This window comes from Lysobacter sp. CFH 32150, from assembly GCF_022758295.1.
Lineage (GTDB): Bacteria > Pseudomonadota > Gammaproteobacteria > Xanthomonadales > Xanthomonadaceae > CFH-32150.
The window spans coordinates 227,792-278,697 of record NZ_JALDWJ010000008.1 but is presented as its reverse complement, the minus strand read 5'-3'; the positions used below and the strand labels follow the sequence as shown (position 1 = coordinate 278,697).

Annotated in this window: 50 protein-coding genes (1 of these 50 cut by a window edge); 34 read left to right on the top strand and 16 right to left on the bottom strand. The window is 65.0% G+C overall.

Features of this window, described 5'->3' with window-relative positions:
* The coding region (locus tag MO486_RS12815; protein ID WP_242908312.1) for a hypothetical protein at window positions 1-4,843 on the bottom strand (4,843 nt) is incomplete at its 3' end.
* A gap of 422 nt (window positions 4,844-5,265) precedes the next feature.
* On the opposite strand from MO486_RS12815, the gene MO486_RS12810 reads away from it, so the two are divergent.
* On the top strand, window positions 5,266-6,264 hold the full coding sequence (locus MO486_RS12810; protein WP_242908310.1) for a polyprenyl synthetase family protein: 999 nt from the start codon (window positions 5,266-5,268) through the stop codon (window positions 6,262-6,264).
* Here the strand turns inward: MO486_RS12810 and MO486_RS12805 are convergent, their stop codons facing one another.
* The 4 genes from MO486_RS12805 to MO486_RS12790 all read right to left on the bottom strand — a co-directional run bounded on the left by MO486_RS12805 (window position 6,265) and on the right by MO486_RS12790 (window position 12,555).
* Window positions 6,265-7,053: a dienelactone hydrolase family protein gene (locus MO486_RS12805; RefSeq protein WP_242908308.1), complete on the bottom strand. Its 789-nt coding sequence runs from the start codon at window positions 7,051-7,053 to the stop codon at window positions 6,265-6,267. It abuts the gene before it with no gap.
* Window positions 7,054-7,114: 61 nt separating this feature from the next.
* Window positions 7,115-8,518 (bottom strand): UDP-N-acetylmuramoyl-L-alanine--D-glutamate ligase, encoded by a 1,404-nt coding sequence (murD, locus tag MO486_RS12800; RefSeq protein WP_242908306.1) that lies wholly within the window; start codon window positions 8,516-8,518, stop codon window positions 7,115-7,117.
* Window positions 8,499-9,905 (bottom strand): UDP-N-acetyl-alpha-D-muramoyl-L-alanyl-L-glutamate epimerase, encoded by a 1,407-nt coding sequence (gene murL, locus MO486_RS12795; RefSeq protein WP_242908301.1) that lies wholly within the window; start codon window positions 9,903-9,905, stop codon window positions 8,499-8,501. Before murL ends, murD begins: the two co-directional genes overlap by 20 nt.
* A gap of 76 nt (window positions 9,906-9,981) precedes the next feature.
* The gene (locus MO486_RS12790; RefSeq protein ID WP_242908299.1) at window positions 9,982-12,555 is read right to left on the bottom strand and encodes a bifunctional aspartate kinase/diaminopimelate decarboxylase; all 2,574 of its coding nucleotides are present in this window, start codon (window positions 12,553-12,555) and stop codon (window positions 9,982-9,984) included.
* Window positions 12,556-12,694: 139 nt separating this feature from the next.
* Between MO486_RS12790 and MO486_RS12785 the strand changes: the two genes are divergently transcribed.
* Window positions 12,695-13,576, top strand: a complete 882-nt coding sequence (locus tag MO486_RS12785) for a PhzF family phenazine biosynthesis protein (RefSeq protein WP_242908297.1) — start codon at window positions 12,695-12,697, stop codon at window positions 13,574-13,576.
* Between the two features lie 81 nt (window positions 13,577-13,657).
* Here MO486_RS12785 and MO486_RS12780 read toward each other — a convergent pair whose 3' ends face one another.
* Both MO486_RS12780 and MO486_RS12775 read right to left on the bottom strand, forming a co-directional pair.
* Window positions 13,658-14,710: a 2-dehydropantoate 2-reductase gene (locus MO486_RS12780; RefSeq protein ID WP_242908295.1), complete on the bottom strand. Its 1,053-nt coding sequence runs from the start codon at window positions 14,708-14,710 to the stop codon at window positions 13,658-13,660.
* Window positions 14,707-15,657 (bottom strand): LysR family transcriptional regulator, encoded by a 951-nt coding sequence (locus tag MO486_RS12775; RefSeq protein WP_242908293.1) that lies wholly within the window; start codon window positions 15,655-15,657, stop codon window positions 14,707-14,709. Before MO486_RS12775 ends, MO486_RS12780 begins: the two co-directional genes overlap by 4 nt.
* Before the next feature lie 88 nt (window positions 15,658-15,745).
* Here MO486_RS12775 and MO486_RS12770 point away from each other — a divergent pair, with 88 nt between their 5' ends.
* Genes MO486_RS12770 through MO486_RS12740 form a run of 7 tightly spaced genes read left to right on the top strand, consistent with a single transcriptional unit; the run spans window position 15,746 to window position 22,200 of the window.
* Entirely contained in the window at window positions 15,746-16,984 is a 1,239-nt protein-coding gene (locus MO486_RS12770; protein ID WP_242908291.1) for an acyl-CoA dehydrogenase family protein, read from the top strand.
* Window positions 16,981-17,829 carry an SDR family oxidoreductase gene (locus tag MO486_RS12765; RefSeq protein WP_242908289.1) on the top strand — a complete coding sequence of 283 codons (849 nt, stop codon included), beginning with the start codon at window positions 16,981-16,983 and terminating at the stop codon, window positions 17,827-17,829. Before MO486_RS12770 ends, MO486_RS12765 begins: the two co-directional genes overlap by 4 nt.
* A complete protein-coding gene (locus MO486_RS12760; protein WP_242908287.1) occupies window positions 17,826-18,902 on the top strand; it encodes a phosphotransferase family protein in 1,077 nt (358 codons plus the stop codon). Before MO486_RS12765 ends, MO486_RS12760 begins: the two co-directional genes overlap by 4 nt.
* A gap of 6 nt (window positions 18,903-18,908) precedes the next feature.
* The gene (locus MO486_RS12755; protein WP_242908285.1) at window positions 18,909-19,889 is read left to right on the top strand and encodes an NADPH:quinone oxidoreductase family protein; all 981 of its coding nucleotides are present in this window, start codon (window positions 18,909-18,911) and stop codon (window positions 19,887-19,889) included.
* A gap of 39 nt (window positions 19,890-19,928) precedes the next feature.
* Window positions 19,929-20,684 (top strand): SDR family oxidoreductase, encoded by a 756-nt coding sequence (locus MO486_RS12750; RefSeq protein WP_242908283.1) that lies wholly within the window; start codon window positions 19,929-19,931, stop codon window positions 20,682-20,684.
* A 1-nt stretch (window position 20,685) separates the two neighbouring features.
* Complete coding sequence (locus tag MO486_RS12745) at window positions 20,686-21,378, top strand: histidine phosphatase family protein (RefSeq protein WP_242908281.1); 693 nt, start codon at window positions 20,686-20,688, stop codon at window positions 21,376-21,378.
* Between the two features lie 24 nt (window positions 21,379-21,402).
* A complete protein-coding gene (locus tag MO486_RS12740; protein ID WP_242908279.1) occupies window positions 21,403-22,200 on the top strand; it encodes an SDR family oxidoreductase in 798 nt (265 codons plus the stop codon).
* Window positions 22,201-22,356: 156 nt separating this feature from the next.
* Here the strand turns inward: MO486_RS12740 and MO486_RS12735 are convergent, their stop codons facing one another.
* Both MO486_RS12735 and MO486_RS12730 read right to left on the bottom strand, forming a co-directional pair.
* Entirely contained in the window at window positions 22,357-23,250 is an 894-nt protein-coding gene (locus tag MO486_RS12735; RefSeq protein WP_242908277.1) for a bile acid:sodium symporter family protein, read from the bottom strand.
* 32 nt (window positions 23,251-23,282) lie between these two features.
* Window positions 23,283-24,041: a class II aldolase/adducin family protein gene (locus tag MO486_RS12730; RefSeq protein ID WP_242908275.1), complete on the bottom strand. Its 759-nt coding sequence runs from the start codon at window positions 24,039-24,041 to the stop codon at window positions 23,283-23,285.
* Window positions 24,042-24,082: 41 nt separating this feature from the next.
* Here MO486_RS12730 and MO486_RS12725 point away from each other — a divergent pair, with 41 nt between their 5' ends.
* Window positions 24,083-24,844: a Crp/Fnr family transcriptional regulator gene (locus MO486_RS12725; protein ID WP_242908273.1), complete on the top strand. Its 762-nt coding sequence runs from the start codon at window positions 24,083-24,085 to the stop codon at window positions 24,842-24,844.
* Between the two features lie 52 nt (window positions 24,845-24,896).
* Here MO486_RS12725 and MO486_RS12720 read toward each other — a convergent pair whose 3' ends face one another.
* The 3 genes from MO486_RS12720 to MO486_RS12710 form a co-directional block, all read right to left on the bottom strand.
* Window positions 24,897-25,658 carry a glycine zipper 2TM domain-containing protein gene (locus MO486_RS12720; RefSeq protein ID WP_242908271.1) on the bottom strand — a complete coding sequence of 254 codons (762 nt, stop codon included), beginning with the start codon at window positions 25,656-25,658 and terminating at the stop codon, window positions 24,897-24,899.
* Between the two features lie 90 nt (window positions 25,659-25,748).
* Window positions 25,749-26,420: an alpha/beta fold hydrolase gene (locus tag MO486_RS12715; RefSeq protein WP_242908269.1), complete on the bottom strand. Its 672-nt coding sequence runs from the start codon at window positions 26,418-26,420 to the stop codon at window positions 25,749-25,751.
* Between the two features lie 4 nt (window positions 26,421-26,424).
* Window positions 26,425-26,859, bottom strand: a complete 435-nt coding sequence (locus tag MO486_RS12710) for an OsmC family protein (RefSeq protein ID WP_242908267.1) — start codon at window positions 26,857-26,859, stop codon at window positions 26,425-26,427.
* Window positions 26,860-27,206: 347 nt separating this feature from the next.
* Here MO486_RS12710 and fusA point away from each other — a divergent pair, with 347 nt between their 5' ends.
* The 11 genes from fusA (at window position 27,207) to MO486_RS12655 (ending at window position 34,924) form a co-directional block, all read left to right on the top strand.
* Window positions 27,207-29,255, top strand: coding sequence for an elongation factor G (gene fusA / locus MO486_RS12705; RefSeq protein WP_242908265.1), 2,049 nt, complete (start codon window positions 27,207-27,209; stop codon window positions 29,253-29,255).
* Window positions 29,256-29,281: 26 nt separating this feature from the next.
* Window positions 29,282-30,151, top strand: coding sequence for a CPBP family intramembrane glutamic endopeptidase (locus tag MO486_RS12700; RefSeq protein ID WP_242908263.1), 870 nt, complete (start codon window positions 29,282-29,284; stop codon window positions 30,149-30,151).
* A gap of 4 nt (window positions 30,152-30,155) precedes the next feature.
* The gene (locus MO486_RS12695) at window positions 30,156-30,731 is read left to right on the top strand and encodes a pilin (RefSeq protein ID WP_242908261.1); all 576 of its coding nucleotides are present in this window, start codon (window positions 30,156-30,158) and stop codon (window positions 30,729-30,731) included.
* A gap of 29 nt (window positions 30,732-30,760) precedes the next feature.
* Window positions 30,761-31,183 (top strand): DUF2784 domain-containing protein, encoded by a 423-nt coding sequence (locus MO486_RS12690; protein ID WP_242908259.1) that lies wholly within the window; start codon window positions 30,761-30,763, stop codon window positions 31,181-31,183.
* Window positions 31,184-31,205: 22 nt separating this feature from the next.
* Window positions 31,206-31,355: a hypothetical protein gene (locus MO486_RS12685; protein ID WP_242908257.1), complete on the top strand. Its 150-nt coding sequence runs from the start codon at window positions 31,206-31,208 to the stop codon at window positions 31,353-31,355.
* A gap of 118 nt (window positions 31,356-31,473) precedes the next feature.
* Window positions 31,474-31,854, top strand: a complete 381-nt coding sequence (locus MO486_RS12680) for an HU family DNA-binding protein (RefSeq protein WP_242908255.1) — start codon at window positions 31,474-31,476, stop codon at window positions 31,852-31,854.
* A gap of 103 nt (window positions 31,855-31,957) precedes the next feature.
* Window positions 31,958-32,296 (top strand): NIPSNAP family protein, encoded by a 339-nt coding sequence (locus MO486_RS12675; RefSeq protein ID WP_242908253.1) that lies wholly within the window; start codon window positions 31,958-31,960, stop codon window positions 32,294-32,296.
* A gap of 109 nt (window positions 32,297-32,405) precedes the next feature.
* Window positions 32,406-33,050, top strand: coding sequence for a LysE family translocator (locus MO486_RS12670; RefSeq protein WP_242908251.1), 645 nt, complete (start codon window positions 32,406-32,408; stop codon window positions 33,048-33,050).
* A gap of 102 nt (window positions 33,051-33,152) precedes the next feature.
* Complete coding sequence (locus MO486_RS12665) at window positions 33,153-33,575, top strand: hypothetical protein (protein WP_242908249.1); 423 nt, start codon at window positions 33,153-33,155, stop codon at window positions 33,573-33,575.
* 108 nt (window positions 33,576-33,683) lie between these two features.
* Window positions 33,684-34,244: a DUF1439 domain-containing protein gene (locus tag MO486_RS12660; RefSeq protein WP_242908247.1), complete on the top strand. Its 561-nt coding sequence runs from the start codon at window positions 33,684-33,686 to the stop codon at window positions 34,242-34,244.
* A gap of 2 nt (window positions 34,245-34,246) precedes the next feature.
* The gene (locus MO486_RS12655) at window positions 34,247-34,924 is read left to right on the top strand and encodes a hypothetical protein (protein ID WP_242908245.1); all 678 of its coding nucleotides are present in this window, start codon (window positions 34,247-34,249) and stop codon (window positions 34,922-34,924) included.
* A gap of 1 nt (window position 34,925) precedes the next feature.
* On the opposite strand, the gene MO486_RS12650 is transcribed toward MO486_RS12655, so the two are convergent.
* Both MO486_RS12650 and MO486_RS12645 read right to left on the bottom strand, forming a co-directional pair.
* Window positions 34,926-37,151 carry a DUF5916 domain-containing protein gene (locus MO486_RS12650; protein WP_242908243.1) on the bottom strand — a complete coding sequence of 742 codons (2,226 nt, stop codon included), beginning with the start codon at window positions 37,149-37,151 and terminating at the stop codon, window positions 34,926-34,928.
* A 202-nt stretch (window positions 37,152-37,353) separates the two neighbouring features.
* Window positions 37,354-37,818: an SET domain-containing protein-lysine N-methyltransferase gene (locus tag MO486_RS12645; protein ID WP_242908227.1), complete on the bottom strand. Its 465-nt coding sequence runs from the start codon at window positions 37,816-37,818 to the stop codon at window positions 37,354-37,356.
* Window positions 37,819-37,939: 121 nt separating this feature from the next.
* On the opposite strand from MO486_RS12645, the gene MO486_RS12640 reads away from it, so the two are divergent.
* From MO486_RS12640 to MO486_RS12590, 11 genes are all read left to right on the top strand, one after another.
* Window positions 37,940-38,479, top strand: coding sequence for a cytochrome C (locus tag MO486_RS12640; RefSeq protein WP_242908221.1), 540 nt, complete (start codon window positions 37,940-37,942; stop codon window positions 38,477-38,479).
* Between the two features lie 74 nt (window positions 38,480-38,553).
* Entirely contained in the window at window positions 38,554-39,021 is a 468-nt protein-coding gene (locus MO486_RS12635; RefSeq protein WP_242908219.1) for an SUF system Fe-S cluster assembly regulator, read from the top strand.
* A gap of 10 nt (window positions 39,022-39,031) precedes the next feature.
* A complete protein-coding gene (gene sufB, locus MO486_RS12630) occupies window positions 39,032-40,501 on the top strand; it encodes a Fe-S cluster assembly protein SufB (RefSeq protein WP_242908217.1) in 1,470 nt (489 codons plus the stop codon).
* An 85-nt stretch (window positions 40,502-40,586) separates the two neighbouring features.
* The gene (sufC, locus tag MO486_RS12625; protein WP_242908215.1) at window positions 40,587-41,351 is read left to right on the top strand and encodes a Fe-S cluster assembly ATPase SufC; all 765 of its coding nucleotides are present in this window, start codon (window positions 40,587-40,589) and stop codon (window positions 41,349-41,351) included.
* Complete coding sequence (gene sufD / locus MO486_RS12620; RefSeq protein WP_242908213.1) at window positions 41,351-42,616, top strand: Fe-S cluster assembly protein SufD; 1,266 nt, start codon at window positions 41,351-41,353, stop codon at window positions 42,614-42,616. Before sufC ends, sufD begins: the two co-directional genes overlap by 1 nt.
* On the top strand, window positions 42,613-43,854 hold the full coding sequence (locus tag MO486_RS12615; RefSeq protein WP_242908211.1) for a cysteine desulfurase: 1,242 nt from the start codon (window positions 42,613-42,615) through the stop codon (window positions 43,852-43,854). Before sufD ends, MO486_RS12615 begins: the two co-directional genes overlap by 4 nt.
* 26 nt (window positions 43,855-43,880) lie before the next feature.
* Entirely contained in the window at window positions 43,881-44,138 is a 258-nt protein-coding gene (locus MO486_RS12610) for a hypothetical protein (RefSeq protein ID WP_242908209.1), read from the top strand.
* Window positions 44,139-44,142: 4 nt separating this feature from the next.
* The gene (locus MO486_RS12605; protein ID WP_242908207.1) at window positions 44,143-44,667 is read left to right on the top strand and encodes a GNAT family N-acetyltransferase; all 525 of its coding nucleotides are present in this window, start codon (window positions 44,143-44,145) and stop codon (window positions 44,665-44,667) included.
* Between the two features lie 113 nt (window positions 44,668-44,780).
* A complete protein-coding gene (locus MO486_RS12600; RefSeq protein ID WP_242908361.1) occupies window positions 44,781-45,104 on the top strand; it encodes a non-heme iron oxygenase ferredoxin subunit in 324 nt (107 codons plus the stop codon).
* A gap of 84 nt (window positions 45,105-45,188) precedes the next feature.
* Window positions 45,189-47,339 carry a TonB-dependent siderophore receptor gene (locus tag MO486_RS12595; protein WP_242908205.1) on the top strand — a complete coding sequence of 717 codons (2,151 nt, stop codon included), beginning with the start codon at window positions 45,189-45,191 and terminating at the stop codon, window positions 47,337-47,339.
* A 67-nt stretch (window positions 47,340-47,406) separates the two neighbouring features.
* Window positions 47,407-48,066, top strand: a complete 660-nt coding sequence (locus MO486_RS12590) for a PepSY-associated TM helix domain-containing protein (protein WP_242908203.1) — start codon at window positions 47,407-47,409, stop codon at window positions 48,064-48,066.
* Here the strand turns inward: MO486_RS12590 and MO486_RS12585 are convergent.
* Together MO486_RS12585 and MO486_RS12580 are read right to left on the bottom strand one after the other, a co-directional pair.
* Entirely contained in the window at window positions 48,046-48,645 is a 600-nt protein-coding gene (locus MO486_RS12585) for a HutD family protein (protein ID WP_242908201.1), read from the bottom strand. The two genes, MO486_RS12590 and MO486_RS12585, sit on opposite strands and share 21 nt — an antisense overlap.
* Before the next feature lie 159 nt (window positions 48,646-48,804).
* A complete protein-coding gene (locus MO486_RS12580; RefSeq protein WP_242908199.1) occupies window positions 48,805-49,131 on the bottom strand; it encodes a ComEA family DNA-binding protein in 327 nt (108 codons plus the stop codon).
* Between the two features lie 225 nt (window positions 49,132-49,356).
* On the opposite strand from MO486_RS12580, the gene MO486_RS12575 reads away from it, so the two are divergent.
* Both MO486_RS12575 and MO486_RS12570 read left to right on the top strand, forming a co-directional pair.
* Entirely contained in the window at window positions 49,357-50,847 is a 1,491-nt protein-coding gene (locus tag MO486_RS12575) for a M20 family metallopeptidase (RefSeq protein WP_242908197.1), read from the top strand.
* A gap of 58 nt (window positions 50,848-50,905) precedes the next feature.
* Window position 50,906 carries a 1-nt sliver of a GlsB/YeaQ/YmgE family stress response membrane protein gene (locus MO486_RS12570; RefSeq protein WP_242908195.1) on the top strand. It continues 314 nt past the right edge of the window, so just 1 of its 315 coding nucleotides falls inside the window; the start codon is cut by the window's right edge — 1 of its three bases falls inside, at window position 50,906; its stop codon lies beyond the right edge, outside the window.

The window sequence follows — 50,906 nt, the reverse complement described above, 5'->3', positions numbered from 1 at the left end:
GCGTACAACCCAAGCTCGGCAGCAGCGGATCGGTGATCGTCACCGGCGCCAACGTCACCGTGCCCGTGTTGGTCGCACTGAACGTGTAAGTGATCGTGTCGCCGGCATCGCCGGTGACCAGGTTGCCGTTGGTGTCCGCCACCGCCGCGCTCTTGGCCAGCGTCAGCGACGCTACCGGCGTCGCCACTTCCGGCGTGGACGCCGTGTCGCTATCCGACGGATCCGGGATCGTCCCGGGCGCATCGCCCGTCGCCGTCGCCGTGTTCGTCACCCCGCCCACATCGCCTGCCTGAATGACGTACGTGTTGTTCGTTGCCGCGCAACTGGCCGTCGCGCCCGGCGCCATGGTGGCGATGGTGCAGCTCAAGCTTGGCAGCAGCGGATCCGCCACCGTCACTGGCGCCAACGTCACCGTGCCCGTGTTCTCCACGCTGAACGTGTAGGTGATCGTGTCGCCGGCATCGCCCGTCACCGTGTTGCCGTTGGTGTCCGTCACTGCTGCGCTCTTGGTCAGCGTCAGTGAGGCCGTGGGCGTTGCCACCGTTGGCGTGGTGGCCGTATCGGTCCCCGTCGGATCGACGATCGTGCCCGGCGCATCGCCGGTCGCGGTCGCAGTGTTCACCACGTTGCCCGCGGTCACATCGGCGGCCGTGATCACGTAGGTGTTGTTCGTTGCTGCGCACGACGCGGTCGCACCCGGCGCCAACGACACCAGCGTGCAGCCCAGCGTCGGCAGCAACGGATCGGTCACCGTGACCGGCGCCAACGTCACCGTGCCGGTGTTGGTCGCATTGAACGTGTAGGTGATCGTGTCGCCGGCATCACCTGTCACCAGGTTGCCGTTGGTGTCCGCCACACTCGCGCTCTTCGCCAGCGTCAGCGACGCCGTCGGCGTCGCGGCCGTCGGCGTGGTGGCGGTATCGGTCGCACTCGGATCGACGATCGTGCCCGGCGCATCGCCAGTCGCGGTTGCGGTGTTGACCACGCTGCCCGTCGTCACATCGGCGGCGGTGATCACATACGTGTTGTTCGTCGCGGTGCAACTGGAGGTGGCACCCGGTGCCAAGCTGGCGATCGTGCAGCCCAGACTGGGCAGCAGCGGATCGGTGATCGTCACCGGCGCCAACGTCACCGTGCCCGTGTTGGTCGCACTGAACGTGTAAGTGATCGTGTCCCCGGCATCGCCCGTCACCGTATTGCCGTTCGTGTCCGCCACGGAAGCCGACTTCGCCAGCGTCAGCGACGCCGTCGGCGTTGCTGCCGTCGTCACCGTCGCGCTGTCGGTCGCGGTCGGATCGACAATCGTGCCCGGCGCATCGCCGGTCGCCGTCGCGGTGTTCACCACACTGCCCGCCGTGACATCGGCGGCGGTGATCACGTAGGTGTTGTTGGTCGCCGCGCAGGACGCGGTCGCACCGGGTGCCAGCGACGCCAGCGAGCAGCTCAGCGTCGGCAGCAGCGGATCGCTGACCGTCACCGGCGCCAAGGTCACCGTGCCGGTATTGGTCGCACTGAACGTGTAGGTGATCGTGTCCCCTGCATCGCCGGTGACCAGATCGCCGTTGGTGTCTGCCACGCTCGCGGACTTGTCCAGCGTCAGCGAGGCCGCCGGTGTTGCCGCCGTCGAGGTGGTGGCCGTATCGGTCGCGGTCGGATCGACAATCGTGCCCGGCGCATCGCCGGTCGCGGTCGCGGTGTTCACCACGTCGCCTGCGGTGACATCTGCCGCGGTGATCACATAGGTGTTGTTCGTCGCGGTGCAACTGGAGGTGGCACCCGGTGCCAAGCTGGCGATCGTGCAGCCCAAGCTCGGCAACAGCGGATCCGCCACCGTCACCGGGGCCAACGTCACGGTGCCTGTGTTGGTCGCACTGAACGTATAGGTGATCGTGTCCCCTGCATCTCCGGTGACCAGATCGCCGTTGGTATCGGCCACCGATGCGCTCTTCGCCAGCGTCAGCGACGCGGTCGGCGTCGCCGCCGTCGTCACCGTGGCGGTATCGGTCGCGGTCGGGTCGGTCATCGTGCCCGGGGCATCGCCAGTCGCGGTCGCCGTGTTCACGACATTGCCGGCGGTCACATCGGCCGCAGTGATCACATACGTGTTGTTCGTCGCGGTGCAGCTGGCGCTGGCACCCGGTGCCAAGGTGGCGATCGTGCAGCCCAGACTGGGCAGCAGCGGATCGCTGACCGTCACCGGCGCCAACGTCACCGTGCCGGTGTTGGTCGCGCTGAAGGTGTAGGTGATCGAGTCACCGGCATCGCCCATCACCAGATTGCCATTGGTGTCCGCCACCGACGCGCTCTTATCCAGCGTCAGCGACGCCGCCTGGTCGTCGTTGGTGAACTGGCAACTCACGACTTCGCCTGCCACGAGGGTCAAGCCATCGTTTGGACTGGTGTCCGCAGCGCCGCTACATGCCAGGCCTGTCTGCAGGTAATCACCGGGGCCGGACTCGACTAGCGTGTAGGTTCCAAGATCGACGACCGCGTTGGTCACCGCTGCACTGCCGGTCGTGCCGCTGATCGGGGTTGGGCCGGAAGCACTCAGCGTCCATGCGGTCGCCAGTGTCGTGCCGCCGTTGTCGTTGACGACCGTCTTGGTAAGCGTCAGCGTCGCCGTGTTGCGCGTGTTGGTGAACGTGCAGGTCACGTCGTTGTCAGGCAGCGTGAAGCTGCCCGCAGTGGTTCCGGACACGCCGCCTACGCCGCTGCACGACAAGCTGGAGACGTAATCCGCCAGCACAGTGCCGGTACCTGCGATCTCCGCAACGTTCACGGTGCTGCCGACTGGCACGCCGGCAGTGCTTCCGCTGCCGCCGTTGCCGACATCGATGGCGACCGGGCTGCCGTTGATCTGCAGGGTGAATTTTCCGCTGTCGCCACTCGGACTCAGCGATTTCGCGACCGTTACCGTGCGCGTCGCGCGGGCATTGGTAATCGTGCAGGTGATCGTGGTTCCGGCATCGGCGGCATTGATGGCCAGACTGTTGCCCGTCAGGGTGCCGCCACTGCAACTCCATGCGCTGGCGTTGTATTGGCCGCTGTTGCCTCCGCCGAGGATCTCGGCCAGCGTCGCCGTTTCGCCGGCATACACGGTGACGATTGCGCCGGTATCGGTCTCGGACGCGGCGTTGGCTGTCGAATTCAGACTGGCGTCGTTGATCAACCCCGTGGTGCTGAGCGAGGCGGTGTCGTTGACCGCGGCATTCGACCAGGCCTTCGCCAGGCGCAGGTTGGCGGATTTGCGGCCATTGGTGAGCGTGCAGCTGATGTCGTCGTTGTTCGCCGGCGTCAGGCCGAAGCTGGTGCCGCTGCCGCTGGGCAGTACCGTGCCCGACCCGGCATTCGCGTTGCTGCAACTGATGCTGCTGCCATAGAGGGCGAGATTGGTGGTACCCGCCGCCGCTTCCGATAGGGTGTAAGCCGCACCGCCAGTGCCGGTCAACGTGGCTGCCGCCGAGGTCACCGAGGTACCGGCGCCGGTAGTAGTGACGCTGGCAGGACCACCCGTGCCGGAAATCGTCAGCGCGAACTGGTCGCTGCCGGCAAAACGTCCGGGCGCAGCGATGGCTTTCTGCAAGCTCAGGCGCGGCCGCGCGGTGTTGCTGTAAGTGCAGGTGATGTCGTCGCCAGGCGCCGGGGTGAGGCTGAAGCTCGACACGGACTGGTTATTCGGCAAACCGCCGGTGGCGCCGGAGCCGGTGAACGCATTGGTGCACGTCAGTCGGGTGTCGTACTGCGAGAGCAGCGAACTGCTGCCCACTGCCATCGCATCGGTCAGGGTCAGGGCCTGGCCGGGCGTGGCGAAGAAGGTGTTGGTGGAGGTGACGCCGGTACCGGTGCCAGTGGTGGCGATGCCTGCGGCGGCGGCGGTGACGGCGACATCGGAGGTATCGGTCAGCGTGCTGCTGCCTGCACCGGACACCGATACGGTGAACTGGTCCGCGGCCAGCACCCGTCCACCGACGTTCTTCTGGATCGTGATTCGGCTGCGCTTGGTGTTGGTGACCGTGCAGGCGGCGTTGGGCGACGAATTCTGCAGCGTAGCGACCAGCGTGCCATTGGCCTGGCCGCTGGTGTCGACCGTGCCGCTGCTGCAGCTGATGGTCGAGCGCCAATGCGCCGGCACGTTTTCATCGACGGTCAACTGGCGGGCGCTGCCATTGATCGCCATCGTGACCCGCTGGGTGTTGTTGTCGGTCAGGTTGAAGCTGGTTGGCGCGGTTGTGACGGAACCGCTGGTGGTGAAGCCGAAACTGGTGGTATCGCCATCAGGCAGGGTCTGCTTGGTGACATCGACGTAACCATTGACGACGAACGTGCTGACGCGAGCTGTGCCGGATTGGCATTTGGCGCTCGTACCGGGCACGACGTTGGCCGGTCCTGCGCAAACGGCCGCGCCGTTCTGCGAATACACCAAGGTATAGGGCACCAGCAGTTCGCCGGTGGTGGCATCCCCTTGGCAGATCAGTTTGACGCTCTGGATTCGCGGCGTTGCCGATTGCGAGGGGCCAAGGAAGTCGCCGCAGGTGTCGCCTGCCTGCAGGTCCAGGTCGACCCAGGGAAATGGCGACTCCGGGAAGGTTGCCACCGAGCACTGACCACCAGCGCTGGTCGGGCTGTTGCCGGACTGGCCGACAAAGAAGCCGACGTCGTAGCGGTTGGGGCTGTTCGAAGTCAGGCTGAGATCGACCTCTACCGTGACCGTACTGCCAGCGACGCACGAAGGCGGAGAGCCCGGACCATTGGCGAGAGTCGCGCCGACGGTAAAATCGTTGGCGGTGCAGTTCAATCCGCCAGCACGATCGCGCGCACAGGTTGTGTCCTGCAGCGCGGTCACCGTCTGCGCTTGCGCGAAAGGCGCAGCACCAAGGCAGAGCCCGCCAAGAAGAAGAAAGGCAGCAAGGAGCCGGGCGGGCAATGTCGCAACGGCCTGCCTTCGATCCTGCGCAACATGAGAGTGGCGCCCGACAACGGCACACGGCCTCATACCTCGCGCCATGGCGAGGCAAGCACCCATCAACATGTTGTGTCCCCTGCTTCCCGAAAATACCGCTTTGTTGACCAAATTTATCCTGTTGAACGTATTTCACCTCTACGTTTCAACAGTTTGTCTAGTGCCTCGCCACGATATCGTGACCGACGTTCATTTTCAATTGAGAATTATTGTCAAGTTTTGACCTGAAAACGCTCTCTTCCAGGCATTCGAGGCGCAAACCTTGCGCCTCGTATAATTCGCCTCCCCTACGTTTCGGCCGCCCTATGCCTGCCAGCGCCTTGCGTCAGCCCGCCACCGATCTGGCCACCATCCAGGCCCTGGCCCGCGACGACATGGCGGCGGTCGACGCCCTGATCCGGCGCCGGCTAGCCTCCGATGTGGTGCTGATCAACCAGGTCGCCGAATACATCGTCGGCGCCGGCGGCAAGCGGCTGCGGCCGATGCTGTTGTTGCTCGCGGCGGGTGCGCTTGGGCACCGCGGCCCCGATGCCCACCAGCTGGCCGCGGTGGTCGAGTTCATCCACACCGCCACCCTGCTGCACGACGACGTCGTCGACGAGTCCGACCTGCGCCGTGGCCGCAAGACCGCCAATGCCGTCTGGGGCAATGCGGCGAGCGTGCTGGTCGGCGACTTCCTCTACTCGCGCAGCTTCCAGCTGATGGTCGAACTCGATCGCATGCCCGTCATGCGCATCCTGGCCGACACCACCAACGCCATCGCCGAGGGCGAAGTGCTGCAACTGCTGCACGTGCGCAATCCGGACACCGATGAAGCCGCGTACCTGCGCGTGATCGAGCGCAAGACCGCAGTGCTGTTCGCCGCTGCCACGCGGCTCGGTGCCTTGTTGGCCGGCGCGGATGCCGCCACCTGCAATGCCCTGCACGCCTACGGCCTCAACCTCGGCTACGCATTCCAGATCGCCGATGACGTGCTCGATTACGCATCGGACGCCGACATCCTCGGCAAGAACCTCGGCGACGATCTCGCCGAAGGCAAGGCGACGCTGCCGCTGATCCATGCCATCGCGCACAGCGACACATCGACCCGCGAACGCCTGCGCGCTGCGATCGAACACGGCAACACCGACGCCATGCCGGAAGTGATGTCCGCAATCCACGCCACCGGCGGGCTCGATTACAGCCGCCAACGCGCTGGCGAATATGCCGAAGCCGCCGAACGCGCGCTCGACGGCCTCGAAGACAACGAATACGTGGCGGCGCTACGCGGCCTGGCGCACTACGCGGTCAACCGCGACCACTAATCACTTCGCCGCGAATCGCTCGCGGAAGAAGTCGTGCATCATCTCGAAGGCGCGCTTCGACGCGCGTTCGTTGTAGACGCAGTTCGGCGGATTGTTCGATTCCGGCTGGGTAAAGCAGTGCACGGCGCCACTGAAATCGACGAACTGCCAGTCGGCCTTGGCGGCATCCATTTCCTTCTCGAAGGCCGCGATGTTCTCGTCGGTGACGCTGGCGTCATCGGCGCCATTGAGGACGAGGATCGACGTGCGGACGTTGTTGCCCTCGGCGGGAAGATACGTATCCACGCCGCCATGCAGGCTGACCACGCCAGCGACATCCGCACCGCTGCGGGCGAGCTCCAGCACGGCTGAGCCACCGAAGCAGAAACCGAACGCGCCAATCCTGGCCACGTCGAGCGGCGCTGTATCGGCCTGCGCCTTCAGCACTTTCACCGCCTCGTTGACACGCGCGCGCAACTGGACGCCACCGTCGGAATAGACCTTCCGCACCTGCGCTAGCGCTTCCTCGCCATTCTTCGGCCGCACGCCCTTGCCGTAGACGTCGGCCACCAGCACCACGTAGTCGTCGCCGGCGACCTGCTTCGCCTTCTCGACGGAGTCGTCCGTCGCGCCCATCCAGTTCGGCACCATCACCAGGCCCGGACGTTTGATCGCATTGGTGCCGTCGTAGACGAGCGTGCCGCTGAAAGTCTCTTTTCCGACCTTCCACTCGACGGGCTTGGTCTGCATCGCCGCGAACACGGGCACGGCGCACAGCATGAGGGTGATTGCAGCAACGACTCGACGCATGACGGAATCCTCCTTGGAAGTTCGGGAGCCTACGCAGCCGAAGTTGCGCAGGCGTGAAAACTCAAGCGATGCCGAGACCCGGGATCGCACTGATCATGTCGGGGTCAAATCCTGTCAGTTCGGCGAAGTGACGGCCACGCGCAACATAGTCGCGGTACGGACCAAAGCTCGGCGCCCCCGGCGACAGCAGCACCACGCCGTCGCCCGCTAGCGCATCGCGCGCCTGGGTCAGTGCGTCAGCGAGACCGTCCGCGGCCGTCAGTCGGAAGTCCGACTGCATCGCTATCGGCGCCAGCAATGCGTGGATGCGCGGGCCGTTCTGTCCCATGGTGACGATCGCCGCCGGCGCCTGCCGTTGCATCGCCTCGGCGAACGCGGTCCAGTCGATACCGCGATCGTGCCCGCCGACCAGGATCGCCACGCGTCGGTCGCGGAACACTTCCAACGCCGCGAGGCTCGCATGTGGCGTGGTGCTGATCGAATCGTTGACGTAGGTGATGCCATCCCGCGTGCCGAGTGTTTGCAAGCGGTGTGGCAAGGGTTGGAAGGATGCGGCATGCGGCGCGAATGCGACCGCATCCAGTCCTAAAGCTTCGACCGCCGTCAGCACTGCGCACAGATTGCCGCGGTTGTGCAGGCCAGGCAGCGGCAGGGTCACGGTATTCATGACTAATGTGTCGCCGCGGTACAGGACATCGTCGCGCAGATGCCAGCCATCCTCGCGACCGAACCAGCGCACCTCGCAGTCTGGCAGCGCCAACGACGCGAGCGTCGCATCGTTGGCGTTCAGCACTGCGACCCGCGGCCTGGCTTCGGTCAGCAGACGTAGCTTGTCGTCGACGTAGCGCGTCTGCGAACCGTGCCAGTCAAGATGCTCCGGAAACACATTGAGCGCGACCGCGACCTCGGGTCGCACGCCGCTGTCGGCGACATCGCCGGTTTGGTAGCTCGAGAGTTCGATTGCCCAGAACTCGGGCGATGTGGGCGGATCGAGCAACTCCAACAGCGGCAGGCCGATGTTGCCGGCGAGCGCAGTGACGCGACCGCCAGCGCGCAGCAGATGCGCGAGCAATGCGGTCGTCGTGCTCTTGCCCTTGGTTCCCGTGACGCAAATCGTGCGAGCTTCGGCGTGCTCTGCGAACCACAGCGCGGTGCCGCCGATGAAGCGCGTGCCCTGCCCTGCTGCCGCGACGGCCTCGGCACGATATGGACTGATGCCGGGCGATTTGACCACTACATCGAAAGCAGCCAGCGCTTCGGCGGTAGCAGTGGTTTCGACCAGCAATCGCGTATCGCCCAGAGCGTGGGCGTCGCCAGCTTCATCCGGCGAACAGAACAGCGTGAGAGGCTGTTCCGGCAATCGAGAACGGAGCGCATGGTAGGCGGCGCGGCCTTCGCGGCCCCAACCCCACAGCGCGACGCGCTTGCCTTCAAGCTGCCGGATGTTATGCAGCGAGCAGCGCACGGAGGCGTTCCCACAGCTGCTGCGGGATGCGGTGTTCTTCGTCGAGCACGAGCAACGGCTCAATCCGCAATTCGCCAGCGTCCAACTGCGGCCGGATCTCACGCGCGAACCGTTCGACCAGCGCGTCTTCGCGCCATTCCGGTCGCTCGGCCAACGCTGCCATCGCTGCCCGCGACTCTCGGCCTTCGCCGACACACTCGAACGGCTTGTGGTCCTGGAATTCGAGCAAACCGTCGTAACCGGCGGTCTGTGCCGGATCATCGAGCAGGTTGCGGCCGAAGATGCCGACGAGGCGCGGCTTCGGCATGAACGGCGCCAGCGCGAGGAACACGAAATGGCACTTCGGACACACGCCGCACCAGCGATTGGCCGGACGCTCGCCGAGGATGTGGAAATTGCGATTGCAGCTGCTGAAGTGCGCATCGTAATGGTCGGTCTTTGCGAACTGTCTTGCGACCGCGAGTTCGCTCAGAGGTCGCAGCAGCGAGTAGTACTGCAGGTCGGCAGCGACGTAGCGCTGAACGTAGTCGCCGAAGGCCTGTTCGCAGGCCCAGCCCTTCGACCACTGGTGATTCACCTCACCCGTGATGCTTCCATCAGGCGCGAGGATCAGGCTGCCGTAGCTGGCCGAGCGTTCGTTCGAGAACACGACCTGGTCGACGCCGTGCAGCAACGCGGCCAGCACCATGATCGCCGAGTTCAACACAGTCACCGGGATGTGCCCGTTGTAGGCACCCTGGCGATTGATCTCGAACAATTGCGGCGCCAGCGCGCGGCCGATATTCAGCGTCGGCAAGCCGGTGCGCTGCGCGCAGGCTGCGATCAATTGCGAGCCGCCGATCCAGGTGACGGTCTGATCGACGCCGAGTGTGCGCAAGGCTTCGATGCTGACCAGCGAATCCTTGCCGCCGCCGATGGCGACCAGCGCATGTTCCCTCAAGCCGAGCGTGGGTACAGGCGCGGCTGTGACTGTGGGAGCGACGTGAGTCGCGATCGCCTGACTCCCGCTGGGAAAGTGGATCTTGCCGTGCAGGTTCAACCCATTGCGATAAGCGAACTCGCCCAGGCCGTTCTCGTAGATCAGGGTCAGCAACGCCGCCGTGTCCGCATCGATCGCGTACGATTCGATGCGGATTTCCGGCGGCACCGCGGCCTTGTAATAACTGACGCCGGTGATCAGGTGCAGCAAACGCAACGCGCGTTCGACGGCTTCGGCACGCGCGTCATCCAATGCAAAAGGCGCGCCCGGCACCGTGATCTTCTCGACCAGCTCCGGGCCTTCGTCGAACGCATAGACCAATTGCGCCACGCCGCTCGCCGCATCGAAACTGCAACGTACGAAACGGAACGCGCGGATTGCGTCGCGCTGGAACTGCCACTCACTCATTCTCAAACCACCTTGCGTAGGGCGGGTCTTGACCCGCCGTTACAGAATGCCGAAAAGCGGCGGGTCAAGACCCGCCCTACTCAATCACGTCCTCTGCCGGCAATGCCCGCAGGTTGTAGGTATTGGCCATCGCCATGCCGTAGGCGCCGGCGTCTGCAACCAGCAGTACGTCGCCTTCGCTGGTGGCCAGCGGCAACTGCCGGCCGCGGCCGAGCACGTCGCTGCTTTCGCAAATCGGACCGACGACATCGAACGCGGCGGTCGCGCTGTCATCGAGCCGGCTCAGGTTGTGGATGCCGTGGTAGGCCTCGTACATCGCGGGCCGCATCAACGCGTTCATGCCGGCATCGCAGCCGACGCGGCGCACGCCGTCTTTTTCGACGACCTGGGTCACGCCCAGCAGCAGCACACCACTTTCGGCGACCAGGTAACGCCCCGGCTCGATGACGAGGCCGTAGCGTGGGTAGGCCGCCTTGATTTCATCGAGGCCGCTGCGCCACAGCGCGATATCGAAATCCTGCGCGTCCGGTGCGTAGGCAATCGGCAGGCCGCCACCGATATCGAGACTTTCGACCGTGCCGACGTTGTCGGCGAGACCGGCGAGATTGGCGTACACCTCACGCCAATGCCGCGGATCGTCGATGCCGCTGCCGAGATGCGCATGCAGGCCACTGATGCGGATGCCGAGCTTGCGCGCCTCGTCGACGAACGCATCGAAGCGCGCCACGGGCAGGCCGAATTTTGCAGCGACGCCGCCGGTACGCACCTTCTCATGATGGCCTTCGCCATGGCCTAGGTCGAGCCGCAACCACAGCGTGCGGCCACGGAACACGTCCGGCCAGCGCTGCAGGGCTTCAAGGTTGTCGAGGGTGACCGTGACCCCGCGTGCAAAGGCAGCTTCGTACTCGCGCTTCGGCGCGAAGCTCGGCGTGAACAACACGCGCTGCGGTGCGAGGCTCGGCACCGTCGCAAAGACATGCTCGAGCTCGGCCAGCGAGACGCATTCCAGGCCGAAGCCTTCGGCCACGATCGTGCGCAGGATCGCCGGATGGGAATTGGCCTTGATCGCATAGAAGCAGCGATCGATCGCCTCGCTCTGCGCCAGTTCGCGTGCGCGTTCCCGCACGGTCGCGAGGTTGTACACGTAGCGCGGCGTAACGGCCGACGCGAGCAGCTTCGAGCGTGCACCGACCCACCACGGCGTGCGCCGCTGCGGCTTGCCGTGCGCGATCTCGCGCCAGCTCGGGCCGAATACCGTCGTTTCCTGCACCGGCATCGCGCCGCCACGGATCAGTTCCGCATGCAGCTGCGGCAACAGGCCGTCGGCGTCGGCTTCATCGATGACGAAGGTGAGGTTGAGGTCGTTGGACGACTGCGAGATCAGGTGCACGCGTTCCTTGCCGAACGTGGCCCAGATGTCCGACAGCTTATGCAGCAGCGAACGCATGCCGCGGCCGACCAGCGTGATCGCCGCACACGGCGCGATCACCTTGACCCGGCAGACCTCGGCGAGATCCGCGCTCAGCGCTTCGAGCACGTTGGTGGTGACCAGGTTCTCGCTGGGGTCGAGCGAGACGGTGACGTTGGTTTCCGACGAACCGATCAGGTCGACCGACAGGCCGTGGCGCTTGAAGCGCTCGAACACGTCGGCGAGGAAGCCGACCTGTTGCCACATGCCGATGCTTTCCATCGACACCAACACGATGCCATTGCGGCGGCTGATCGCCTTGACGCCAGGCACGGTCGCGGCGGCGGCGTCGATGCTGGTGCCCGGCAGGTCGGGACGCTCGGTGTCGAGAATGGCCATCGGCACGTTGGCGTCGCGACACGGCGCGATCGAACGCGGATGCAGCACCTTGGCGCCGGTGGTGGCGATTTCCTGTGCTTCGGCGTAGTCGAGGCGCGTCAGCAAACGGGCATCGGGCACGTCACGCGGATTGGCCGTGAACATGCCGGGCACGTCGGTCCAGATTTCGACGCGTTGCGCTTTCAGCAGGGCACCGAAATACGCCGCCGAAGTGTCGGAACCGCCGCGGCCGAGGATCGCGGTGCCGCCGTCTGCATGCCGGGCGATGAAGCCTTGCGAGATCAGCATGCGTGTCTGCTGCTGCGCGAAACGCGTGCCGAATTCGGCGTCGCCTTCGCGCTTGCAATTGACCGACAGGCGCTTGGCCCATTCGCTGACGTTCGGCAGCGTGATCGCATCGAGCCAGTCGCGCGCATCGCACCAGCCGAAGTCGTGGCCCTGCGATCGCAGGTAGGCAGCACCGAGCGTGGAAGACAGCAATTCGCCCTGCGCAAGCACCTCGGCCTGCCAGTCCAGCGTGCGTTCCGCCGCGCGCGGGTCGCTGGCCAGCGCCTGCAATGCGGCGAGACGCTCGCCGAGCACCGCGTCGGCATCGAGGTCGAGCTCGGCGCAGAACGCGCGGTGGCGCTCGACCAACGCTGCGATGCGCGCGGCGATGCCGTCACCGTTCGCTATCGCCTGCAGTTCGTTGGTGACGCCAGACAGCGCCGACACCACCACCAGCACGCGCACGTCGTCGTCGGTCATGCGTTTCGAAGCGAGGCGTCCGATGGTGTCCCAACGGTTGCGGCGGGACACCGAGGTGCCGCCGAACTTGAGTACGACCCAACGCTTTGCTTCCACGCCAGCCCTCATAGTGAATTGAGTTATGTGCCGATGATTACAACTGAAAGTGTCCGAACGCCCTAGAATCGCGCGTCCGCCGCTGCCGCGGGCATGAACCTGCAATTCTAGTCGAACTCCCGCCCCGGACCCGCACCGAATGACGCTGCGCCGCTACCTGCAACTCGATGTCTTCGCCGACCGCCCCGGCGCGGGCAACCCGCTGGCCGTGGTGCTCGATGCCGAAGGCCTGGACGACGCGTCGATGCAGGCCATCGCCAAGTGGACGCGGCTGCCGGAGACGACCTTCGTGTTCCCGCCGACCCAACCCGGCGCCAGTTATCGCATCCGCATGTTCAGCCCGCGCCGCGAGGTGCCATTCGCCGGCCATCCCAGCGTCGGCACCGCGCATGTGGTGCTGGAGGCGGGGTTGGCGACACCGGTCGACGGTCGACTGGTACAGGAAGGCATTGCCGGACTGCTGCCGCTGAGCGTCGACGGCGAAGGCGTGCGCCGCACGATCGCGATCCGCACGCCACGGGCACGGGTGGTCGAAGTCGCCAATCTCAACGACGTGCGCCTGGTCGCCGTGCTGCGCAATGTGCAGTTGGGCGCCCTGCCGCCGGCCCTGATGGATGGCGGCCGCCGCTGGTGGCTGGCCGAGTTCGCCAACGAAGCAGCACTACGCGATGCGACGCCTGACTGGCTCGCGATCGGTGCGCTCGCCGTCACCACCGACAGCATGGGCCTGTGCGCGTTTGCCCGGGCCGACGCGGGCCGCGACTACGACCTGGTGGTCCGTGCCTTCGTCGGCGCGCCAGCGCACTTCGAGGATGCCGCTTCCGGCGCGGCCAACGCCACGCTGGCCGCATGGTTGAAGCACAACGACGCGCTGCCAGGCAGCGATGGCCGCTATGTCGTGAGCCAGGGCCGCGAGGTCGGACACGATGCACGGCTGCAACTGCGCGTCGACGACGAAGGCGAAGTCTGGTCCGGCGGGCATATCTGCAATGTCGTGCGCGGCAACATCGACTGGCCCTGATCGGTTGCCCGGTGGGAGCTACTTGTGGGAGCTATTTGTGGGAGCGACGTGAGTCGCGATACGGGGCCCCACGATCGCGACTCACGTCGCTCCCATAGGATGGTCGGCGGCTTGCCGCAGCTGCAGCAGCAGCTCCTCGCCCGGCCAGTCACGTCGTCCCCCCTGCTCCACCGCATGCACCAATGCCGCCAGGCGCGCATTGACCGGCGCGTCGCGGCGCAGCGTTTTCGCCAACCGCACCACTTCGCCGTTCAACCAATCCACTTCGGTCAGGCGGCCGGCATGCAGGTCGTACCACATCGATCCGCGGGCCAACGGGTCGATCGCGATCATCGCGTTGGCGACGCGGCGAAACAGCGCGTCGGGCAGTCCGAGCACGTACGGCATCCAGTGTGGCGGCACCGCGGTCAGCTTCGCCGGATGGATGCCCGCAGCATCGAGCAGGCCTAGCGCCTCGCGTTGCGCCAGCACCAGGCAACGGCGGTAGCTGCGCTGCGAAAGCTCTTCCTTGATCGGCAGGTCCGACAGCGCGTTGATCGCATTGTTGAGATTGAGCAGCAACTTGGCCCACTGCACGGCGACCATGTCGGCATGCTGATGCAGCGGCAAGCCGGCTTGCGCGAAATCGCCGACGAACGGCTGCAGCGACGCGTGCTGCGTGACCGCGAGCGCACCTTCGGTGGCCTGGTGGAATGCCCCGCCGCCTCGCGCGACGACGTTGAACTGCACCATGCCCGCCAGCACGACCGCATCCGGTAGCACCGCGCGCAAAGTCCCATCGTGGCCGAGGCCATTCTGGAAGCTGATCACAGTCGTACCCGGCTTGAGCACGGCGGCCAGTGCGCGGCCGGCCTCGGCAGTGGCGGCGGACTTGACCGTGACCAGCACCAGGTCGGCATCGGCTGCAGCCTGCGGGTCGGTCTGGAAATCGACTGCGCCAGCCGGCACCCGCATGTCCGCACCGCGGTAATCGGTGAGGTGCAGCCCATGTTCGGCGGCTTCCTGGGACAGTCGCGCGCGACCGATGAAGCGCACCGGTGCACCCGCCGCCTGCAATCGCCCGCCGACGTAGCAGCCGATGCTGCCGGCACCGAAGACGCAGATGCGGGGTTTCGCCCGTTCGTTCGCCGTCATGCTCTCGCCTTCTTCTGCTTTGCAGCCGTGATCGCACCGCTGCCGCTGAGTGCGCCGACATGTTCGCGCAGCCAACGGTTGCCGGCGTCGGCCTCGGCGCCTTCGGGCCAGTACATCATGATCTCGAGCGCCGGCAGCGGGATCGGCGCGTCGGCCAGGTGCAACTTGAGGTCGCGGCTCAGCCATTCGCCATGCGACTGCGGCAAGGTCAGCAGCAGGTCCGAATGGGCGACGATGCGGCATGCGGCGTAGTAGTTCTGGCAGCGCAACGCGACTTCGCGGCCGAGTCCACGGCGACTGAGCGCGACATCCTCCAGCGTCGGCCCGCTGCTGCGGCCGGACACCACCACATGCCGCGCCCCCAGCCATCCGGCCGTGCCCAATGTCGTCTTCGCCAGCGGATGCCCGGGCCGCATCGCCACCACCAGGCGGTCCTTCAGTACGCGTTGCTGGCGGATGCGCGGTCCAAGCGGCTGCGGCACGTCGAGCGCCAGCGACAGATCCCCGGACACCAGCTGTCGCGCCAGCCGCTCACGGTCGATGCGCACGCTGTGCACGCGCAACTGTGGCGCCTGCGCATGCAGGGCCTGGACCAGGCGCGGCAACAAAGTGAATTCCAGCGACTCGGGCATGCCGATCACGAAGCGGCGGGTCGAACCCGCCGGGTCGAAATGGCCTGCGCGTTGCACGCTGTCGCGCAGGGTGCGCAACGCCTGCGCGACCTCGTCTGCGATGCCATGCGCCAGCGGCGTCGGCGCGATCTTGCGGCCCTCGCGCACGAACAGCGGATCGTCGTAATGCGACCGCAGCCGCGCCAGTGCATTGCTGACAGCAGGCTGGGTGAGGTGCAACTCCTCCGCGGCGCGGGTGAGACTGCCGGCACGGTAGATCGCCTCGAACACCCGGAACAGGTTCAGGTCGATCCGCGGAGCGCTGCTTTCATTCATGCCTGTGATGCTAACTGATTCATAGATTAAATTTGAATGATGAAATTGGGCTGCCTAAGCTGGTTGCTTTCTAGCGCGGAAGCAGCCCATGGATTTCAGCCCCTCGCCCCGCTCGCAGGAGATGCTGGAACGCCTGCGCGACTTCATGCGCATCCATGTCGAACCGATCGGCGAGACCTATCTGCAGGAAGTACGCGCGCTCAATCCCGACGGTGACTGGACCCGCTGGCGCGTGCCGCCACAGATGGAAGACCTTAAGGCCAAGGCGCGCGCTGCCGGCCTGTGGAACCTGTTCCTGCCCGACGCCGAACTCGGCGCCGGCCTGAGCACGCTCGACTACGCGCCGCTGGCCGAAGCGATGGGTCGCTACGAATTCGCCGCCGAGATCTTCAATTGCAATGCGCCGGACACGGGCAACATGGAGGTGCTGTACCACTTCGGCAATGCCGCGCAGAAGGAACAGTGGCTCAAACCCCTGCTGGCCGGCGAAATCCGCTCGGTGTTCTGCATGACCGAACCGGAAGTGGCATCCAGCGACGCCACCAACATGCAGGCGACGATCCACGAGGACGGCGATGCGCTGGTGTTGAACGGCCGCAAATGGTGGTCGACCGGCCTCGGCCATCCGAATGCGAAGCTCGCGATCTTCATGGGCCTGTCCAGCCCCGATGCCGAACCGCATGCGCGCCACAGCATGGTGCTGGTGCGACTGGACGCCCCCGGCGTGCGCATCGAACGCATGCTGCCGACCTTCGGCGAATACGATCCGCCGTTCGGTCACGGCGAACTGGTGTTCGACGACGTGCGGGTACCGAAGGGCAACCTGCTCCTGGGCTTGGGCAAGGGCTTCGCGATCGCGCAGGGCCGGCTCGGCCCTGGCCGCATCCATCACTGCATGCGCGCCATCGGCGCCGCCGAACGCGCACTGCAATTGATGATCGAACGCGGCCTCAACCGGACTGCCTTCGGCAAGCCGTTGATCGAACTCGGTGGCAACCGCGAACGCATCGCGGATGCGCGCATGGCCATCGACCAGGCGCGGCTACTCACGCTGTACGCCGCGTGGAAAATCGACACCGTTGGCGTGAAGAACGCGATGACCGAGATTTCCGCGATCAAGGTGATCGCACCCAACGTCTTGCAGACCGTCGTCGACCAGGCCATCCAGATGCATGGCGGCGCCGGCGTCTCGCACGACGTGCCGCTCACCGGCCTGTTCATGCTCGCGCGCGCCCTGCGCATCGCCGATGGTCCAGACGAAGTGCATCGTGCGATGGTGGCGCGGATGGAATTGAACAAATACAAGCAACGGAGCCATGCGGCATGACTTCGAACGGCATGACCTCGAGCCGACGCATCTTCATCACCGGCGGTGCCTCCGGGCTCGGTCGCGCACTCGCCGAGCGTTATGCGCGCGCAGGCTGGCGCGTGTGCATCGGCGATCTCGACGTCCAACGCTGCGCCGAGACCCTGGCGGCGTTGCGACAGCATTCGCCACAAAGTCATGCTCTGGCTTGCAACGTGACCCGCGAAGAAGACCTGCAGGCCGCCGCCGACTGGCTCAAGCAGCAGTGGGGCGGCGTCGACGTGGTGGTCAACAACGCCGGCGTCGCACAGATGGGCGGCATCGGCGATGCCACGCTGGCCGACTGGCAGTGGATCGTCGACATCAACCTGCTTGGCGTGGTGCGCGGCTGCAAGGTGTTCACGCCGCTGCTGCGTGAACAAGGCGGCGGTCAGCTGGTCAACATCGCCTCGATGGCCGGCCTGGTCTACATGCCGCACGCGGGCGCCTACAACGCAACCAAGGCGGCCGTGGTCGCGCTGTCGGAAACCCTGCAGCTGGAACTGGAAGCCGACCGGATCGGTGTGTCCGTCGTCTGCCCGGCGTTCTTCCGTACCGCACTGGCGCAGAACATGCGTGCCAGCAATCCACAACTCGAAAGCATGACGAAGCGATTGGTCGAACGCGCACGCATCGGCCCGGACGAAATCGCGCAACTGATCTTCGACGGCGTCGCGCATGGCGACACCCACATCCTCACCCACCCGGAGGCCCGCCGCGCATGGCGACTCAAGCGCTACCTGCCCTACCGCTGGTACCTGGTGATGATGCGGCGACAGCTGGCGAAGGTGGAGGCGCGCATGCAGCGCAAGGCACCGTCCACGTGAGTGCCGCGCCGGCCAGCGACCAGGCCAGCGTGGTGCGTGCCGGCGAGGAACTGGATGTCGCGCGCCTCGACGCGTGGCTCAAGCAGCACGTGCCTGGTCTGTCCGGAACGCCGAAGATCACCCAGTACACCGGCGGTGCATCCAACTGGACTTACCGCCTCGAGTACGACGCACACGACCTGATCCTGCGGCGCCCGCCCGCCGGCACCAAGGCCAAGTCCGCGCACGACATGGGTCGCGAATACCGCATCCAGAAGGCGTTGATGCCGGTGTTCCCGTTCGTGCCGGCGATGATTGCGTACTGCGACGACGAGGCCGTGATCGGCGCCGAGTTCTACGTGATGCAACGCCTCGACGGCATCATCCCGCGCAAGAACCTGCCACGCGGCCTCGAACTGCCACCGACCCACGTGCGACGGCTATGCCTCAACGTGCTCGACACGATGATCGCGCTGCATCGCATCGACCCGCAGACAGCGGGACTCGACCAGATCGGCAAGGGCAGCGGCTATGCCCGCCGCCAGATCGAGGGCTGGAGCAAGCGCTATCGCGACGCGCGCACCTGGAACGTCCCCCGCGGTGAAAAAATAATGGCGTGGCTGCAGGCCAACCTGCCGGCGCAGGAACGCATCTGCGTCACCCACAACGACTTCCGCTTCGACAACGTGGTCCTCGACCCGCACGATCCGACGCGCGTGGTCGGCGTCCTCGACTGGGAACTCGCCACACTGGGCGACCCCTTGATGGACCTCGGCAACATGCTGGCCTACTGGGTGCAGGCCGACGATGATTTCATGGCGCAGAACACGCGCCGCCAGCCCACGCATTTGCCAGGGATGCTCACGCGCAAGGAAGTGGTGGCGTACTACTGCGACAGAACCGGTTTCCACCCGGAAAACTGGGCCTTCTACGAGGTCTATGGCCTGTTCCGCCTGTCCGCGATCGCGCAACAGATCTACTACCGTTACCACCACAGGCAGACGCGCAATCCCGCGTTCAAGCAGTTCTGGCTGTTCGTCAACTACCTGCATTGGCGCTGCCGGCGCGCAATGCGGAACGCAAACAAGGCTTGAGTCCACGTGAAAGCACTCGTCTGCAATGAATACGGCCCGATCGAGAACCTGAAGGTCGAAGACGTTCCGTCGCCGAGCGCCGGGCCGGGTCAAGTCGTTGTCAGCATCCAGGCGGCTGCGCTCAACTTCCCCGATGCGCTGATGGTGCAAGGGCTGTATCAGGTGAAGCCGGCACTGCCGTTTTCACCCGGGGCCGAGTTCTCCGGCGTGGTCAAGGCGATCGGCGAAGGCGTCGACCACGTCAAGGTCGGCGATCGGGTGATGGCGCTCGTGCCGCATGGCGCGCTGGCGGAGGAATGCGCGGTCGATGCGCGCGCCGTCATACCGTTGCCGGAGGACATGGATTTCGCGACCGGCGCAGCTTTGCTGCTGACCTACTGCACCTCGCTGCACGCACTGAAGGACATCGCCAAGCTCGCGGCAGGGGAGACGCTGCTGGTGCTGGGCGCCTCGGGCGGCGTCGGCATCGCGGCGATCGAAATCGGCAAGCTCATGGGCGCACGCGTGATCGCGGCGGCGTCGAGCGCGGAAAAGCTGGCGCTGTGCCGGGAACACGGCGCCGACGAGACCATCGATTACGTGTCGGAGGACCTACGCGGGCGCCTGGATGCCTTGACCGACAAGCGCGGCGTCGATGTGGTCTACGACCCCGTCGGCGGCACGCACAGCGAAGCCGCGCTGCGTGCCACTGCATGGGGTGGGCGCCTGCTGGTCGTGGGTTTCGCCGCCGGCGATATCCCGCGAATTCCGTTGAACCTCGCCCTGCTCAAGGAACGCGCGATCCTCGGCGTGTACTGGGGTGATTGGGCACGGCGCAATCCGAAGGACCAGCAGGCGCACCTGCTGCAACTGCTGGCGTGGTTCCGCAAGCAGCAGATCGCGCCTCCAGTCACCGAACAAATACCGTTGGCCGGCGCAGCCGCAGCGCTGCAACGCATGGCAGGCCGCCAGCTACGCGGCAAGATTGTCGTGCTGCCTGGGGCGTAAGGAATCATTTCGATGGGTATCACTCCGATGGGGAGCTCAATGCGCAAGAACATCCTGATCACCGGCGCCAGCTCGGGACTGGGCGCCGGCATGGCGCGCGAGTTCGCGGCGCGCGGCCACCACCTTGCGTTGTGCGCGCGACGCATCGATCGGTTGCAGCAGCTCAAGGGCGAACTCGAAGCGGCGAACCCCGGTATCAAAGTCGCGATCCGTACGCTCGATGTCACCGAGCATGCTCAGGTGTTCGAGGTGTTCCGTGCCTTCCGCGAAGACCTCGGCTCGCTGGATCGGGTGATCGTCAACGCCGGCATCGGCCAGGGCGTACCGATCGGCAAGGGCGGCTTCGCACGCAACAAGGACATCATCGAAACCAACTTCATCGCTGCGCTGGCGCAATGCGAGGCGGCGATGGAGATCTTTCGCGCGCAGAAGACCGGCCACCTCGTCATCATCTCCTCGATGAGCGCCATGCGCGGCATGCATGGCGGCCTGACCGCCTACGCCGCGAGCAAGGCCGGCGTGGCCGCGCTGGCCGAAGGCATCCGCGCCGACATGTTGCGCAAGCCGGGGATCGAAGTCAGCACGATTTTCCCGGGGTACATCCGCACGGAGATGAACCAGGATGCGCCCGCTGAGCACACGCCCTTCATGATCGACGCACAGCGCGGCTGCTACCTGCTGGCGAAAGCGATCGAGAAGGAACCCGCCAAGGCCTACGTGCCCTGGTGGCCGTGGGCGCCGATGGGCTTCCTGATGAAGCGGCTGCCGCTGGGCATGGTTCGCAAGCTGTTCTGACATGGCAGCGATCTATTTGATCCGCCACGGCCAGGCGTCATTCGGCGATGGCGACTACGACCGTCTGTCCGGCCTGGGCATCGAGCAGTCGCGCGTCCTGGGCGAATCCCTGCGCATACGCGTGCCGCAAGTCGACCTGGTGGTTTGCGGAGGCATGCAGCGACATCGGCAGACCGCCGAAGCCTGCCTGCGGGCGATGCAGCTCGTGTCGCAATGGGACGAAGACATCGGCTGGAACGAATACGACCACGAGGAACTGATCGTTCGCTTCGAGCCACGCTATGTCGACAGGCAAGTACTGCACGACGAAGTCCTGGCTACGGACGATCCGCACCGCGCCTTCCAGCATCTCTTCTCGCGTGCCGTCTCGCGCTGGGTCGGTGGCGAGCACGATGCCGACTACACCGAATCCTTCCCCGGCTTCTGCACACGCGCGAACGACGCGCTGCAACGACTCGCGCAACGGCTGCAGCCTTCGCAGAATGCACTGGTCTTTACTTCCGGCGGTCCGATCTCGGCGTTGGCGGCCGACCTGCTGCGCATTCCTCGTAGCGAGGGGTTCAAGATCAGCTGGACCCTGGCCAACGCGGCGGTGACCAAGCTCGTCGTCGGCGAACGTGGCGTGCACCTGTCCACGCTCAACGAGCATGCGCATTTCGAAGGCGCACACCGCAGGCTCATCAGTTATCGTTGACGCCAATCGAAACGGGCGCACGACATGACCGATCTGAGCAACAAAGTGGTGTGGATCACCGGCGCCTCCGGCGGCATCGGCGAAGGCCTGGCGCAGCGCGCGGCGGCGCGCGGGGCGAAACTGATCCTGTCGGCACGCCGCGAAGCGGAACTGGAACGCGTACGCCAGAGCCTGCCGCGCCCGCAGGACGCGGCACTGCTGCCGGTCGACCTCACCCGTCTCGACGACTCGCAGGCACTGGCGGCACACGCCGCAGGTTTCTTCGGCCCGATCGATGTCCTCGCCAACAACGCCGGCATTTCGCAGCGCACGTCGGCGCTCGAGACGGGCATGCCCGCTTATCGGCAGATCATGGAAGTCGATTTCTTCGCCCCTGTCGCGCTGACGCAGGCGCTGCTGCCTGGCTGGCTGCAGCGCGGTAGTGGACATGTCGCGGTGGTGAGTTCGGTCTTCGGCCATATCGCGATGGCGCGGCGCACCGGTTACGCGGCCGCGAAGCACGCGCTGCACGGCTGGTACGACAGTGCGCGGATCGAACTGGGCGACAAGGGGATTCGTTTCACCCTGGCCTGCCCCGGCTTCGTCAACACGAATGTTTCGGTCAATGCCCTCGGCCCCGGTGGTCAGCCCTGGGGGAAGGATGATGTCCACCTGCAAGGCGGCATGGACCCGTCGGTCTGCGCCGAGAAGATCTGGCAGGCGGTCGAACGCGACCAGTACGAAGTGCTCATCGCCGGCAAAGAACGCATCGCGGTCTACTTCAAGCGCTTCCTGCCGTTGCGTTGGTACACGGCGTTTGCGCGCAAGCTCAAGGTGAACTGAGCAACTGTGGCAGCCAGTGTGGCAGTCACTGTGGGAGCGACGTAAGTCGCGAATAGCATCGCGACTTACGTCGCTCCCACAAAAAGGCCAACAAAAAGGCCAACAAAAAGGCCAACAAAAAAGCCAGCAAAAAAGCCAACGAAGAGGCCTTGCTGGCTAACCAGCCAAAGCCGTGCCCAGCGCTTCATGCCGCGCCACCGCGCGCCGGCCCAACGCCACGGTCGCCAGTGCCGGCAGATACATCAGCAAGCCGTAGATCGCCCCGGGCAGCGCGATCTGCGGCGACTGCAGCAACGTCAGCGCGATCACCATCGCCAGCGTGGCGTTCTGGACGCCGACTTCCATGCCGACCGTGATCGCGTCGCGCAACACCAGGCCGCTCACGCGACCCAGCAGGTAGCCGAACCCGATCGCTGCGCAGCCCAACGTCAATGCCGCGGGCCCGACCCTCACCATCATGTCGGCGATCATGTCGCGCTCGACATACACCAGCGCCGCGACAATCACCAGCAATACCGCCATCGCGAACTTGCCGACCGCCGGTTCCACCTTCTGTGCGAGTGACGGTGCGATGCTCCGCACCGCCATGCCGATCATCACCGGCAGCAATACCAGCAACGCCAGGTGCTTGATGGTGGGCCCGACGGGCAACTTGATCTCGCGCGCTTCACCGCCGAACACATCCAACGCCAGGTTGACCAGCAGCGGCACGCTCAGGAACGTCACCAGCGCGCTGATCACCGTGAGTGTCACCGCCAACGCGACGTTGCCGCGCGCGAGGAACGTCAATGCATTGGAGGTACTGCCGCTGGGACAAGCGGCGACCAGCACCAATCCGACGGCCAGCTCGGTAGGCAGCGAAAACGCCCAGGCCACTGCGAAGCCCAGCAGTGGCAGCAGCAGGTAATGGCCGACAAGGCCGATCACTACCGGCTTGGGGCGTTCGCGGATGCGGCGGAAATCGGCGAGCGTGAGCGTCAGCCCGATCCCGCACATGATGATCATGATCGCGATCGGCAGACCCACCTTGATCAGCAGACTATCCTGCACGAGCCTCTCCCAAGCAGCGCGATCGCGCTGGCTTACTGATCGTAGCCCGGATTGCGGCGGTCCAGCTTGCGCAGCAGCGATGGCCACGCCAGCGCACCACCGAGGCCGCGCGTGACCTGCATCGCCTGGGCCTTGATACCGTCGACCAAGGGCTTTGGAACTTCGATCAGCTCGCGACTGCCAGCCAACGCGCGCACCTGGATCATGCAGGCTGCTTCGAAGAGGTACATCGCGAGGAACGCATCGGCGACGGTCGGCCCGACCGTGAGCAGGCCATGATTGCGCAGCATGAGGAAGATGTTGGCGCCGAGGTCGCGCACCAGCCGCGGTTTCTCGTCCTCATTCAGGGCCACGCCCTCGTAGTCGTGATAGCCGAGCGACGCCAGCACGAACAGCGACTGCTGCGAGATCGGCAGCACACCCTCCTTCTGCGCCGAGACCGCGACGCCGTTGAGCGAGTGCGTGTGCATCACACACAGGGCGTCTTCGCGTGCGGAATGGACGGCGCTGTGGATGGTGAAACCGGCTGGGTTCACCAGGTGTGGCGTCGCCATGACCGGCTGTCCGTCCAAACCGACCTTGACCAGCGAGGAGGCCGTGATTTCTTCAAAACCGAAGCCGTAAGGATTGATGAGGAAATGGTGCTCCGGCCCAGGCACGCGGACCGTGAGATGCGTGAAGACCAGATCGTCCCAGCCGAACAACGCGACCAGGCGATAGGCGGCGGCGAGGTCGACGCGCAACGCCCACTCCTCGGACGAGACCTTGCTGCGGATGTCCTGGATGTCCATCGCACACCTCGCGTATTGGATGCGACACAACCATAGCAAGGGTGCTGGACGCCGACCGTCGGCTTGCCGACACTTCGTCCGCCACCAAGCCATTGGCCGCCATGGACCTGCCCGAAGACGCCATCGCCGATCCGTGGTTGCGCGACTTCTCGCCCGAGGTGGTGGCGCAACTCACGGCGATGTCATCGCGCAAGCGCCTGCGGGACGGCGAACTGCTGTACGCCCGCGGCGATGCAGCCGAGGGGTTGTACGGCGTGGTCCGCGGCCGTATCCGCATCAGCGTGTCGGAGCCGGACGGACGCGAAGTGCTGTTGGCGTTGTTCGAACCGGGCAGCTGGTTCGGTGAAGTGTCGATGTTCGATGGCCAGCCGCGGCCGCAGGACGCGCATGCCGTCGGCGATACCGAAGTCATGCTGCTGCCGCGAGCCCGCTTCCTCGCGTTGCTCGACCAGCGTCCCGAGTTGTACCGCGCCTTTGCGAAGCTGTTGTGCCGGCGGTTGCGCACCGTGCTCGACTTCGTCGAGGACACGCTGGTGCTGCCACTGGCGGCACGGCTCGGCAAACGATTGCTGGAGCTGTCGCGCACCTACGGCATCGCGCAAGGCGATGGCGTGCTGATCGACCTGCATCTGCCGCAGGACGATCTCGCGCGCATGCTGGGTGCCACGCGGCAGAGCGTGAGCAAGGAACTCAAGGCGTGGGAAGCACAAGGATTGATCCAGGTGAAGTACAGCCGGGTGGTCCTGCTTGCGCCGCAGGCCATGAGCGAACTGGTGCAACGGCTTTCTGGCGGACGCAAATAAAGAAGGGGGCCTTGCGGCCCCCAACTCCACCCCCGATTCTTTTTCGCCGCGGTCACTCGGGCCGCACATCCACTCGCACGCGGATGCGGTCGCCCGGGTGGTAGTTGGTGCGGGAAGTGAACTGGCGGCCGGCGTATTCGTAGGTCACGTCGTACCCCGTGACGCTGCCTTCATTGACCGGATAACTGCCGTAACCGCTGCGCGCGGGCACCGGATCGCAGATGCGCACCGTGCCTGTGCGCGGCTGGCGATTGCGCTGCGAGCTTTCGTAGATCTGTCGGCCAGCCATGCCTCCGACCATCGTGCCGATCGCCGTCGCGGCGTAGGTGCCGGTGCCGCCACCGACCTTGCTGCCGAGCACCGCGCCGGCGATGCCGCCGATCACGGTCGCCATGGTGCGGCCGGTGTTGGTGCCGTAGCCGGACTGCTGCGGGTAGTACGGATCGCGGCCGTAGTTGTCACGGCGGTACGGGTCATTGCCGTAATAATCATCACGGCGGTACGGGTCATTGCCGTAGTAGCCGTCATTGCCTTCGACCGTGGTGCGCTCGTAGCAGTTCTGGCCCTGGTTCGCCGTGTTGCCGTAGCCGTAGCGCGAATCGATGACCGGATCGACGCGAATCACGCGCGCATAGTCGTAGATCGCCGAGTTGGTATTGCCGTAACGGTCCGGGTACACCTGGTTGGTATTGGTATAGCCGCTGTTGCGGTAATAAGGGGCATTGTTCCCATAGGTGCCATACGTCTGCGCCGACGCCATACCGGCGGCGGCCGCGAGGCCAAGGGCAAGCAGGGTGGCGGACAGACGCTTCATTCGTTGACTCCAGTGCCGGGATGGCGCGGGTGCATCGTCGGATCGGATGCGTCAACGGCTGCTGAATCCGGCCGGTCCTCCCGGAACCGTTTAGCGGGCCGACAGCCAGGCGGCTGCCTGCGCCGCTACGGCCGATGCATCGCGCCCCAGCAACGGCCCGACATGGCTGGTCAACGACACCCGCAACAGGCTGGCTCCCAAGGCCCCGGCAAGCGCTGCAGTGGTCTCCGGCGGCACATCGTCATCCTGCGCAGAGGCGATGCACAGCACCGGGCAGGCGGGCCGTTCGACCGCAATGCCGGCATGTGCCGCACGCAGCACGGCCCCGCTTTCATCGCGCCAATGACGGAATGCAAACAGCGCGCTCGCATCATCGCTGTCTGGCATCGCGCGTCGCGTCGATGCCAGGCGAGCATCGCGTTGCCATGGCACTACGGCGGGCCGCTCGAATTGCGACAACGATGCGTGCCAGGGCGACGGCGGGATCGGATTGACCAGCACCAAGGCATCGGCGGCCTCCGCACACGCCATCGCCAGTAGGCCGCCGAGGCTCGCGCCGACGAGTACGCGCGGTCGTGGCAGCGCTTCCATCGCAGCGCGTACCTGCATGAGGTAATCCTCGAACATGGTCGCAGCCAGGCCTTGCGAAGCGGGTTGCAGATCCGGCGCATGCACGTCGAAACCATGTGCGGCGAACACGCCGCGCCACGCATTCCACTCCCAACCGCCGCCGCCCGCGCCATGCACGAGCAAGACGGGCACGCGCTCAGCCAACGAGCTCGGCTTCCATCGTGATCGGCACCGCGCTCAGCGCCTTCGACACCGGGCAGTTCTGCTTGGCATCGTCGGCCACGGAACGAAACTTGGCCGCATCGATGCCCGGTACCTGGGCGGTCACGGTCAGTCGGATCGCACTGATCGTCGGCCCGCCTTCCATCGACAGGTCCACGTCGGCGCGGGTATCGATCGCCTCTGGCGGATGCCCCGCCTCGGTCAGCTTGGCCGACAGCGCCATGGTGAAGCAGCCGGCATGGGCGGCGGCGATCAACTCTTCCGGGTTGGTGCCTTTGACGTCGCCGAACCGGGTGCTGAACCCGTAACGCGTGTCGGCCAACAACCCGCTTTGCGGCGTATTGAGTTTGCCCTGCCCGCTCTTGAGATCGCCTTCCCAGTGCGCGGTGGCGTGTCGCGAAATGCCCATGGCGTGACTCCATTCGGATGGGAGGCACAGCCTACCCGTGCTGGTGTTACGAATGCATCGCCCTTGCCTTTGGCTCCTCCCCTTGCGCAGCAGGGGGAGGCTGGGAGAGGGTGCTTTTGATGTGAAAACCAAAGAGCGCCCCTCCCCAACCCTCCCCTTCGCTGCGCGAAAGGGAGGGAGCAAGGCGCTTGACCGCCCCGGCCCGGTGCGGGAGGCTTGCCCTCCCGGCGGCAAAACGCCGGTACCCGCCATGACCGCCCGCCGAGCGCCTGCTCGGACGGCAGCGCTTCCAATGCGGACAGCCATGACGGCCCTCTTTGCACCCTAACCATGGGAGAGACGGCCTCATGTCCTACACGACCGAACAGATCCGCAACGTGGCCTTGGCAGGCCACCCTGGCGCCGGCAAAACAACGTTGTTCGAAGCCCTGCTGCATGCCGGCGGCGCCATACAGACGGCAGGCACGATCGAGCGCGGCAGCACCGTTTCCGACTTCGATGCGATCGAAAAGGAACGCGGCCATTCCATCGACGCCGCGATCGCCAGTACCGACCACGCAGGCATCCACGTCAACCTGATCGACACGCCCGGCTACCCCGATTTCCGTGGGCCGACATTGTCTGCGCTGGCCGCTGTCGAGACCGTCGCGATCGTCGTCGATGCCGATGCCGGCGTCGAATACGGCACGCGCCGGATGATGGACTACGCCAAGGGCCGCAACCTCTGCCGCGCCATCGTCGTCAACAAGATCGACCACGCCGACGCCGATAGCGCCCGCGTCCTCGATGAATTGCGCGACACCTTCGGCTCGGAAGTATTGCCGCTGAATCTGCCCGCGGATGGCGGCACGAAAGTCATCGACTGCTTCGGCAACAACACGGGCGATAGCGACCTCGGCCCCGTCGCCGATTGGCACCAGAAGATCATCGACCAGGTGGTCGAGGTCAATGAAACGGTGATGGACCACTACCTCGACCTCGGCGAAGGCGGCCTCAGCGGGCAGGAACTGCACGATGCGTTCGAACAGTGCCTGCGCGAAGGCCACCTGATCCCAGTGTGCTTCGTCTCCGCACGCAGCGGTGTCGGCATCAAGGAATTGCTCGACGTCGCCGAAAAGCTCTTCCCGAATCCGACCGAAGCCAACCCGCCACCGTTCGTGAAGGGCGCGAATGGCAGCACCATGCCAATCGCGGCCAAACCCGATCCCAGCGCGCACGTCATCGCCGACGTGTTCAAGATCGTCAACGATCCCTTCGTCGGCAAGCTCGGGATCTTCCGCATCTACCAGGGCACCGTGAAGAAGGACACGCAACTGTTTGTCGACGATGGCAAGAAGCCGTTCAAGGTCGGCCACCTCTTCAAGGTCAAGGGCAAGGACCATCTTGAGATCGGACAGGCGATTCCCGGCGACATCGCGGCGATTGCCAAGATCGACGAACTGCATTTCGACGCGGTGCTGCATGACAGCCACGATGAGGACGAGATCCACCTCGCGCCGCTGGATTTCCCCAGGCCGATGTTCGGGCTCGCGGTCGAAGCCGCGCACAAGGGCCAGGAGCAGAAGCTGTCGGGCGCGCTGCACAAACTCGCCGAGGAAGACCCAGCGTTTGCGGTCGAACACCAGGCCGAGTTGAACGAAACCGTGATCCGCGGCCTCTCCGATCTGCACCTGCGGGTGATGATCGACAGGCTCAAGGACAAGTACGGCGTCGAAGTGAAAACGCGCCCGCCGCGCATCGCCTATCGCGAAACCGTGGCCGCCAAGGCCGAAGGCCACCACCGCCACAAGAAACAGACCGGCGGCGCCGGCCAGTTCGGCGAGGTGTTCCTGCGCATCGAACCGCTGCCTCGTGGCACTGGCTTCGAATTCGTCGATGAAGTGAAGGGCGGCACCATCCCCGGCCAGTTCATCCCCGCGGTCGAGAAAGGCGTGCGCCAGGTGCTGCATGCCGGCGCCATCGCCGGTTATCCGCTGCAGGACGTGCGCGTCATCGTCTACGACGGCAAGCACCACAGCGTCGACAGCAAGGAGGTCGCCTTCGTCGCCGCCGGCAAGAAGGCCTTCCTCGACGCGATCGGCAAGGCACGGCCACAGGTGCTGGAACCGATCGTCGACCTCGAAGTCAGCGCCCCCGAACAGCACATGGGCGACATCAGCGGCGGCCTCTCCTCCAAGCGCGCCCGTATCAACGGCACCGACTCGCTGCGCGGCCACGAGATCGTGGTCAAGGCGCAGGTGCCGCTATCGGAGCTGGAGGGCTATGCCGCGGAGCTGAAGTCAGTGACGGCCGGCCGGGGCCGCTACTCGCTGGATTTCAGCCACTACGAGCCGGTGCCTGCGAACGTGCAGCAGAAGCTCGTTGAAGCATACAAGCCGAAGCAGGAAGAAGATTGAGCTGACGACTGGGGACGAGGCTTGCGATGGCAAACCCAACGACATCGCGGCCTCTGTCACAGCGGATTCTCGATCTGTGGGGGCGACTACCCATCGCCCTGCGCGCAGTGCTGCTCGGCTTTACCGTGCTCGTACTGGGACAGGCGCCGTTTGGCGTGCTGTTGTACGTCAATCTCAAACTGAGCCCGGCGCTACCGTGGTTTCTGCCCGCGACGTGGCTGTGGTTGTGGATGTTCTGGCGGTTCCTGGATGGTCGCGGGTGGCCGCGCATCGGCGCCGAACGCCGACGCGCTTTGTTGCGAAGCACTCCGCTCTCCAGGTCGGCGTGGGGCTGGGCATTGTTGGCGGGTGGGCTCGGACTGGCGGCTGCTTTGGTCTTGGCGTTGCTGACCGGATTACTTGCCCCTTTGCCGGATGAGGCTTATGCAGCACCCCACGACCTGTCTTCATTGCCGTCATGGACCATCCTGGCGTGCTTCCTTGGCCTGGCCAGCGTGGCCGGCGTCGTCGAGGAAGCAGCGTTTCGCGGCTACATGTTGTCGCTGCTGCAGACGCGCTACGGCTGGGTGATCGGCATTCTGGTGGTCGCGGTGCTGTTCTATCTCGTGCATCGGACACACGCTTACGCCACCTGGGCGTTCGTGCCGTTTTTCATGGCTTACAGCAGCGTGCATGGCCTGCTGGTCTACCTGACCCGTTCGATCCGGCCGTCGGTGCTGCTGCATGCCGTTGGAGACTTCTGCATCCTGCCGATCCAGTACGGGGTGATCGCCAGCCCACTGGGTACGTCGGTTGGGTTACACGTTGTTGCAGTCTCGTTCCTTGCGGCAGTGGCAGCCTTTGCGTTTCGCCAACTCACTGCGCAAGCACCACCCTTCCATCATCATGCTGAGTGAGCCCATGAAACAATTCGCCATCACGCTTGCCGCCGCCCTGCTCGGGGTCCTCGCCGCGCTGCTGCTCTACGACCACTTCGTAGTGCAGCCGCGCGCCGCGGCGCAGGCCGATGCGTTGACCAAAGCCACCGAGGTCAACCTGGCGAAGGCACGCACCGAGGCGGACAACATCGCCGGGAACCTCGACGCCTCCATCGAGCGCAGCGTCAGTGGTGCACGGGAAGCGCTGGATGCCCAGGCGGCCGAGCAGGACAAACGCCGGCTGGCGACGGATGCCCTGAGCCGCGCCGCGATGTTCAAGGTTGCGCTGTCGGAGTTCTACGTGAGCACCGGAAAGTGGCCGGCGAACGCACAGGAGGCGGGCCTCGGCCCGGCGGAGAGCTTCGCTGACGGTGCCGTATCGCGGATCGACGTCGGCGCCAATGGCGCGGTCATCGTCACGCTCAACGGTACGCTGGCCGCCGGTGCGAAGATCCGCCTGCATCCAGACGCGAACCTGCAGAGTGGGACGATCAACTGGCGCTGCAGCACCGAAGGCGCGGAAGCGCTGCGCCGCTACCTGCCCGCTTGCAAAGGCTGACTGCGACTCGACGGAGCACGTAGTCGACCATGATTGCACTGTCGCCCGGCATGGCCGCGTACTTGGCCGATGCGATCCTGATGCTGCATGTGGGCATCGTGGCGTTCGTCGTACTGGGGCAGTTCGCCGTGCTGCTCGGCGCCTGGTGCTACTGGGCTTGGGTGCGGAATGTCTGGTTCCGCCTGGTGCATGTGCTGCTGATGGTGTTCGTCGTCGTGCAGGCTTGGCTGGGCGCACTGTGCCCGCTGACCACTTGGGAGCAGCACCTGCGCAGCCTTGCCGGGCAAGCCAGCTATCGCGAATCCTTCATCGAGCACTGGCTGTCGCGGCTGATCTTCTTCGAGGCGCCGTGGTGGGCATTCGTCACCACCTACACCGGCTTCGCCGCGTTGGTGGTCGCCACGTGGTGGTGGGTACCGCCGGGCGCATTCCCGCTGCACCGCAAGGGCTAATCCCCCTGAAACCGAGCGCGAAATGGCCCAACACATGGGCGCGAAGAAGATCATTTCGCTGGATGCCAGCCATGCATCGCTGCCTTCGCAACCGCTTGCGGTGGTCGCGTTGATCGAGGAAGCGGCCGTCAGCAATTGCCTGAAAAACGGACCATTCCGATCCGCGGAATAAAAAAAGCCCTAAAAAACCACTCTTGGGGCTTGGCGGCGGCAAACGGTTGCCCTACATTCCGCTTGCCGAGGGGGAATTCCAGGCACAACCCAATCATCTCGAGTACCACAGGACACATATGGCGAAGAAGAAAGCCGCATCGAAAAAAGCCGCTCCGAAAGCCGCCGCCAAGCCGGCCGCTCCGAAGCCGATCAAGGAAGCCCTGAGCAAGTCCGGCCTGGTCGCACATATCGCTGACGCCACCAGCATCGCTGCCAAGGACGTGCGCGCCGTGCTGTCCGCGCTGGAAGGCGCCGTGCACGCGTCGGTCAGCAAGAAGGGCGCTGGTTCGTTCACCCTGCCTGGCCTGCTGAAGATCAGCGCCGTCAACGTGCCGGCCAAGCCGAAGCGCAAGGGCATCAACCCGTTCACCAAGGAAGAGCAGTGGTTCGCCGCCAAGCCGGCTTCGGTCAAGGTGAAGGTGCGTCCGCTCAAGAAGCTGAAGGACGCCGCCGCGTAATTCGTTTCGCTCCGTCGAGCGGCATGCATGCCGCTCGCAACCAGAAAGGGCCGGAAGCCTCGCGCATTCGGCCCTTTTTGTTTTTCTCGTCTACGATCCGGCCATGACCCACGCTGTCGAGATCCGCAGCTACAACCTCAAGCCCGGCACACGCGATGCCTTCCACGCACTGATGACGCAGCAGGCGCTACCGATGCTGCGACGCTGGAACGTCGACGTGGTGGCCTGCGGCCCATCGCCGCATGACGCGGATTCGTATTACCTGATCCGCGCCTATCGCGACATCGTGGAACGCGACGCCAGCCAAGACGCGTTCTACGGCAGCGACGAATGGCGCCAGGGTCCGCGCGAGGCCATCCTCGCCCTGATCGATACCTACGCTTCGATCGTGCTGATGCTCGACGATGCCGCACTCCAGGCGCTGCGGCGGCCGCTCGACTGAGTAGGGCCAGGACGCTGCCACTTGGCCCTGGCAAAACGATGCGTTCCGCCAGTTGGCGCCGGACCCACTTGCGCACGACCGGCCACCGCGCAGAATCAGAATCAATTTCGTGGAGATCGCCATGCACCTGTTCGATACCGCCACTCTGCTCGCCTACCTCGCCGCCGCCGCGGTGCTGGTGCTGCTGCCCGGCCCGGGGACAGCGTGGATCGTCGCGCAGACGATCGCGGGCGGCACCGCGCGCGGCGTGCGCGCCGGGTTCGGCCTGGAAACGGCGACGCTGATCCACGCCCTGGCCGCGGGCCTTGGTCTGTCGGCGGTACTGGCGACTTCCGCGCTGGCATTCCAGGCGATCAAATACGCCGGCGCGGTCTATCTCATTTGGCTGGGTATCAAGGCATGGCGCGAGCGCAGTGTGGATGCTGCGGCTGAAACGTTGCCTGCTCCGGTACGCAACGTGTACTGGCGTTCGGTGGTGACCGGCGTGCTCAATCCGAAGGTGGCGTTGTTCTTCCTCGCTTTCCTGCCGCAGTTCGTGCATCCCGAGCGCGGGCTGGTGTGGCTGCAATTCCTGGTACTCGGCGTACTGCTGTCGCTGATCGGCATGAGCCACAGCACCATGATCGCTTTTGCGATCGGGCGCTTCGGTCGCCACCTGTCGGTCAGCGCGCGCCTGGCACGGTGGCGGCAACGGGCCATCGGCGGCCTGTTCGTCGGTCTCGGCGTGCGCCTGGCATTGCAGCAACGCGGCTGATTTCCGATCCGGCGATCCCTGGAGTAGCATCGCCGCGTCGCCAGACCCCCACCTGCGACTTCGGTTTTCGAACAGTGTTCCCCTTTCGACTACGGAGTCTGTATGGACAAGCGTTTCTGGATTTCCGGCGTGGTTGTGTCCATCGCCGCGCTGCTGCTGGGATTCGTGGTGCACGAGGTGTTGCTGGGTAGCGACTACAAAGCACTCGCCACGCTGTACCGTTCCGAGGCTGAGTCGCAAAACTACTTCCACTACATGATCGTCGCCCATGTGTTGATCGGTTTCGCGATGACCTGGATCTATCGCCAGGGCATCGATACCAGCAAGAGTCCGATCAGCCAGGGTTTGCGGTTCGGCCTGGCGATGGCGCTGTTCTCCACCATCCCTGGTTACCTCATCTACTACGCAGTGCAGCCGTTGCCTTCGGCCCTGGTGCACAAGCAGATGATTTTCAGCACCATCGCCATGCTGCTGCTTGGCGTCCTGGTCGCTTATCTCAATCCGCGTTCGCGGACATCAGCCTGATCCTGACAGATCGCAGGAACGCCCGACCTCGCGCCGGGCGTTTTTGCCACTAACCCGATGTTCACCGGCGCTGCGTAAGGTGCGCGCAAGCCCATGGAGATTGCCGTGATGCATCGTCGAATCCTCCTGATCACCACTGCGTTCGCGTTGCTGGTCGCCGGTTGCTCGACGCTGAACACCATCGGCGCCTTGCTCGGCAACCAGGTCACCTTCACTGCACCGCAGCTGCAGAGCTACCTCGACCGCCGCTTCCCGCGCGAATACGACAAGCTCGGCGGACTGGTCACCTTGAGTCTGCTGAATCCACGGCTGAGCATTCCGCAGGGCAGCTCACGGCTGCAGCTCGACTTCGATATTGGCCTCGGCGGCATGGGGCGTGACAGTCGCGTTCCCGCCGGTCATTTCGCATTGCAAAGCGGCCTGCGTTTCGATCCGAACACGCGCGGCTTGCATCTCGACAACCCGGCGATCATGCATGTCGACGTACCCGTGCTTGGCGGAGCGATGAACAACAATGCGCGCAACCTGCTCAATCGCTGGCTGGTCGGCTATGCCCGCGACGAACCGATCTACCAGCTTGACGACAACCTGCTTGGTCGCATCGCCGGGCGTCGGATCGGGCAGACCACGATAGATAATGGCTTGGTGACCCTGCATCTGGATCAGTAAGCATGATGGCGCGTACGACCTCGACGGTATTGCTGTGCACGGCGTTGCTGCTGGCCGCATGCGGCGATCGCAATGGCAAAGGCAGCAGCGCCGAACACGCATCGGCCGACGCCCTTCCGGCACCCGAAGGCACGCGCGGCTCGGTCACCGGGATGCCGGACAAGCCCGGCCCGGGTCAAATCGGTCTGCCCGACACACCGATTGCGGACGATGGCAGCATCGGCATGCCGCCAGGCGACATCGTCGATGGCATGTCGCCCCCGTATCCGGGTGATGGCAGCGCGCCAAGCGAAGGTACGGCGGATGAGCCGACACCCGAAGAGGCGGTCGCAGTCGTGCGCGACTACTACGCTGCGATCAACGCCGGCAATTTCGATCACGCCTACGCGCTATGGTCCGACGGTGGCAACGCCAGTGGGCAGACACCGCAGCAATTTGCCGGCGGTTTCGCCGACACCAGTGGCGTCTCAGTGCAGATCGACGCGCCAGGCAACGTCGATGCCGCCGCCGGTTCGCGTTACATCGAAGTGCCGGTGGCGATCACCGCCACCCACCGCGACGACAGCGTCCACCGGTACGTCGGTGCCTATACCCTGCGCCGCGCCGTCGTCGATGGCGCCACCGCCGAGCAACGCGCGTGGCGCATCCAGTCCAGTGATATCCGCGAAGTTCGGCCGTGAATCACAACTCGAAGCGATAGCTCAGCTTGACGATCAGCTGCTCGCTGTCGTGCAGCGAGAAGCTGTCGCCCAGCGCGCCGAACACATCCTGCGAGTATTCGTTGAACAGGTCGCCGCCGCGGCCGTAGACGACATACAGGTCGGACAGGGGTTTGAGCTCGTAGCGGTAACGCACCTGGAAGCCGAGGTTGCGCACGCTGAAATCGTTGATCGGATCGTTGCTGCGCAGCGGTGTGCCGTCCGCGGCCACATCCCAGGCTTGCTTCGCCTTCGCATCCAGCCCCAGCGCCTGCAATTTCACCCGTAGTTCCTGGCGGCTGCTGATGTTCCAGTTGACGCCGACATCGAACTGCAGCAGACGCTCATCGAAACTGCCGACGTTGTCGCCCCCCTGCCACAGCACCCATTGCCGCGAACGCTCGCCATACAGGCGCGTGGAGATGCTGAAGGCATCGTTGAGGAACCATGTCGGCTCAAAATGGCCGGCGTAACCGAGCTTCTGTTCGCCGTCGATGCCGTCGTTGTTCAAGGCAAAGCCCCAGCTGAGGGCCCAATGCCCTTTGCGCGGGCGGTTGCGTTCGAAAAAGGTGTTGAAGTACGCCGGCGAGCGCACCGGCGCGCCGCCGCGGGTGATGCGGTCGTCGTAGCCGGCGGAATTCAGTTGGATCTGTGCGTATTCGTCGCCGCCGTTACGCAGCTGGCTCTGCCGGCTGATGCGCAACTGACGCTGCAGGGTGAGTCCGTGATCGTTGTTGGTGCCGCTGACGCGCCCGCGCCAGTTCTTCGAGCTGTAGGCGGATCCTTCCGGCAGGCCGGTGAAACGCCGCTGCACTTCCCAATGCGCGTAGTTGAGGTTGTTGCGCGAGAGGAAGCCGAAGTCGTTGATCTCCAGGTCGTCGCCGAAGTGCATCGCCATCCACTGCTGGCGCCAGCCGCCCTCCATTTCGTAATCGGCGTAGCTGGTGACGCCGCTGCCGCGCGTCTGCTGACCGCGTTCGTCGATCTGGCTGCCGATCAGGCGGCTCTTTACGCTGAAACGGGGGTTCGGACGCCAGTTGTGGTCGACGCCCATCACCATCGCATCGCGATCCAGCCAGGGCCGTTCGACCTGGGTGAGCATCATGCCGAGATCCTGCGTCGTGAAGTCGCGGCTCAGGCGCAACGCGCGGAACGAACGCCCGGCCTCGTCGGCCTCCTCCGCGACCAGCGCGCCGTACTGGGTGCCGCCGATGCTGCCGTTGACCTTCACCGCCGCGGTGATGTCACCAGGCCCACTGCGGTCATCGGCAGGACCGCCGACGCGGCGCGTATAGACCAGCTGGCTGAAGTCCGATGGCGTGGTGAATTCGAACGGCCCCTGGTTCTCGGTGAAGAACGGGCGCTTGTCGCTGAAGAAGGTTTCGTTGGCGCTGAAGTTGACGACGATGTCGTCGCTTTCGACCTGGCCGAAGTCCGGATTGATCGTCGCGGTCAGCTGGAACTGTCCATTCGGCTTCCAGAAGATGTCCACGCCGCCATCGAACTTGTTGTCGCCACTGATGTTGTCGTACAGCCCCGAGACATAGGGCGTGACCGCCAGCAGCGACTGGTTGTAAAGCGGCACTTCGACGCTGTTGAATTCGGACAGGAAACGCGGGCGCTCCCAGCTGGCCGCGGGCCAGGCCGAACGTTCGCCGGTCGATCCGATCACGCGATCCAGGTAGACCTTCAGCGTCCGCTTGCCATCGGCACCCTTGTCCATCGGCGCGATGTACCAGGGGATCAGCATTTCCACCGACCACCCTTCCGCGTCCTCGCTGGTGGCGTGCTGCCAGTTGCCGTCCCAGTCGGTGTTGAACGCGGTCTCGTTGGTGATCACCGCATCGTTGATGCCGTCGCTCAACGAGACCATGAAGTTGTAGCCGGTGCCGCCGCCTTCGAAGTCGACCATCAGATTCACACGGTCGATCTGCGCCGCCTCATCGCGGCGGATGCGTTGGCGGGTGCGCGGCACGCTGGCTGGCTGGATGTTGCGGAAGGCGACCGCGAGACCTTCCGGCGTGGCGAGGATGAAGGCTTCGGTCGGCTGCGAGCCGGGCGCGCCCGTCATGGGCTGGGTGACGCGGAAATCGGTAACGCGCTGTGCGCCTTCCCATTCGGCCGGATCGATGCGGCCGTCGACTTCGACGGCAAGGGCGGGTGCGGACAAAACCGCAAGAATGGCTAGCGACAACAGACGAGCGCGCATGGATGGGTCCCCGTAATTTGCGGGCAGCCTATCCGTGCGCGCAGTTTTTACCGACTGGCGTAAGTCATGCCAACCTTTTGCACGTCCGCCGCATCCGGTGATGGATGCGGCCTGTAGGAGCGGCTTCAGCCGCGAGCTGTTGCCATTGTGGAGAACTCAGAAACCGCTCGCGGCTGAAGCCGCTCCTACACGGGGCGTCCGCTCAGCGCTTGGGCTTGAGCATCGTCCCGGTGCAGTTTCTGGCGCCGCAGTGGCAGGCCCAGATCTTCTTCAATCGCGCGGTGTGCGGCTCGTCCAGGGTGATGCCGTAGTCGTAGGTCAGCTCCTCGCCGGGCTTGATCGTGCGGATCGCATCGATGAATACGCGCGATTTCTCCGGATCGTCATCGTGCTCGACCAGCACCGCCTCGCAGTTCGGGGCGCAGCTATGGTTGATCCAGCGCGCACTGTTGCCTTCGAAGTTGGCGTCGATCACGAACACTTCGTTGAGCGTGAACAGGAAGGTGTGGCCACTGTCGATGTCGCCGCTGTCGCCGGCATCGACTTCTTCGTGGGTGCGGCGACGGCCCTTGTATTCGATGACACGTTCGCCCTTGGCGATCGGGGCGACGGCGAACACGCCATTGCCGTGGATGGCGGAACGACGGGCGACAATCTTGCGTGGCATGCGGTGATCCGTTACTGGAAAGACATCTATTGTCGCCGGAAGGCGGGGGACGCCGCCATGCGGATGTCCGGTTCCGGACGCTTCGTCCGTATCCGCTCTCGATCCACAACGAGACGAACACATGCACGCAACGCGCTTTGCCATCCCCGCCTTGATGCTGATGACGCTGGCCGCTTGCCAACAGGCGCCGCAGCCAATCCAGCCCGCGGCCGCTACCACCGTTCCTGCCGATGCCGACCTGGTGGCCCAGGGCGAATACCTGGTCAAGATCGGCGGCTGCAACGATTGCCATACCCCCGGCTACATGGACAAGGCCGGCGACATTCCCAAAGACCAATGGATGATCGGCAACCAGCTCGGATTCAGCGGCCCCTGGGGCACGACCTATCCGGCCAACCTGCGCCTCAAGATCGCGGACATGGATGAGGCCACATGGCTGGCGTACACCGCCGACCTGCACACCCGACCGATGATGCCGGACTTCAATGTCCGCGCCATGAAGGAGCAGGACCGCCTCGCCATCTTCCGCTTCATCAAGTCGCTCGGCCCGGCCGGAGAAGCGGCACCGGCCTACATGCCGCCCGGACAGAAGCCAGCGCCGCCTTATATCGAACTGGTCCTGCCGGCAGCACCGCCAGCGGAAGCCCCTGCCGCCGGCTGAACCCGTCCCGTTCCCAAGCTTGGCCGCGAGGCCCGGAAACCGTACAATTTCGGTACGCTTTCCGGGCCTTCGTCATGTTACGCGTCACCAAACTCACCGATTACGCCACCGTCATCCTGACCGCACTCGCGGCCAAGCCTGGCGACGTGCACAGCGCCGCCGAGCTGGCTGAACAGGCCGGCCTCGAGATGCCGACCGTCGCCAAGCTACTGAAGCCGTTGGCGCAGGCGGGGCTCGTCGAAGGCTTTCGCGGCGTCAATGGCGGCTACCGCCTCGCCCGTCCCGCGAGCGAAATCTCGCTGGTCGAGATTGTCGAAGCGATGGAAGGCCCGCTCGGGATGACCGAGTGCAGCGTCCACGCTGGCGCCTGCGGCATCGAACACTCCTGCGGCGTGCGCGCCAACTGGCGTCGGATCAACGACGTCGTCGCGGATGCACTGCGTGGCGTGACGCTGGCGGAAATGCTGGCGCCGCCTCCGCCGCGCTCTTCGCGGAAGGCCAGCTCCAACAAGACGATTCCGGCCACATTGGCCACGGCCTGAGGAACACATCATGGCCATCGAAACCACCGTTACCGAAATCACCCCTGTCGAGAATGCCGAGATCCTCGAACAGCTCGGCCGTCGCTACGACGCCGGCTTCGTCACCGACATCGAATCCGACACCCTGCCGCCCGGCCTGAACGAGGACGTCATCCGCTTCCTCTCCACGAAGAAGGACGAGCCGGAGTGGATGACCGAATGGCGCCTCTCCGCATACCGGCACTGGCTGACCATGCCGATGCCGCATTGGGCCAAGCTCAACATCGCGCCGATCGATTTCCAGTCGATCAGCTACTACTCCGCGCCGAAGGCGAAATACGCCTCGCTGGATGAAGTCCCGCAGGAGTTGCTCGACACCTACGAAAAGCTCGGTGTACCGCTGCACGAGCGCGCCAAGCTCGCGGGTGTCGCCGTCGATGCGGTGTTCGACTCGGTCAGCGTCGGCACCACGTTCCGCAAGGAACTCGCGGAAAAAGGCGTGATCTTCTGCTCGATGTCGGAAGCGATCCGCGAACATCCGGACCTGGTGAAGAAATACCTCGGCTCGGTCGTGCCGACCGGCGACAACTTTTTCGCCGCGCTCAATTCGGCGGTGTTTACCGACGGCAGTTTCGTGTTCATTCCCAAGGGCGTGCGCTGCCCGATGGAGTTGAGCACCTACTTCCGCATCAATGCCCTGAATACCGGCCAGTTCGAACGCACGCTGATCATCGCCGAGGACAAGAGTTACGTGTCCTACCTCGAAGGCTGCACCGCGCCGATGCGCGACGAGAACCAGCTGCATGCGGCCGTCGTCGAACTCGTCGCACTGGAAGACGCTGAAATCAAGTACAGCACCGTCCAGAACTGGTATCCGGGCGACGAGAACGGCGTCGGTGGCATCTACAACTTCGTCACTAAGCGCGGCGAATGCCGCGGCGCGCGCTCCAAGATTTCGTGGACGCAGGTCGAGACCGGCTCGGCGATCACGTGGAAATACCCGAGCTGCGTACTGCTAGGCGACGATTCCACCGGCGAGTTCCATTCGGTCGCGCTGACGCACCACCGCCAGCAGGCCGACACCGGCACCAAGATGATCCACATCGGCAAGCGCACCAAGTCGAAGATCGTCAGCAAGGGCATCAGTGCCGGCCGTGGGCAGAACTCGTACCGCGGCCTGGTCAAGGTCGAACGCAGTGCCGAGGGTGCCCGCAACCACACCCAGTGCGACTCGCTGCTGATCGGCAAGAAGTGCGGTGCGCACACGTTCCCGTACATCGAGGTCAAGCACCCGAGTGCGACCGTCGAGCACGAAGCGACGACTTCCAAGATCTCCGACGACCAGCTGTTCTACTGCCGCAGCCGCGGCATCAGCGAAGCAGATGCGGTATCGCTGATCGTCGACGGTTTCTGCAAATCGGTGTTCCGCGAACTGCCGATGGAGTTTGCGGTCGAGGCGAAGAAGCTGCTTGAAGTGAACCTCGAAGGCGCCGTCGGCTAAACATCGCGCGTAGGGTGGGCTTCAGCCCACCACACGTAATCGCAACACAAGCGGTGGGCTGAAGCCCACCCTACGGAAAAAAGAAATGCTGAAGATCGACAACCTCCACGTCCGCGTCGCTGGCCGTGAAATCCTCAAGGGCCTTTCGCTCGAAGTGCAGCCGGGCCAGGTGCACGCGATCATGGGGCCCAACGGCGCGGGCAAATCCACGCTGGGCAACGTGATCGCAGGGCGCGATGGCTACGAGATCACGTCGGGCTCGGTGCTGTTCGAAGGCCACGACCTGCTCGCACTCGAACCCGAGCAGCGCGCTTCGGAAGGCGTGTTCCTCGCCTTCCAGTATCCGGTCGAGATTCCCGGCGTGAACAACACCTACTTCCTGCGTTCGGCACTCAATGCGCAGCGCAAGGTGCGCGGCCAGGCCGAACTCGACTCGATGCAGTTCCTCAAGCTCGTGCGCGAAAAACTCGCCGTGCTGCATTTGAAGGATGAGCTGCTGCATCGCGGCGTCAACGAAGGCTTCAGCGGCGGCGAGAAGAAGCGCAACGAAATCTTCCAGATGGCTGTGCTCGAGCCGAAGCTGGCGATCCTCGACGAGACCGACTCCGGCCTCGATATCGACGCATTGAAGAACGTCGCCGAGGGCGTCAATGCACTGCGTTCGCCCGACCGCGCCTTCCTCGTCATTACCCACTACCAGCGCCTGCTCGATTACATCAAGCCGGACGTGGTGCACGTGCTGGCCGACGGCCGCATCGTCGAGAGCGGCGGCCCGGAACTGGCGCTGGAGCTGGAAGCACATGGCTACGCCTGGGTGAAGGACCGCATCGCACCGGAGGTCGCGGCCTGATGAGCGTCCTGCTCGACTCGCTTGCGGCCGGCTTCGCTGGCGACACCACGCGTCGCGCCGCGCTCGATGCTGCCTTGCGGGACGGCCTACCGCACGCGCGCAGCGAGGCGTGGAAATACACGTCGCTGCGTGCGCTGGAACGGCGTGCATTCGCGCCTGCGCCAGCTGTAGTCGACATTGATCTCGCTTTGCTGGCGAGTATCCCCGCGCCGCGACTGGTGTTCGTCAATGGCCGCTTCGATGCCGCACATTCCGACGTCACCGGGCTGCCAGGCGGTGTCGAATTGCAGCCGTTGTCGCAAGCGCTCGTCGGCGGCGACTCCCGTGCGACCAATTTTCTCGAACGCCGCTTCGAGCGCGCCGATGAAGTCTTCGCCCGCCTCAATGCAGCGCTCGCCAATGACGGGGTGCTGCTGCGCGTCGAGGCCGGCAAGCAGGTCGAAGCTCCGCTGCACCTCGTGTTCATCGGTGCGCCAGGCGCGACAGATGCCGCCTGGCATGCGCGCCACCTGATCGAATTGCGCGCCGGTGCAAGCCTCACCGTCGTCGAGCATCATCTCGCCGACGGCGAACATGCCCACCTCGGCAACGCGCTGACGCACGTGGACCTCGCCGCGGACGCCTGCCTGGTGCACGCGCGCGTGCAGGATGAATCCGCACGCGCCACGCTGTTCACCCGGACCGACGCCGTGCTCGCGCGCCACGCGCAATACCGGCGTATCGACCTCGAACTCGGCGCTGCGCTGTCGCGGCACGAGTTGAACGTACGGCTGGAAGGCGAAGGCGCCAAGCTCAACGCCAACGGCGTACTGCTGGCCACCGGCCGTCGGCATCTCGACACCCGCCTGGGCATCGAACACATCGCCCGCGATACGTCCTGCGATCTGTTGTGGCGCGGTCTCGGCGCTGGACGCAGTCGTGCGGTGTTCCATGGAGGTATCACCATTCGCACCGGCGCCGACGGCTCCGATGCCAATCTGTCGAACAAGAACCTGCTACTCAGCGACAACGCCGAAATCGACAGCCAGCCGGTGCTGGAAATCCACGCCGACGAGGTCAAGGCGGCGCACGGCGCGACCGTCGGCCAACTCGATCCGACGGCGATGTTCTACCTGCGCTCGCGCGGCCTGCCGGAAGCCGATGCGCGCCAACTGCTGACCGCGGCGTTCTGTCGCGAAGTGGTCGCGACCGTCGATTCATCCACGTTGCGCGAAACGTTGACGCTGGCGTTGGATCGCGCGCTCACGGCACTGGAACTGGCATGAACGCACCGCTTGTTGTCGCTACTTCCATCGATTGGGCCGCTGTCCGCGCCGACTTTCCGCTGCTGACGCGGCTGGTCCATGGCAAGCCACTGGTCTACCTCGACTCGGCCAACACCGGACAGAAGCCGGCATCGGTGATCGAGACGGTCGACGATTTCTACCGCCGCCACAACGCCAATGTCAGCCGAGCCGTGCACGCGCTCGGCAGCGAGGCGACGGAAAGCTACGAGGCTGCGCGCGGCAAGCTGGCGCGTCACCTCAATGTGCGCAGCGACGATCTGGTGCTGTGCAGCGGCACCACGTTCGCGATCAACCTGGTCGCATATTCGTGGGCGCTCCCGCGACTGCAACCGGGCGACGCGATCCTGCTCACACGCATGGAGCACCACGCCAACATCGTGCCGTGGCAGCTCATTGCCGAACGTACCGGCGCTAAGATCAAGGTCGCCGAGATCACACCCGACGGCACGCTCGACCTCGATGCGCTATACGCCGCGATGACCTCGGACGTAAAGGTTTTCGGGGTCGCCCATGTCTCGAACGTGCTCGGCACCATCAATCCCGTCCGCGAGATCTGCCGCGAGGCACGGCGCCGTGGCATCGTCACCGTGGTCGACGGCTCGCAGGCGCTGCCGCACATGGCGGTCGACATCCCGTCCATCGGCTGCGACTTCTATGCCTTCACCGGGCACAAGATGTGCGGTCCGACCGGCACCGGTGCGCTGTGGGCGCGCAAGGAACATCTTGCCGTGATGCCGCCGTTCCTCGGCGGCGGGGAGATGATCAAGGAAGTGCGCTTCGACGGCACCGTGTTCAACGATCCGCCGCACCGCTTCGAAGCCGGTACGCCGAACATCGCTGGCCACATCGGCCTGGGCGCTGCGGTCGACTATCTCGACGCCCTCGGCATGGCGAACGTGGCTGCGCGCGAAGCCGAACTGCTGGCACACCTGCTCGAAGAGATGCGCCAGATCGATGGCCTGCGCATCATCGGCACAGCAAAGGACAAGGCCGCGGTAGTGTCATTCCTGGTCGAGGGCGCGCATGCGCACGACCTCGCCACCCTGCTCGACCTCGAAGGCGTGGCGGTGCGCTCCGGCCATCACTGCGCGCACCCACTGATGCAGTTCTTCGGCGTCGCCGCTACCTGCCGTGCCTCGCTCGCGTTCTACAACACGCATGCCGAGATCGAGGCCTTCGTCGCCGCCCTGCTGAAGGTCCGCCGCCTGCTCGGCTAGACTCCACGTACCACCGGGAGACGAGCATGGCGGACGATTACGAACTGGCCGGATTGCTGCGCGACATTCGCGACAATCAACGCGAAGCCTTGCAGGTGCAGCGCGAGCACATGGCGCTGTACCAGAAGCAACTGGAACGCATCGAGCGCATCAACGACCGCGCCGAAGCGATTCAGGGTCGCGCCGGCAAGGCCGTCAAGTTCATCCTCTGGATCGCCATCCCGCTGGTCGCGTTGCTGCTGGTGTTGATGTCCTGGCCTTACCTCCGATACCTGTTGGCATGACCCCATGAGCGAATTGCATTTCCGTGCCGCCACCGTCGACGATATTCCGGCCCTGGTCGATCTCGTCACCTCCGCGTATCGCGGCGAAGTGAGCAAACAAGGCTGGACCACCGAAGCCGACTTCCTCGATGGCAACCGCATCGATGCCGGCGTCCTGCGCCACGACATCGAGCGCCCGCGCAGCCGCGTGCTGATCGCCGAGCGCGATGGCGGCTTGCTCGCCTGCGCGCACGTGTGCGAGGAGGACGGTGCGGGGTATTTCGGCATGTTTTCGGTCAGGCCCAACCTGCAGGGCGGCGGTGTCGGCAAGGTAGTGATGGCCGAAGCTGAGCGCGTGGTCCGCGAAGACTGGGGGCTGCCGGCGATGCGCATGACCGTGATCGACATCCGCGACGAACTGGTCGCCTGGTACGAACGCCGTGGTTATAGCCGCACGGGCATCAAGAAGCCCTTCCCCTACGGCGATCCGCGCTACGGCATTCCCAAGCGCGACGACCTGCGCTTCGAAGTGTTGGAAAAGACCCTGTAGGCGCGGCTTGTAGGAGGTTCTTCCTCCCTATGGCCCTCTCCCGGGCCTTCTTTTTTTCGTTTTCGCGGCTGTAAGCCGCTCCTACGATGGATGGATGGATGGATGGGATGAGCATGGGCGACTGGATTCGTGTTTGCGCTACCTCGGAATTGCTGCCCGGCGAATCGAAAGTCGCCTGGGACGGCGATACGCCGATCCTGGTGGTCAACTACGACGGCGACTTCTACGCGCTGGAAGACAAGTGCTCGCACGAAGACTTCGAGCTTTCGGCCGGTACGTTCGACGGCGAGGAAGCCACGATCGAATGCGTGCTGCACGGTTCGAAGTTCGACGTGCGCGATGGCCGCGCACTCAACGCGCCTGCCTACACCCCGGTGGTCAAGTTCCCGGTCAAGGTCGAGGACGGTGCGGTCTGGACCAGGGACGATCGCGGCTGAAAACTATTTGCATCTGCGAATCATTCTCATTAGCATACCCGCGCCGCGGCACGAAGCCGCACGACTCATCTGCTCGGGAACCGCATGCAAACCAAGAAGCTCCCGGCCGCCGCCCCCCTGGCCGCCGCCCTCGCACTCGCCCTGTCCGCACCGGCTTTCGCGGCCGATCCCACGCCCGACGCCGAAAAGCGCAAGCGGACCGATCTCGACCAGGTCGAAGTCGTGGGCAAGGTCGACTACAGCTATGTCGAGCGCAACACCACCACCGCGACCAAGACCGACACACCGCTGCGCGATGTGCCGCAGTCGGTCACCGTGATCACCCAGGACCTGATCCAGGACCAGGCCATGCAGAACCTCGCCGACGTGGTGCGCTACGTCCCCGGCGTGGGCATGGCCCAAGGCGAAGGCAACCGCGACACCCCGGTGTTCCGCGGCAACAGCTCGACCGCCGACATGTTCATCGATGGCATGCGCGACGACACCCAGTACTTCCGCGACCTCTACAACATCGAGCGGGTTGAGGCGCTGAAGGGCCCGAACGCGATGATCTTCGGCCGCGGCGGTTCCGGCGGCGTGCTGAACCGCGTCACCAAGGCCGCCGACTGGAACACCTCGCGTGAGGTCAGCCTACAGTTCGGTTCCTGGAACAAGCGCCGCATCGCCGCCGACTTCAACCAGCCGGCTAGCGACGCCTTCGCGTTTCGGGTCATTGGCATGTTCGAGGACTCCGAAAGCTACCGCGACGGCTACGAAGCGCGGCGCTGGGGCATCAACCCTACCTTCGCCTGGAACGCCGGCGAGAACACCACGATCACGCTCGGTTACGAGCACTTCGAGGACGAGCGCGTCGCCGACCGCGGCATCCCGTCGTCGCCGACCTTGTTCAACGGCCGCCGCCTGCCGGTCGACACTGACACCTCGACGTTCTTCGGCGACCCGACACGCAGCCCGGTCACCGCCGACGTCGACGCCTTCACCGCGCTGGTCGAGCATGACTTCAGCGAACGCGCCACGCTGCGCAACCGCACCCGCATCGCCGACTACGACAAGTTCTACCAGAACGTTTACGCCGGTGGACCGGTGCGCAACAACGCGGACGGTACCGTCGACGCCGACATCCGTGCATACAGCAACGCGACCCAGCGCGAGAACATCTTCAACCAGACCGACCTGATCTTCTCGTTCGGCGAGAGCGTCAAACACACGCTCCTGGTTGGTGCCGAATTCGGCCGGCAGGAGACAGACAACCTGCGCAAGACCGGCTACTTCGGCGCGCCGGGTTCCAACACGACGACCGTGTTCGTGCCCTTCGCCAACCCGCGCTACACCGGGCCGATGGAGTTCCGCCAGTCCGCGAGCGACGCCAACAACACCACCGTCGCCAAGATCGCCGCGGTCTACGTGCAGGACCAGATCGAGTTCTCGCCGCAATGGCAGGCGATCCTCGGCCTGCGCTACGACCGTTTCGAGGTCGACTTCCGCGACAACCGCACCGGCACGACCATCGACGCCACCGACAACCTGTTGTCACCGCGCATTGGCCTCATCTACAAGCCCTCCGAGCCAGTGTCGCTGTACGCGAGTTACAGCATGACCCACCTGCCGCGCTCGGGCGAGCAGATGACCTCGCTCACCCCGACCAACAAGGCCTTCGATCCTGAAGAGTCCCGCAACTATGAAGTCGGCGCGAAGTGGGACATCACCCCCGACCTGGCGCTAACCGCCGCGATCTATCGCTTGGACCGCACCAACATGATCGCCCCCGATCCGGCGAACCCGGCGATCTCGATCCTGGTCGATGGCCAGCGCGCCGAAGGCTTCGAGCTGGGCCTGGCAGGCAACATCACCGAGGAATGGAGCGTGATGGGTGGTTACGCCCGGCAAGACGGCGAATTCCTGAGCGGAGGGGACAAGGGCAAGCGCCCGGCCCAGCTGCCGGAGCAGACCGTGTCGCTGTGGAACCGCTACGACTTCAATGATGCCTGGGGTGTGGGTCTGGGCGCGACCTATCGCAGCGAGGTGTTCGCGCAGTCCACCAGCAACGCCGTGGTGTTGAAGAGCTACACCCGCTATGACGCCGCGGTGTTCTACGCCGTGAGCGAGAGCGTGGAGCTGCAGCTCAATGTCGAGAACCTGTTTGACAAGCACTACTTCACCTCGGCGCACAACGACAACAACATCACGCCCGGTTCGCCCCGCGCAGCCTATGCCAGCGTGACCTTCAAGTTCTGAACCTTTCGAAGCACCGCCGTCCCGAAGCGCCCGCCTTGTGCGGGCGCTTCCCGTTGGAGAAAACCGCATGAACACCACGACCGCCGCTACTGCCGACCTAGCCCGCCGCCGCAGCAACACCACCTATCGCTGGATCCGCCAATTGCACCTGTGGATCGGCGCCTGGGGCGCACTGGCCGCGATCATCTACGGCTTCACCGGGTTGGTGATGAACCATCGCTTCGGCGACGGCGCATGGCCTCAGGGCGACAGCGCCGAAAGCGGTCGCATCGTGCTCGAAGTGCCCGCCGATGCGCGCGCCACGCCGGAAGCGTTGAGCGCGTGGTTGCGCACGGCACACGGGCTGGAAACGCAGGTCGTACGCAAAGCCAAGCCGGACAGCGGCAAGCTTGGCGACCGCGAGGTCAAGCAACCGCCCAAATGGAACCTGTCCGGCGGCACTGCCACGGCATCCTGGGCATTGGAATTCTTACCGGGCAACGCAACCGCCGAAGTCAAGCAGAGCCAGCACACGCTGCTCGCGGCATTCAACCGCTTGCACAAGGGCGTAGGCGGTGGCGTGGTCTGGAGCCTGCTCGCCGACAGCTTCGCCATCGGCATGTTGCTGCTCGGCCTGTCCGGCATCTGGATGTGGGCGCGTGGGCGCAACGCGAAGGAGATGCTCATCAGCGTGCTCGGGCTTTCGGTGCTGGTACTGGCTGCAGTGCTAGGTCCCCTGTTGCTGTAACCGGATCACCAAAGCCTCCCCCGCGCCGTCGATCACGTGACGCAGACGCGTATCGCCCGCCACCAACAATGCGGTGTCGGCAGCGGCGAGGTCGGGCAAACCGGAATCGTCTGCGAACCGTGCATGTCCCGCCAGCAGATGCACGACCCAGGTCGTGCCGGGCTCGGCGAAGATCACCATCGGCCCGACCAGCGGCCGATGCCAGAGTTGCGCATCGATCGCGTCGCGACGCCACATCAGGTTGAAATCCTGGGTCGGGCCGTCGAGAAGCTCGCCTGTCACCACGCGCTCGCCGGCGAACCGCAGCTTGTCGTGCGGCGGCATCAGCTCGCGCACTTCGCCATCGTCGAAACGCAGGCGCAGGCCGTTGCCTGAAAGCAGCACGAGTTCGCGTTCGATGCCGGGGAAAGCGGAGAACGGCGCATCGTGCTCGATCTCGGCGATCGACAATCGCCAGTCCCAATCGCCTTGGGCGGGATTTGCCAGGATTTCGCGCGTCCAGCCAGCGCCGTTGCGCCAGCGATCGCGCCGGTATTCGTTGGCGGGGATCACCCGCGACGTCGACAGATGGGTGCTCATGGTGCGCAGCCTACGCGCACGCGCCGCAACGCGCAGCTGTCGGCCGCAAAAAAACCATCGCCCGGCTGCACGTTCGCGCAACCGGGCGATGCGACGTCCTTGTCCGGCGTCCTTGTTGCCTCCGACCTGCCGCCTGCGCGTCCTGCGCAGGCGCAATGCTCAACGACGCGTTAGCGGCCTGGCTGCCGGCTTGGCAACCGGCTTTGCAGCCGGTGCGCTACCGAACACGATGCGGTCGCGGTTTTTCTCGACCGTCTTCAGGCCAATGCCCTTGACCATCGCCAGCTGCTCGGCGCTGCGGAACGCACCGTTGGCCTTGCGATGGGCGACGATGGCCTCGGCCTTGGACGGGCCGATGTTGAGCAGCACCCGATCCAGCGTGGCGGCGTCGGCGGTGTTGATGTTGACCTTGTCGGCAGCGAACGCACTGCCCATGAGCACGAGCGACAGCACCAGCGATTGCAGCATTGCGGTGAACGATTTCATGGCGATTCTCTCTCCCTGTGATGTGGTTGCGGTTCCTTCCGGCGCGGTGCTCGCTGCCGGTGTGAACAGTCTCCGTGTCCGCCCCGGGACGCCGTATCGCCGGAGGCCCCGATGCAGCGCAGGTCTAGTCCGCACCGGCAGGTAAGGGATTGCCTACAAAGCCGCCTGCAACGCGGCCATGGGCGGTTGGGCGGTAGAATCCGCCTTTCCCCGGCAAGGCCCCCCATGGACGCCAGCAAGGTCGATCGTTACGTCAGCACGAAGTGGGACGACGAAATCGTCCCGCAGCTCGTCGAGTACATCCGTATTCCCAACAAATCGCCGATGTTCGACGCTGATTGGCTGGCGCACGGCTACATGGACGCCGCGGTCAAGCTCATGGAAACCTGGGCGAAGGCGCAGCCGATTCCCGGCATGCAGCTCGAAGTGGTGCGCCTGGAAGGCCGTACGCCGTTGATCTGCATCGAGATCCCCGCCTCGAACGGTGGCAGCGACGAGGATTGCGTGCTGCTCTACGGCCACCTCGACAAGCAGCCGGAGATGACCGGCTGGGATGACGACCTCGGCCCGTGGAAGCCCGTGATCAAGGGCGACAAGCTTTACGGCCGTGGTGGCGCCGACGATGGTTATGCGATCTTCGGTTCGCTCGCGGCGATCCTGGCGCTGCAGGAGCAAAAAGTGCCGCACGCACGTTGCGTGGTGTTGATCGAAGCGTGCGAAGAATCCGGCAGCTACGACCTGCCCGCTTACGTCGACCACCTCGCCGACCGCATCGGAAAGCCCTCGCTCGTGGTGTGTCTCGACTCGGGTTGCGGCAATTACGAGCAGTTGTGGTGCACCACATCGCTGCGTGGACTCGCCGGCGGCAATCTCACCGTCAAGGTGCTGAACGAAGGCGTGCACTCGGGTGATGCATCCGGCATCGTGCCGTCGAGCTTCCGCCTGTTGCGTCAATTGCTCTCGCGCATCGAAGACGAGAATAGCGGCCGCATCCTGCTCGAAGGCCTGCATGTGGAAGTGCCGGCCGAACGCCTGGTGCAGGCGAAGAAAAGCGCCGAAGTGCTGGATACGGCGATCTACGACAAATTCCCGTTCCTCCCCGGCATGACGCCGATGGCCGACGACCTCACTGAGCTCGTGCTCAATCGCACTTGGCGGCCAGCACTGTCGGTAACCGGCGCCGATGGCATGCCGGCACTGTCGTCGGCGGGCAACGTACTGCGTCCGCATACTTCGGTGAAGCTGTCGCTGCGATTGCCGCCGACCATGGACGGCAAGCGCGCGGGCGAATTGCTCAAGCAGGCGCTGGAACACGATCCGCCGAATGGCGCGCAGGTCACGCTGGAACTCGAAAAAGCATCGACCGGCTGGAACGCGCCGGCGATGGCGCCGTGGCTCGAAAAAGCCATCGATGCCAGCAGTCGCGAATTCTTTGGCCAGCCCGCGATGTACATGGGCGAAGGCGGCACGATCCCGTTCATGGGCATGCTCGGCGAGAAGTTCCCCGGCGCGCAGTTCATGATCACCGGCGTCCTCGGCCCGCATTCCAATGCACATGGCCCGAACGAATTCCTGCACATCCCGATGGGCAAGCGCGTCACCGCGTGCGTGGCGCGCGTGATCGCCGAACACCACGCCGCCAGCCAGCGCGGCGAAACCACCGGCGTCGCCGTGGTGGCCGGTGGCGAACAGCATGGCGACCACGGATGCTGTTGAGCATTGCCACCTAGACGATCTTGTCCGCAACACCATCGCAGTATTGGGGGAGCAATCCA

Coding starts and splice junctions, on each gene's coding strand:
- MO486_RS12580 (WP_242908199.1), bottom strand. CDS start 49,131: ATGAAATCGTTCACCGCAATGCTGCAATCGCTGGTGCTGTCGCTCGTG.
- MO486_RS12575 (WP_242908197.1), top strand. CDS start 49,357: ATGGACGCCAGCAAGGTCGATCGTTACGTCAGCACGAAGTGGGACGAC.
- MO486_RS12700 (WP_242908263.1), top strand. CDS start 29,282: ATGGCAAACCCAACGACATCGCGGCCTCTGTCACAGCGGATTCTCGAT.
- MO486_RS12785 (WP_242908297.1), top strand. CDS start 12,695: ATGACGCTGCGCCGCTACCTGCAACTCGATGTCTTCGCCGACCGCCCC.
- MO486_RS12590 (WP_242908203.1), top strand. CDS start 47,407: ATGAACACCACGACCGCCGCTACTGCCGACCTAGCCCGCCGCCGCAGC.
- MO486_RS12585 (WP_242908201.1), bottom strand. CDS start 48,645: ATGAGCACCCATCTGTCGACGTCGCGGGTGATCCCCGCCAACGAATAC.
- sufB (WP_242908217.1), top strand. CDS start 39,032: ATGGCCATCGAAACCACCGTTACCGAAATCACCCCTGTCGAGAATGCC.
- MO486_RS12750 (WP_242908283.1), top strand. CDS start 19,929: ATGCGCAAGAACATCCTGATCACCGGCGCCAGCTCGGGACTGGGCGCC.
- fusA (WP_242908265.1), top strand. CDS start 27,207: ATGTCCTACACGACCGAACAGATCCGCAACGTGGCCTTGGCAGGCCAC.
- MO486_RS12805 (WP_242908308.1), bottom strand. CDS start 7,053: ATGCGTCGAGTCGTTGCTGCAATCACCCTCATGCTGTGCGCCGTGCCC.
- MO486_RS12600 (WP_242908361.1), top strand. CDS start 44,781: ATGGGCGACTGGATTCGTGTTTGCGCTACCTCGGAATTGCTGCCCGGC.
- MO486_RS12655 (WP_242908245.1), top strand. CDS start 34,247: ATGATGGCGCGTACGACCTCGACGGTATTGCTGTGCACGGCGTTGCTG.
- MO486_RS12780 (WP_242908295.1), bottom strand. CDS start 14,710: ATGACGGCGAACGAACGGGCGAAACCCCGCATCTGCGTCTTCGGTGCC.
- MO486_RS12595 (WP_242908205.1), top strand. CDS start 45,189: ATGCAAACCAAGAAGCTCCCGGCCGCCGCCCCCCTGGCCGCCGCCCTC.
- MO486_RS12660 (WP_242908247.1), top strand. CDS start 33,684: ATGCATCGTCGAATCCTCCTGATCACCACTGCGTTCGCGTTGCTGGTC.
- MO486_RS12665 (WP_242908249.1), top strand. CDS start 33,153: ATGGACAAGCGTTTCTGGATTTCCGGCGTGGTTGTGTCCATCGCCGCG.
- MO486_RS12720 (WP_242908271.1), bottom strand. CDS start 25,658: ATGAAGCGTCTGTCCGCCACCCTGCTTGCCCTTGGCCTCGCGGCCGCC.
- MO486_RS12645 (WP_242908227.1), bottom strand. CDS start 37,818: ATGCCACGCAAGATTGTCGCCCGTCGTTCCGCCATCCACGGCAATGGC.
- MO486_RS12650 (WP_242908243.1), bottom strand. CDS start 37,151: ATGCGCGCTCGTCTGTTGTCGCTAGCCATTCTTGCGGTTTTGTCCGCA.
- MO486_RS12690 (WP_242908259.1), top strand. CDS start 30,761: ATGATTGCACTGTCGCCCGGCATGGCCGCGTACTTGGCCGATGCGATC.
- MO486_RS12675 (WP_242908253.1), top strand. CDS start 31,958: ATGACCCACGCTGTCGAGATCCGCAGCTACAACCTCAAGCCCGGCACA.
- MO486_RS12740 (WP_242908279.1), top strand. CDS start 21,403: ATGACCGATCTGAGCAACAAAGTGGTGTGGATCACCGGCGCCTCCGGC.
- MO486_RS12615 (WP_242908211.1), top strand. CDS start 42,613: ATGAACGCACCGCTTGTTGTCGCTACTTCCATCGATTGGGCCGCTGTC.
- MO486_RS12730 (WP_242908275.1), bottom strand. CDS start 24,041: ATGGACATCCAGGACATCCGCAGCAAGGTCTCGTCCGAGGAGTGGGCG.
- MO486_RS12810 (WP_242908310.1), top strand. CDS start 5,266: ATGCCTGCCAGCGCCTTGCGTCAGCCCGCCACCGATCTGGCCACCATC.
- MO486_RS12640 (WP_242908221.1), top strand. CDS start 37,940: ATGCACGCAACGCGCTTTGCCATCCCCGCCTTGATGCTGATGACGCTG.
- MO486_RS12770 (WP_242908291.1), top strand. CDS start 15,746: ATGGATTTCAGCCCCTCGCCCCGCTCGCAGGAGATGCTGGAACGCCTG.
- sufD (WP_242908213.1), top strand. CDS start 41,351: ATGAGCGTCCTGCTCGACTCGCTTGCGGCCGGCTTCGCTGGCGACACC.
- sufC (WP_242908215.1), top strand. CDS start 40,587: ATGCTGAAGATCGACAACCTCCACGTCCGCGTCGCTGGCCGTGAAATC.
- MO486_RS12695 (WP_242908261.1), top strand. CDS start 30,156: ATGAAACAATTCGCCATCACGCTTGCCGCCGCCCTGCTCGGGGTCCTC.
- MO486_RS12610 (WP_242908209.1), top strand. CDS start 43,881: ATGGCGGACGATTACGAACTGGCCGGATTGCTGCGCGACATTCGCGAC.
- MO486_RS12765 (WP_242908289.1), top strand. CDS start 16,981: ATGACTTCGAACGGCATGACCTCGAGCCGACGCATCTTCATCACCGGC.
- murL (WP_242908301.1), bottom strand. CDS start 9,905: ATGAGTGAGTGGCAGTTCCAGCGCGACGCAATCCGCGCGTTCCGTTTC.
- MO486_RS12685 (WP_242908257.1), top strand. CDS start 31,206: ATGGCCCAACACATGGGCGCGAAGAAGATCATTTCGCTGGATGCCAGC.
- MO486_RS12745 (WP_242908281.1), top strand. CDS start 20,686: ATGGCAGCGATCTATTTGATCCGCCACGGCCAGGCGTCATTCGGCGAT.
- MO486_RS12605 (WP_242908207.1), top strand. CDS start 44,143: ATGAGCGAATTGCATTTCCGTGCCGCCACCGTCGACGATATTCCGGCC.
- MO486_RS12680 (WP_242908255.1), top strand. CDS start 31,474: ATGGCGAAGAAGAAAGCCGCATCGAAAAAAGCCGCTCCGAAAGCCGCC.
- MO486_RS12710 (WP_242908267.1), bottom strand. CDS start 26,859: ATGGGCATTTCGCGACACGCCACCGCGCACTGGGAAGGCGATCTCAAG.
- MO486_RS12635 (WP_242908219.1), top strand. CDS start 38,554: ATGTTACGCGTCACCAAACTCACCGATTACGCCACCGTCATCCTGACC.
- MO486_RS12775 (WP_242908293.1), bottom strand. CDS start 15,657: ATGAATGAAAGCAGCGCTCCGCGGATCGACCTGAACCTGTTCCGGGTG.